This is a genomic window from Bradyrhizobium sp. USDA 4503, from assembly GCF_054055815.1.
The window spans coordinates 4,416,883-4,473,080 of sequence record NZ_JBSRXS010000001.1 but is presented as its reverse complement, the minus strand read 5'-3'; the positions used below and the strand labels follow the sequence as shown (position 1 = coordinate 4,473,080).

Sequence of the window (56,198 nt, the reverse complement as noted above, 5' to 3'; positions counted from 1 at the left end):
CTGCGGCACAAACGGAAAGGTCTGCCCGACCGACCGCGCGGTCGAGCTGCTAGAGGCGGTCATCGCATCCGGCGACCGGGTGGCGCTCGAGGGCGACAACCAGAAGCAGGCGGACTTCCTGGCCGCGTGCCTCGCCGGGGTGGACCCGTCGCGGGTGCATGATCTGCACATGGTGCAGTCGGTGCTGGCGCTTCCCGATCATCTCGCGGTGTTCGAGCGCGGCATCGCCAACCGCCTGGACTTCGCCTTTGCCGGCCCGCAGAGCCGCCGCCTTGCCGAGCTCGTTGCCGCCAAGGCGCTGCGGATCGGTGCGATCCATACCTATCTCGAGCTTTACGCGCGGATGCTGGTGGACCTGACGCCGCAGGTTGCGCTCATCGTGGCCGACAAGGCCGATCGCGACGGCAATCTGTACACCGGTCCGAACACCGAGGACACGCCGACCATCGCCGAGGCCGCGGCGTTCCGCGGCGGCGTCGTCGTGGCGCAGGTCAACGAGATCGTCGATCGTCTGCCGCGCGTCGACATCCCCGGCGACTGGGTCGATGTCGTGGTGCCCGGTCCGAAGCCGTATGCGATCGATCCGCTGTTCACGCGCGATCCCGCCAAGGTCAGGGACGAGAACGTCCTGATGGCGATGATGGCGATATCGGCGGTGTATGAGCCTTATCAGGTGACACGGCTCAATCACGGCATCGGCTATGCCACCGCGGCGATCGAGCTGATCCTGCCGACCTTTGCCGCCAAGCGCGGGCTGAAGGGCAAGGTCGCGCGGAATTTCGTGCTCAACCCGCATCCGACGCTGATCCCCGCCATCGAAGCCGGCTTCGTCGACAACGTCTATTGCTTCGGCTCGGAGCTCGGCATGGAGCGATTTGTCGCCAGCCGTCCCGACGTGTTTCCGGTCGGCGCCGACGGCAATCTGCGCTCCAACCGCGCGCTGGCGCAGGTCGCCGGACAATATGCCTGCGACCTGTTCGTCGGCGGCACCTTGCAGATCGATCCCGAGGGCAACAGCTCGACCGCCACCAAGGACCGCATCACGGGCTTCGGCGGCGCGCCGAACATGGGTGCCGATCCGCGCGGCCGACGCCACGACAGCGTTGCCTGGCTGCGTGCCGGCGAGGAAGCAGGCGAGCGCCTGCGCGGCCGCAAGCTGGTGGTGCAGATGGTCCAGACCCGGCAGCCGAACGGCGCGCCGAGCTTCGTCGAGCGCCTCGACGCGTTCGACCTCGCGGCCTCGGCCGGCTTCGCGCTGCCGCCGGTCATGATCCATGGCGACGACGTCAGCCACGTGATCACCGAACGCGGCGTTTGCAACCTGTTGCGTTGCCGCTCGCCGCAGGAGCGCGAGGCCGCCCTGCGCGCGGTCGCCGGCGACACCGAGTTCGGCAGGCGGCAGGACGCCGGGACGACCGACGGCCTGCGCCGCCGCGGCATCGTGATGCTGCCGTCCGATCTCGGCCTCGACGTCGAGACGGCGACGCGCGACTGGCTCGCCGCGAAATCGATCGACGACCTCGTCACTGCATCGGGCGGCCTCTACGTGCCGCCTGCCAAATTCCGCCGCTAGAAGGAGGCTCCCATGACCCACGCCGAACACATCCCAGGCAGTCCACCGGCCTCACTCGACAAAGCGAGGCAACTCGCCGCGGCATTGTTGTCCGAGCGCGGCGAAGCGTCGGGCGCCCTGATCGCGCGCCAATTGCAGCAGACCATGCGCGCGCTCGATGCCACCGGCCGGCACGGCTTTCAACGTTATCTGGCGAGCGCGTTTCAGCCCGACGCGGCGGCGCTGCAGGATGCGGCGAAGCGTTATCTTGCCGACGGCACCGCGGCGGCCGCGGCCGATTTGGCCGACGCCGCGGATCCGCCGCGCCAGGAGGTGTTGCGGCGGATGAACATGGCGCCCGGCGGCACGGCGAGCCTGATCGCGATGCGCAGCGAGATCGCCGGCCGTTTCGGCTCCGAACCGGAGCTGAAGCTGCTCGATGCCGATCTCAAGCATCTGTTCGTCTCATGGTTCAATCGCGGCTTCCTCGAGCTTCGCCGCATCGACTGGCAGTCGCCGGCCGCCGTGCTCGAGAAGCTGATCGCCTATGAGGCGGTGCACGAGATCAAGGGCTGGGACGATCTGCGCCGCCGCCTTGCGCCCGACCGCCGCTGCTTTGCCTTCTTCCACCCCGCGCTGCCCGGCGAGCCGCTGATCTTCGTCGAGGTCGCGCTGGTGCAGGGATTGGCCACCGCCGTGCCACCGCTGCTGGTGCAGGATGCGGATCAAGACAGCGCAGGCCTCAGGGCCGCGCATGCCGACACCGCGATCTTCTATTCGATCTCCAACTGCCAGGACGGACTGCGCGGCGTGTCGTTCGGCAATTTCCTGATCAAGCAGGTGGTCGAGGAGCTGCAAACGGAATTCCCGCAGCTGAAGCACTTCTCCACGCTGTCGCCGATCCCGGGCTTCCGGCGCTGGCTCAGCCAGCAGCCGCAATCCGGCGGCAACGAGGTCGCGATGCTGCGCGAGCTGGAGCGCGAGGGCTGGTGGCACGACGCGGCGACCTGCGAGACCCGGCGTCCGGTCCTGATGAAGCTGTGCGCGCAATATCTCACGCGCTCGCCGGCGTCAGGAAATCGCATCGATCCGGTGGCGCGCTTCCATCTCGGCAACGGTGCCCGGCTGGAGCGGATCAATTGGCTCGGCAACACGGCCGACCGCGCGATGGCGGAATCCTTCGGCATCATGGTCAACTATCTTTACGATCACGACAGCATCGAGCGTAACCATGAGGCCTTTGCGCGCGTAGGAGAGATTGTCCGTTCACCGCAGGTGGACGCGCTTCTCTGATTTTCAACTCAGCATACAACAACGGAGCAGTAACATGATGATGAACAGACGCGCCTTCTCGACCGCCTTGCTCGCTGGAGCCGCGGCTTCACTGGTGTCCACGCGCGGCATGGCCGCCACCACGCCGCCGGTCAAGGCGCGCAACGTCGTGCTGGTGCACGGCCTGTTCGCCGATGGCTCCTGCTGGTCCGAGGTCATTCCGCGGCTGCAGGCCGCCGGGCTCAACGTCACGTCGGTGCAGAATCCGTTGACCACGCTGCCTGAAGCGGTTGCCTCCGCGCAGCGGGTGCTCGATCGCCAGGATGGTCCGACCGTGCTGGTCGGTCATTCCTTCTCCGGCATGATCGTCACCGAGGCCGGCGTGCATCCGAATGTCTCGGCGCTGGTCTATGTTGCGGCGCGCGCACCCGATGCGGACGAGGATTACTCCGCGCTGGCCAAGACCTATCCGACGCCGCCCGCGAGCGCCGGCATCGTGTTCGACGGCGACGAGGGTCGGCTCGGCGAAGAAGCGTTCCTGCGCGATTTCGCCGGCGACCTGCCGGAGGCGAAGGCGAAGGTGCTCTATGCCGTGCAGCAGCCGTTCCAAAAGCAACTGCTGGCCGGCAAGACCAGCCATGCGGCCTGGCGCAGCAAGCCGAGCTACTACGCCGTCTCGACCGAAGACCGCACCATCAATCCGGATCTCGAGCGCTTCATGGCCAAGCGGATGGGCGCCACCACGATCGAGGTGAAGGCCAGCCATCTCGCGCTGATCTCGCAGCCCGACGCGATCGCGCGGCTGATCCTCGACGCCGCGCGACAGTCGAGCTGAGCGTCGGCGCCAGCCGTGCGTGGGAGAGCATCCGCTTCTCCCGCGCACGATGGCGCGCCTTAGAGGATATGCGCGCCATGACCGTCGAAAATGCCGCGATCGCCGGCGCGCGGCACAAGGTCATGTCCGGCGGCATCGACATCCGGCGGCCGGGCGCGCTTGGTGCCGAGCGTGTTCAGCAGCGTCGCGACCGCGGCCATCGCAGCAACACCGGCAAGACTGAGTCCGATCTGCATCGAGAGCCGGTTCGAGATGTCGAACAGGTCACATTGGCTGCCGAGCGCCAGCAGGACGCCGAGACAATAGATCGGCAGCGAGTTCTCGCCACAACGCCTCGCGCTGCGCAGTATCGGCATCGACAGTCCCTGCCAGCCCGCGGGAACGAGCCATGACACCACGATGGCGAGCGCCAGAAAATGCAGCAGCCGCAACGGGCTCAGATTCGACTTGTCCATCGGAAACAGCAAATCCGTCAGCGCCTGCGGCAGCAGCGGCGGCTTGATGCCGTGGCCCAGCGCAACGACGAGGCCGAACACAAGATAGAGCGCGGACAGAACCAGCGCAGGGCGCGACGTCACCCATCCCTGGATCGTCCTTCCCTCGATGACGTACCATGCGCCCAGCACGACCGGAAGCTGCCAGGCCAGCGGGTTGAAGAACCAGACGCCGTCGGGCCAGGAGGGAATGCTCCAGCCGAAGACATGCACCAGCGCATAAAGCGACAGCGAAAGGCCAAGCGTCAGGTTCGGCGCCCGCAGCAGCAGCCACAGCAGCGGTGCGAATAACACGTGGCAGATCACAAAGACCGGCAGCACGTCGGTATTGACAGGGTGGAATTGCAGGACCGCGGCGTGCGCAAGCGCTGCACCCGGACGTTCGAACAGAACCCGCGTATTGCTGTCGTCGGCGAGGCGATCGCTGCCCGCGAGGTAGACGACGATCGCGCAGGCGAGCGTCAGCAGCAGAAAGGCGGCATAAATATCCCATCCTCGCCGCAGCGAACGGCCGATCATGCCGCGCCAGCCGTCGCGCTGACGCGCTCTGCCGTAGGCCAGGGCGCAGGTGACGCCCGAGATGAACATGAAGATTTCGGCGGCATCGCAGAAGCCGTAGTTGCGCAGGGTCAGCCAGCTTCCGACGTTGTCTGGAATGTGATCGAGAAAGATCCACCACAACGCGATTCCGCGACAGACATCGATGCGCGGGTCGCGGCCGGTCGATCTGAACTCCGGCGGGGTCTCGCCGAGCAATCGCTTCGAGCTGCGGGTTCGATCGTGCATCTGTCGATCTGTCTGGCGGGCGCGCGCGGCCTCATCGGACCTAGGTCCATGAGACGCTCGGGTGCTCCGAGGCGTGCGCGTGCCGGACTAGCCTCCGGCCAACCTGTATGATTGTGCGCTCCAGCTACTACCCGAGGGTTGGCGGCGCTTCCGCCGGCCAGCCGCACTCACGGGGACCGGGTGGATCGCTATCCTCCGACGGCGCCGCCTGCGCGACGTCGCCGATGGCCGGCAACAAATGCTGCTTTCGCATTTCGGCGAGGCGGGCACGACAGTATTCACGATAAAGCATGTCGAATATGATGGACATGATCGAACGCCTTCTTGATCACCAGGTTGACTTTCCCACGTGACAGATTTCGACCATTTCAACCGGCGGCGATAACCGACAGTGCCGCAGGCAGTCCGACGCAACCAAAATCGATATCAGTCGTCCTACTGAATGACCTGCGCGTGGCGACTTAGCCAGGAGACCGCGTACAGGGGCATGACACTGATTTGCGCTATACTCTGCCAGGAATGTTTGAAACGGATCCGATGGCAGCAATTACAAATAGAGCGATCGCGACTGCTTCTTCTTAAAAGGGAAATTTGCCGCGATTTTCATGATGTCATTATATACGTAATATTTTGACCACCAAGTGAATTAGTTCACATCAGCATCAATCACAGGCGAACAAGACTAGCAGACCGGTAACGTGGCTTCTTGGACTCATGCGCACGGATCGGGCGAAGACCGGTGCGTGAATCGCAAAATGCAGATACCGATTGTGGAGTGCCGCAACATTTCATTCCGACGTTTTGTGAAGGCTGGAGGTCCCCATGCCGATGGACGCAGCCAATTTCGCATCGTATCGATTTTCGACGTGCGAGCTTCCGGAACGCATTCGTATCCCGCTCTGGCGCGAGCACTTTGGCCGATGCATCGTGCACGCCGATATCGAGCCTCTATCGAACGTTTCATTCCAGGCCGATGCGTCGCTGCGAGCGGTTCAGGGTTTGCGCATGCTGGCGCTGAAGGGCACGTCGATGCGGTTCAAGCGTTTGCAGGCGAACCTTGCCGATGGCGATGACTCCATCGGGGTCATCTTCTGCTCTCCGGGCAGATGTCAGCTATCGCAGCGCGGCCGGGACGCCGATTTTCGCGCCGGCGACGCAATTGCAATTCTGCATTCCGAGCCCGCCAGCGTCACCTATATCGACGGGTTGCAATTCGGCCTGGCCGTGCCGCGCGAGGCGCTTGCGCAGCGCGTGACCGACGTCGAAGGTCTGGTCATGCGGCCGATTTGCCACCGGACAGAAGCATTCCGACTGTTCATCTCATATCTGAAATCGGTGCTTAAGACGAAAGCGCTGAGCGCGCCGAAGCTTCGCGATACAGTCGTGACCCATATCCACGATCTCATCGCGCTCGCGATCGGCGAGTGTGCTGCGTTGGGCGAGAGCAGCGCGAGCGCCGTCGTCGCTGCGCGGCATCGTGCTATGCTCGACTACATCGCCGCACACTTTGAGGAGCCTGGGCTCAACGTTCAAACGGTTGCGCGTGGCCAGGGCATCTCGCCGCGCTATCTGCAGCGCCTGATGGCGTCATCAGGCCCGTCGTTCACCGAGCGCTTGAATGAATTGCGCCTCCAGCGGGCGCTCAAATTGCTCACCGAGCCAGATGCCGGCCGTCGGCGAATTTCCGATATCGCGCTCGAGGTCGGTTTCTCGGATGTTTCGCATTTCAACCGTCTGTTCCGAGCCCGCTTCGGCGATTCGCCACGCGGTGTGCGGCTCGCACGAAAGGGCTCTCACTGAGCCGCCGCCCCTGATCGGCATGTGCGCGAGATGCTGCCTGGGGGCGCTCCGGAGCGAAGGGCGAGGTGGGTTGAGGCCGGCTGCAAGTCTCGTTGGGGCAAAACCCGACGTTGGGGCGGGCCCGAGCCTCGAACGCCTCTCGCGGCTGTGCGCGCATTAGCTTATGTGAATCGACACAACTTATGTGAATCGAAGCGCTATGGTGGCGGCTCTGCTCCCGGAGTGGCGAGCCATTGGTCGATCTGGACGGCGCGCTCGGCCTCGCGGGCCTTCTTGAGAAGTCGTTCCCGCTCGGTGCCGGGAGGCAGATGCGAAGCCCTCGCGCGGGCCGCTTCCTCCAGCTGAATGAGGCGGTATGCGAGCGTCGTGGTTTGCTTGAAGCGATTACGGCGTTTCATGTGTGCAATTGGTGTTTTCAACCCTGATGTAGGTCCGAACCGCGCTCGTCGTCGTTTGTTCCTATTGAACGGCGGGGCGTGGCCTGTCCTGGTCGCGTCCTTGAGAGCACCATGCGGCGGGCCGGCCAAGGAATGCCGGACATCGGCCGGCAGCGTCGGTCTGCGGGAAGCGAGCCGAGCCGAGATGAGAACGATCACTCCCCGTCAGACGCTCGTCGAAGCCAGCGGGATGCGGAAGAGCTCGCTATCGCCCGCATCGCGAACCGAAATGAAATTGCCGTCGCGAACCATCTCCGGCTTTTCAGTCCCGATCCGGTGAGCGATGAAGCTGCCGTGATCCTGGGCGTCCTTGTCGTCGGCACAGTCGTGACCGACAACGTCGTGTGCGGGGATGTCGCCCGCGAGATGGAAGAAGTATCTGGGCATCTAGGTCAGCTTGTCCAAATTGCCGAACGGCTTCGCGGGCGGCGCGTTCTCGGCCTTCTTGATCTGCTGCGCGCCTTCCTCGGCAAGCCTGCCATCGTTGATGATCTCGGCGATGAGCTGCTTGACCCGTCCGCCGATCCTGTCTGCAATGCCTGTCATGGCTTACCTTTGTTCGTGCTGCCGCCCGCTGCCTCTCACGACTGAAGTATCGCTCGTGGAGAATGTTCCTCCGAGGGGTGAGGACCCAGCCATCCAGAAAGGAACAAATGACTGTCCGGAAGATTGGATCGCCAGCAACGGCCGAGGCTCAGGCCGAGCGGTTGACGCGAGAAGTTCAGTGACGAAGCGCCTGACCAGGAAAGAGCAGTTCGATCGATCGAAGATCAACATGCACGATCTGCTTCAGGTGAGATGCTGGACACATGCCCTCGGCGTGTCGCGCGAACAGCTGCGCAAAGCCGTCGAGAAGGTCGGTGACTCGGCCGTGACGGTTCGCAAGGAGCTCGGAATTCTCGAGGAATGACATGGCCACCGAACAGCAGATCCGGGACTACGCGCGGCAGCTCTGGGAGAAGGCCGGAAAGCCCGACGGCAGGGACGAGGAATTCCGGCACGCGGCCGAGGTCGAGCTGAATGCGGAGAGCGAAAGTCCGGACGCGCCAACACTGGACCAGCCGAACAAGACGTCCATTCCCGGATGAACGCCTTGGCGCGAGGAGCGCGCCGGCAACGCGATTGATCGGGATCTTCCGTTAGGAACATTGCCATTCTGTCGCGGTTCTCGAAACGCCGCATGGAGCGGTGAGGAGGACGTTATGAAGAAGCTGGTTCTGATTTCTGTTGCCGCCGTATTGGCGTCGACGGGCGCTTTCGCCCAGAGCACGATTGTCGGCACGACCGGTGCCGGACATGCCGCCACAGTGCAGATCGAGCCGCAATATCGCACGCGAATCCACAGCTATGTGACCGAACACAAGATCCGTCCCGTCGAGACGCGGGAGAGGATCGTCGTCGGCTCGCCTGTGCCGCGCGAGGTCGAGCTTGAAGCGGTGCCTGCCGATTGGGGCCCGTCGCTCACCAGATATCGCTATGTCTATACCGGCCAGCGCGTGATGCTGGTCGATCCCGACACCCGTACGGTCGTGCAGGAAGTCGAGTGAGGCCGCTCTGATGGCGGGCCGCCTGCAACGGCGGCGGCCCGCGCTCAAGCGCCGTTCCGTCAGCGGCCATCGACCGCGTCGGTCGTCAGAGACCGATGCTGGCCACAGCCGCTTCCGCGACGCCCTTCGCGTCGAGGGCGCCGGTCTTGCCGATCTCGATGACCTTGCGGGCCACGATCTCGCAAAGCGGATCGTTGCGATCGACCAGACCCATCGAATGCAGCGCCAGGCTGAACGCCCTGTTGAAGAGCTCGATTTGCTCCGGCGTGTATTCGCCCGTCTTCAGCAAGCGATTGATCGGCATTGTCGAGCCCCACAGCAAGCAGCCAAGTGACGTGGCTATAGCATGGAACCGTCGCGATCGGCACCCGGCTTTTCCCTGCGCGCCCTACAACAGTGAAGGCGGAACGAACAGCAAAGCTCGGGCAAATCATGTCGCGAGAATGCGATCGTGTGACCACAAAAACCGCGCCACACACTCAGTGTCGTCCCTGCGAAAGCCGGACCCATTACCCCAACTCTCAATTGTTGCGCGACGCTGGGGCCACGATCCCGTTCATTACCAAATGCAGTGGTTATGGGTCCTGGCTTTCGCCAGGACGACGATACAGTGTGGTGTGCGCGGTCGCCCGCTCACAGCGCAGCTACGGATCGTGGCAATGTGCTCAGCTCGAGCCAGTCGCCCCGCGCACCACGCGCTTGATCTTGTCGGTGGTATAGGTCTGCCCGCCGATCGAGAGCAGCGGCGGGGAGGCGGTCAGGTCGACGGAGTCGACAACGCCCTGCACCTCGGTCGAGATGGCGATCGGGTTGCCCTTGGAATCCTTGCCGGTGGCGGCCAGCGTGTAGGTGCCGGCCGGCCATTGCGTGCCGTCATTGCCCTTGCCGTCCCAGACGAAGCTGGCGTTGCCCTGCTTCAGGCTGAAATTGCCGGAATAGGCGGTCTGGCCGGTCGAGCTGGTGATCGTGATGGTGGCGCTGGTGGCTTGCGGGGACACCAGATTCCAGGTCGCGGATTTGTCGAACTGGGTCTTGCTGCCGTCGACCGCGACCGTGTTGCCGACATAGACCAGCGCCTGGGTCGACTGCGCGCTCTTCTCGATCTCGATCAGCGACTTCAGCTGATCGTTGGATTTCAGTTGCTGCTCGACGCCCGCGAACTGCACCAGCTGCTGGGTGAACTGGTTGGTGTCGAGCGGGTCGAGCGGGTTCTGGTTCTGCAATTGCGTGGTCAGCAGCGTCAGGAAGGTCTGGAAATTGTCGGCGATGCCCTGCGAGGAGGTCGTCAGGCCGCTGCCGCTGCTGCTTCCAGAGTTCGTTCCGTTGCTGGTGCCCGGTGCTGAGACGACGGGCGTCGGCATGGTTGCATCGACTGCCATGGTGAACTCCTTACACTCTGATATCGACGCCGCCGAGGGCGCCGGTTGCACGGCCGTAGGAGCGGCCCGCCGCTGCGGCGGGAACGCTGTCCTCCTCGGTGACGATCAAACGATGGGCGTTCGGATTGGACTGGCCATTGTTGTTCTGGCCCGACTGCGACTGGTCGCGCAGGCTGAACTGCAATCCGCCATTGCCGGTCGAGAGGCCGGCATTGTCGAGCGCGCGCTGCAGCTGGTTGGCGTCCTGGCGCAGCATCGACAGCGTTTCAGGGCGTTCGACGGTGAGATGCGAGGTGACCTGGCCGTTGCGATCGACATCGATGCGGACATCGATGCGGCCGAGCTCGGCGGGGTCGAGCCGGATCTCGAAGCGACTCTTGCCGCTCTTGGCGGAGGCGGCGATCTGCATCGCAAGCCCGCTGAGCGGCACGGCGGCGCTCTGCGCGGCGTTGGTCACGGTCAATTGTGCGGTCGCAGACGGCGTCGTCTGGGTGGTCGCCAATTGGGTCTGGAACGTATTGGGCGCCTGAGCGCTGGAATCGGGCGTCGCGAGCGGGGATTGCACAGCCGCCTGGCCGCCGACCGTCGGCGCGGCGTTGCCGTCGCCCTTCGCATCGGACTTGATGGCATCGGCTGCACCGTCCGCGGCGGCCTTCGCCTTGCCGGCGGCGGCGGCCGATTGCGCGACCGCGGGGACGATGTTGGTCGGAGCGGCCTGCGCGGTGTTGGCGTTGCCCTGGGCTGCGCCGTCCTGATCGGCAGGCGCCGTCGCGGCCGCGTCCGTCGTGGCGACCTGCGCCTTGGCCTGCGTCGTCGTCTTCGCGGCGGGCGTTCCGGCGGCAAGCGTGGCGGCGAGTGCCGCATCGCCGGTCGCCGTCGCGGCGCCCGGAACCGTCGTCGCATCGGCGGTGGTGATGATCTGCGCGTCGGTTTTGACGCCGGCTGCCTTCGCGACCTTGTCGGCGTTCGCTGTGGTGGCCGCCGCCGCTGCGGTGTCGGCGCCGGCAGGCGCGCCGCTGCCGGCCGCCGCACCGGTGCCGGCGATGGCCGAGCTTGCCGCGATGGCCGCCGCCGCGATCGCGAGTGGTGCGGCCGGCTGGTCGGACGGCGCGGTGGCCGCCGGTGTCGGGGCGGTCGCCGGTGTCGCGGCAACAGGAGCAATCACGGCATTCACGGTTGCCGCACCGGGATCCTGCTGCGCAGTAGCCTGCGTCGCGTCCGGCTGGTCACTGGTCGATTTCGCATCGGAGCTCGATGTCGAGTCGTCCGATTTCGATTTCGATTTCGACTTGGTCTTGGACGGCGCGTCGCTGTCGCTGTCGACCTTGTTGTCGTCCCGAGAACTGGCGGAATCCCGCGACGTCCGGTCGGGGCCCGTGCTGGTGTCGCGGGGGCGTGCGTCGGTCGTCGAGGGCGGATCGTCGGACCGCCGCGAGGGCGCCGGCTGGGAGTCGTAGCGGCTGCTGTCGTTTGCGGACGCAGTGTTGCTGTCGACCAGCGCGGCAAAGCCGTCGTTCCCCGCCTGCGAAGCGGGATCAGGCCGCGACGACCGCTGCGTCGCGCCCTGAAAAGACCGGCCTGCCAATGCTTCCGACGTGACGCTGACCACTGCCAACCCTCGCAAATGAGACTTCCGGCATTTTGTCAGCAAGGAGTGGGCCAACCGGCGATGGTAATAAATATTGAGTTATTTCAGAAGGTTATGGAGTGCCTTGGCCGGCTGGAACGGGTTCCCGGCAGGTCTCCTTTTTGCCCGGCGGCAAGATTTGCCGTCCAGGCGCGGCGCCGCACGGCTTCCGCGGATTGCCTCACCGGAATACGGCCTATATTAAAGGTGGCCTCCAACGCGTCTGAACCGACCGAACCGGCCTTGGATGTGTTCTAAGGCTCTCTGGACAAAAGGCTTTTTCCAATATCGTCGCGGAGCGTCTAAGCTCGCCGCGACAGTGACCAATGACCGCTTAAAGATGCTCAACAGTCTGGATCTCGAAGGCCGCCCTGAAGACACACGGATCGTCGTTGCCATGTCCGGCGGCGTCGACTCGTCAGTGACGGCTGCGCTGTTGAAGTCGCAGGGTTACGACGTGGTCGGGATCACGCTGCAGCTGTACGACCACGGCGCCGCGACCCATCGCAAGGGCGCCTGCTGCGCCGGCCGCGACATCCACGACGCGCGCAATGTCGCCGAGCGGATCGGCATCCCGCATTACGTGCTCGACTACGAAAGCCGCTTCAAGCAATCGGTGATCGACAATTTCGCCGACAGCTACGCGCTCGGCGAGACGCCGGTGCCGTGTATCGAGTGCAACCGTTCGGTCAAGTTTCGCGATCTGCTCGCGACCGCGCGCGAGCTCGGCGCGCAGGCGCTCGCTACCGGCCACTATGTCGCCTCGCGGCGGCTTGCCGACGGATCGCGCTCGCTGGTCTGTGCCGCGGATGCCGATCGCGACCAGAGCTATTTCCTGTTCGCGACCACGCGCGAGCAGCTCGACTTCCTGCGCTTCCCGCTCGGCGATATGACCAAGCCGCAGACCCGCGAGCTGGCGCGGCACTTCGATCTCGAGGTCGCCGACAAGCAGGACAGCCAGGACATCTGCTTCGTGCCGACCGGCCGCTACACCGACATCATCGGACGGCTGAAGCCGAATGCGATCGCGCCGGGCGACATCGTCGATCTCGACGGTCATGTGATCGGCCAGCACCAGGGCATCGTTCATTTCACCGTCGGCCAGCGCAAGGGGCTCGGCATTGCCTCCGGCAGCCCGCTCTATGTGGTCAAGCTCGATGCGGCGACGCGCCGTGTCGTGGTCGGGCCGCGCGAGGCACTGCGGATGGATCGCATCGCGCTGCGCGACGTGAACTGGATCGGCGACGGCGCGCTGGATCGGGTGATCGGCGAGGGCATCGAGATCTATGTCCGCGTGCGTTCGACGCGCGCGCCGCAGCCGGCGTGGTTGCGCGCCGTCGATAGCGGCTATGAGGTCGAGCTCGTCGCCGGCGAGGAGGGCGTGTCGCCCGGCCAGGCCTGCGTGTTCTACGACGCCGCCTCCGGGCAGGCGCGTGTGCTCGGCGGCGGCTTCATCAGAAGTGCAAGCGCCAGCCGCGCAATGGGGACCGCGACGCAGGACGTGTTGGCGCCGCTTGCGGAAGCGGTTCGCGGATAGACAGAAGAAACGTCGGGGCAGGGGAATGGCTGGGGACATCGACCGCGAAGGGGTCGAAAAGGCGTATGGCCGCTGGGCACCGATCTACGATCTGGTGTTCGGCAAGGTGTTCGATCAGGGCCGTCAGTCGACGATCGCGGAAGCCGACCGGATCGGCGGCCGCGTGCTCGACGTCGGCGTCGGCACCGGGCTCTCGCTGTCGGAATACAAGCGCACCACAAAACTATGCGGCGTCGATATTTCCGAGCCGATGCTGCGGCGGGCGCTCAAGCGCGTGCGCACGCAGGGCCTGACCAATGTCGAGGCGCTGGCGGTGATGGACGCCAAGAATCTCGCATTTCCGGATGCGTTCTTCGACGCGGTGGTCGCGCAATATGTCATCACCGCGGTGCCGGATCCCGAGGCGACGCTCGACGATTTCATCCGCGTGCTGAAGCCCGGCGGCGAGCTGATCCTGGTCAATCACATCGGCGCCGAGAGCGGCCCCCGCCGCGTCTTCGAGCTTGCCTTCGCGCCGCTGGCACGGCGGCTCGGCTGGCGTCCGGAGTTTCCGTGGGAGCGGCTGACCAATTGGGCGGCGAAGCATGGCGGGGTCAGCCTTGCGGAGCGCCGGCCGATGCCGCCGATGGGGCATTTCTCGCTGATCCGCTTCCGCAAATCGTGAGGTTGCGGCGATTTTGCGAGGGAACATCGACGCGTCGTCACGGTTTTCTCGTCATGAGGATCAGTCGAACACTCGCTTTATCCTGTGTGCTGATGCTGGCACCTGCTGTTGCCGCGGCGCAGGCGCCGCCGACATCAGCCACGCCGCCGGCACAGACCGCGCCGCCGGCGCCGCAGCGCGCCGCCGCGAATTGCGCGCCGCAGCAGCAGCCGTCGCATCCCGGCGCGCCGGCTCCCGAGGGAACCACCACCGGGCAGAGCAGCCAGCCGCTGGGCGACAAGCTCGCCAAATCCGACGGGGTGTTGTGCCCGCCGGCCGGGGTCGATCCCGAAATGCGTGCGCCGACCCCGCAAGGCGGCAACACGCCGGTGATTCCACCGCCCGGCAGCCCCGGCGGCGACCCATCGGTGAGGCCGAAATAGCCTCTGCCTGCAATAAGTTGCTGCCCCGTCCGGGTTTGCTTGACAGGCGCGCATGCCACTCTTTATATGCCGCGCGTTCGCACCCGCGGCTCACCAGCCGCCGATGGCGAGCCCATGGCGGGGTAGCTCAGCTGGTTAGAGCACGGGAATCATAATCCTGGGGTCGGGGGTTCGAGTCCCTCCCCCGCTACCATCTTTCCCAAGGGGCTGCATGGAACTTCCGCCGCCAAAGCCACTAATAGCGAGCCAAATTGGCAGGTCCCCTACCTTCGAGATGCTTGTCGATTGTCCGTTTCGCTGCAGCGATCGCTTCCTGGGTACGTTGATAGGTCATTGTTCTGATCGTTTGTCCGCCAGCGATCGGCGTGGCTTCCACCAAGAACCCGCCGCCGGGTTGCTCGATAATCACCAATCGGTGCGCTAGATATTCAAGTTCGTCCGTCACGTTGGTAATCTCGTTCTGGATTTCGGAACAGGCGGGTAAGGCCCGGAATGTTCCAAATGTCGAGGTTGGTCTTCCGGGCGCAGCAAGCTCTGCGTTGGTGTCAGCGCTCTCCCGGCCACCAACTCGATGGCGGCCGCTTCCGGCTTTAGGTGGTTTGCCTGACCAGGGCGCGACGCCGCCCGCTTAAAATACACACGGGCCGTTGGCTCTAGCTCCAGGATGTAAAGTGCAAAATCCTGACGAGTTGAAGACTGCGGCGGTACGTAAATGTTTCTTACCTAAGAAGGAGTAGGCTCTGGGCTTGACCGACGCCTTGGGTCGAAGCTGGCACTGAAGCGCTAGCCGTCGTGGGATTGAAGGTCGCACGCGACGCAAAACAAGCCGCTAGGAATTCGCCATTCCGCGCAGGATACGCAAGCGTGGGTCAAGGCGCGCCGCCGGTCAATGAAAGAGTTTTTCGAGCTCCACGAGAATATGCATATGATCCTTCGTGGTAACCGTCATCGCGCGCTGCGACCGTGTTGGATCTTGTCGGGGTTGACTGGCGAAATGGTGATCACGATTGCGGGTTGGACCACGCAGACAATGGACACCGCCCGACATTGCCGGGTGGGTGGCCGCGGGTCGATGCTGAACTCATCGGGCTCGCTGCGAAGTTTGAGCCGTTAGTGCGCGAATACTACGCGCGGCATGCAGAGTGGGCGCGAAGGCAAAAGCACTCGTTGCATTCCGGCACGCCAGTCCGCTTTGTACGGGTGATCGCGAGTTCTACTTTCAAGACGAAGCCGCCTTTCAGAATCTGTTCGTTGCAGTCGCTGAGTTCTGTGGGCTTGCGGGTAGTCATCGGGCCACGGGGTACGCAATGCCCGAGTGGCCGAACGTCGAGCAGCAAGATGAAGACGACGAGGCGGCCTGAAACGGGCTAGCTCGCGCTGGTTCAAGAAAAAGACGCCGCCGGTCTCAATAATACACGCCCGGCGGCGTTTCCCTCCTGAACTGGGACGCTGAAATCCCCAGCACCAAGCAAACTGCAGGGGCTGTGCCACGGGCCAATGACGCATCAAGTGCGCGTGATATGTGAGGCCGTTCACACGCGATCATCGCAAGTCGGCCTAATGCACCGATGGGTGGCAACTCGGTGTCGGAGAATTGTGATGCCGTTTTTCAGCAGCCAAAGGTTGGCGTCAGCAGCCGCTGCTTCAGTGCTCAGTATTCTCGTCGTGGGAGCGCTTGCCTTTTCGGCCGTTGGTTATGTGGAGTGGTCATCGGGCGTTAATCTGATCCATTTCATGGGCCGGACTGCCGCGGATGCCTCAACGCCGGTTCTGCCGCTCAAGGGGCGAACAGGTTGCGAGCAGGGCAATAGGCCGCTGCCCGCGCTTTCTCTACCGCTCGAATGACGCCGACCTAAAGCGACAGCGCCCGATGTCCCTAGGAGACTAAACCGCCAGACGGGCAGGCAGGGCCTCATCGCCTGCTGGCGACGTGCATCGGCGAGTTTGTGCCTGGCTCGGGCGCCCCCATAGTTGCCCATATGGCAATGCCTATGGCCAGCGCTAACAGCACGGTCTTTGTAGCAATCTTGTCGCCAGACATCTTGAGACGCCTCTCATGCGTCAGCGTGGCAAATCTCAAAAACTACGCCGCCGGGCCCGAAATGGTTTGTCCCGGCGGCGCCCTGTCATTCCCAGCGCTAGGGCCCTGAAATTCCCAACGTCACTTGCTTAACAGGTACCCGGAGTGACGGCTGTTGCCTAACTCACACAAGGTCCAAAAGAGGAGCCGACGCTCAGGGCCGGTGCGCCAGCTCCTCCGAAACGTGACCGTGCTGCGTCCCCAACGATCCCGTCCCTCAGAGAAGCCTGCGCCGATCACGTTGCTGATTTGCTAACGCCTCGGGAACAAGTGGGAATGCGAAGAGTCAATTCGTTGCTCCCGCGATCAGGTGCCCCCCCGACCGGGAGTTGAGTGGCGACCCTGGTGCCCCCAGCGCCGGGGTCGCTTGTATGCGTCCCCCTGAGGCTCTCGGCAAGTGCGACGTCGAGTGCAATTCAGGCTGCCGCGGATGTACCGGCATTCTGCCTGAACCGAGGTGGCTCTTGCTCACCGGCACCCGCGCCCCCAGCAGACGAAACGACGGCCTCAGCGATCCCCAAGCTGGGGCCGTTTTCGCGTTTTGTGTGTAGAATTGGCCGCGGGCGCGGAAGACACGCCATCGGGGCCCGGGCTGTTGCGGCGAACAGGGAGGCGATTGGGGAGCGTTTGTCGTCGACCAGATGGGCTTACAGAACTCTGGCGCGAACATGCTCACCGGAGGTCACCCATGAAAAGATTGGAGGCGATGCGCCAGTTTTCGGCGTAGCTCGAGTGGTAGGCTTTAGCCCACGAGCTATGGGAGTGCTATGGTCACCATTGTCAATTTGGGATTGGAGGACGTTTGATTAGTGCTCGACCAAACGCGCCGATCATTGCTGCCGCCTCATGATCTCCACGATCATCGAGAATGCGATGAAGCGTCCTCGCACTTTCTTGGAATACGGGCAAAAGCGATGGGTCACGTTCGCACAAGACACCTGCGATACACAGTGCAAGGGCCTCCACACCCATCTTCGCTTGAGCTAAAGGATCTGCTGCCATCTTTTCCTGCCTCCATCGACAGTTTAATCGTACACTGCGCGGTCCCGGGCTCAGTTTTTGTGACGACGCTCGCTCCGGGAGGTGATCAGGCCCTTCAATTCCTCGACAAGACGCCGCCTGATGAAGTTGCGTTCTGCGTCAGTCAGTTGAGTGTCCAACAGCCGCCGGTACCGCCGTACATTTGCTTCGCGAGTCCACCGAGCATCCGCGCGGGATACTCTCAACGGCCGATGCCGCTTCGTCGCAGCATGTCGTTCGGAATCGCAAACGGCGCGCACCGGCTTGCTCAACCGAGGCAGCTGCATCGCCATTCCACCGCGCGGCGGCGGATCCTCCTCGTCGTCCAGCCGCTTCAGCGCCGCCAGGATATCGGCGAGGCGCAACCGATGTGGAATGCCAGGGATCTCCCGCAGGGTCGGTTGCGATTCGATGACGTACATATCCGATGCCCAGGACGATAGGATGACGCGCTTCTCGTCTGTCGAGAGCCGCGCGTCATTCAATACATCGCCAGGTGAATTGTAGTGGGATACTGAATGAAATAGCGACTCATTGATGTTGGCATTGCGATTGACATGGCTCATGTCGTGCCTCCTGTTTCTCCGTTCGCCCAGAGGCGCGTTGCTGAAGGCTTGAATATAGAGGTCGGCGACGGTCATACGCCGCCGACCTCTGACGTTAGTTGCTGTTGATCGCGATACGCTTGACGTTCGACCGTGACTGCTCGGACCTCGGCAGCGTCACAGTGAGGACGCCGTTCTTGAAGTCGGCCTTCGCCTTATCTTCCTCGACGCCATCAAGCGGAATCTGGCGCTCGAAAGAGCCGTAATATCGCTCGCTGACGAACTTGGAATCGTCGCTGCGTTCTGCTTTCCTTTCACCCCGGATTGAAAGGATGCCGTTGGCGATTTCAACCTGGACATCCTTTTCGCTGAGGCCTGGAAGCTCGGCGGAAACCGTAACCTCCTTATCGGTTTCATTCAGTTCCAGGCGTGGCCAACTAAACTGGCCCTCCATCAACGGAGCGTTCCTGCGACCGAATGAGCCGAAGCCGCGAAAGGCGTCATCGAACAGACGGTTCATCTCACGGTGAAGCATGAGAAACGGATCGAATGCCTCTCGTCCGGTTGAGAGTTCTTGCCCTTTGCCCCAGGGAACGAGATCCCGAATACCCATGATATCCTCCTTAACTTGACATGCAGCTGGTCAGCGCACGGACGGTTACCGTCCGTGCGTGTTTTGGCCCAACAGGAAGCGGGCTCAGGCCGCCTTCTGCGTGATTTGTCCGCCAGGAGCGCCACTTCCGATGGCAATACGCCGAGGCTTCATGGCCTCGGGGATTTCGCGCACGAGCTCGATCCGCAGCAGACCGTTCTCGACCATTGCCGACTTGACCTGCACGTAGTCGGCGAGGCTGAACTGTCGCTTGAACGGACGCGCCGAGATACCCTGATAGAGGTATTCGTGCTGGTCCTTGTCGCCCTTGCGGCCTTCCACGGTCAGCACGTTCTGCTCAGCCGTCACCGAAATCTCGTCCTGGTTGAAGCCGGCCAGTGCGACCGAGATCTGGTAACGGTCCTCTCCGAGCCGCTCGATATTGTAGGGCGGGTAGTTGTCTTCGGACCGATGCTGGGTTTCGTCGAGAAGATCGATGAGGCGGTCGAATCCAATACTCGAACGCCACAGGGGAGCGAAATCGTATGTCCTCATAGCCAAGTCCTCCAGAGAGCAAGATGGATACGAAGGAGCGCAAGACGAGGTGCAAGACACCTGTCCGGCGCCCTGGTTGCTTTGCCGAGCCCAACTTGGCGCCCGGTACCGCGCGTAAGCGGCAAAAATCCAATTAGAAAAACGGCGATCAGTTTCAAGAGCGTCCGCAAAAATTTTTTGGCTTGGTTTTAGTCGGGTTATTCCGGCCCGCGCACCGGAACCGAGTTCGGGCAGTTGGCTCGCGAGAGCACGCCGGCCATCTGCGGCCGGGTCGGGAGACCGCTCAATGCTGAACCTCGCGCGGGACCGGAAAAGTTTGCACTTTGTCTCTCCCCGGGCGTGCCATTGAGGTATTTCTATTTGCTCTGGAGCCGGCTGCCGTGCAAAGGCTCACCACGAAGGCACGCGTCATATGAGATCCGTTGCGCAGCCGGCGCGGAAGCCTAGCTTGCAACTGACCTGTCAGAATCTCAGCCGGCCAATCCGGGCAATTCGCTCCGCAGGCCAGTCATAATGAAGTTCACGCCTATCTCTGCCGATCAGCCTAACGGGTCATTGCCAGCCTGCGTTATTCTGACGAAGGTGCCGTTCTCGCGGTACTTGAGCCACTTCATCGTTTCCTCGGCATACTTCAGGCCAGCCCAATACTCAGCCGGTGTAGCTTATTCCGGTAGAGCATTGGGTAGTTAATCTTCTCGATCTAGATCCGGCCGCCCTAGATCGGCTCGAATGCGCGAGCGTGCTCCATGATCCTGCGGGCGGCTTTCTCGGGACCGACGTAAGGACGATCTGCGGTCAGTTTCATCGGCGGTATGGAGAATTAGCTACTTTTCTGCGGGGCTGCCGTTCTGTGCGCATTCATTGGAAAATATGGCGCTCTCACGGCAATCGAAAGCGAAAGAGATCGACGAAGCTACAGTATTGGTTCGATCGATCGATGCATGGCCGACGTCGATTACACCAGTCACCGAGTCCTACAGCCTCAGCGATGAAGAGAAAGTTAGCCTCGCTTAATTTGAAGGTCAAAGCCCTACCGCTGTTCAACCCTAGTGCGCCACAAGGCATCGAAGGTATTTTGGCGAGATGGTGTCCATTCTTCTGAGCCGATCAGATCGCTGGGCTTCTCTATGAGTGCGCTTGCAAGCTCCTCGGTGGGACGTGCCTGCGTCGAAATCCGCGCGGGCCACTCCAATAAGGATTTTGAAAGCATGGGCTTGCCTTCGTACCAGCATTTTCGTCCGTCGATGAGGCGCCAAGACCAATACTCGCGCAGATTTGGGGGCATCACCGCACTGCATTGCTGTTTCGCCTGCGCGGTCGGCATTCCAATCAATAGGAAAGTAGCGATGCGAGCGGCCAAAGGAATAAATGAAAATTGCCTCTTCATCGGAACACTTAGAGACTACTTCGTTGCCGCAGTCGACTTACAGCAACGACCAAGTCGGGCCGCTCAAGAACCTCAACTAACTTGTCGAGTATGCGTTCACTGTCGTGGGGGCGGGGCAGAAGATACTCGTCCAATATGCACAGGGCTTCGCTGACGGCATCAAGAGCCAACTGTTGATCGGTCATCGCTTCTTACCCATTCGAATTGATGGAGCTGCGATTTTCAAGGAAGCTTAAAGATCAAGTCATCTTTTAGACTTATCCCATCAAATTTTATTTCAAGGGGCCGCGCAGCCCGAGAAAGCTCTCCGGTCTAGCTTGCGAAAATCGGCAAAGCGCCACCAGAGGATCGCGCCCTTAGGTCACGGACACCAAAAAGTCGGCGGAAAGCAGTCAGTCCCCCCGCCGTTCGTGAGCCGCGATCCCTTCGATCGGTGCCGAATAGTCAGCGTTGCACCAAGGTTGCGTGGACGCCGATGAGGGGGCTTGGGTGCCGATTGACAGCCGGCTCCTCTAAGCGCTCGGATGCGCCCCCGCCGAGGCCGTGGCCTGAAAGCAAACGGGCCGGCGCAGGGCCGGCCCGTTGCGTTCCTTGCCGGTGCGAGCTGATCAGGCAGCCTTCATCGGCATGCCCATTTGCATCATGTTCATCGCGCTCTCGCAACACTTCATGAACATGTCCTTCATGGCCGGGTCCATCGGCATCATCTCGCAGGTCATGCCGGCGTCAGTCATCGTGCGCTTCATCTGGCAGGGCATCATCATGGCCATGTTCATCATCGGCATCATGCCGCCGGCCATCGAGGGGTTCATCATGCCACCCATCATCATGGGCATCGGCATCATCTGCATTGCGGTGTTCATCGTCATTCTCCAAGGTCAGAGTAGGAAGCGATCGTTTGTTTCGCCAAATTAGATAGAGTGCGCTGCGATATTCGCGAAGAGGGAAATTCCGTCTCGTTCGCTTTCGTCCAAGAAAATGGAAGGCCTGCAAGATGAGAGGGCGGGCATGTTCAAGAAAACAGATATTTATCTGCTAAATTGGATAGGCATTCATGGGCTACGCTTCTCGTAGCGCGGCCGAAACGTCCGGCGTGCTGGCGGACCGACGGGTGCAGCGCGATGCAAAGCGGTGACGGGGCCGGTTCGCAACACGCAGGCTCTCATCCAGCCCTCTAGCCGGGCCGCCGATTGCCCTCGCTGGCAGCCGGCAAGACATCTTGCGGATGCTTGTTGTGATGCTCGACATACTCAACGAGCGTATCGTCGGGATGACGGACGAGCATGTTGCGTCCTGTCGGGACCGCCTTGGGCGCCTCCAGTATGCTGGCGCCTACTGTCGGCAGATGGCTGGCGAAGGCGTCAATGTCCTCTACCAGAAGCGTCAGGTGGGTCGGCCGAAACCGCGTCAGGCTTTCATCCGTTCCCGCGATAAACAGAATTGATGCGACTTGCGCGAGCCTGAGGTCGTATTGGGGATAGTCGAAGCGAAGGTGCGCCTTCTGACCGATCAGCGTCTCGTAGAAGAGGACAGTCTCGTCGAGCCGTTCCAGCGGCAGATAGCGTCTGGCCAGGATGTTGAGTATTCGCATGAATCTTGTCCCTATTGGCGACCGGGTCTCTGTTTCCAATCAGACAGCCGGCGTAAGAGCGTACGGCGCCGTCTGCGCAACGTCTCGATTGCACGATCGATCCGCGCAAGCTTGTCCTGCATGATTGCCGAACAATCGAGTCCGGGACGACCTGGACCGTCTTCAAGTGCGGCCAGGAGATTGCGAATCTCGCGGGTTGAGAATCCGGAAGCAATCAGGTCTCGCACCCACGCAGCCCGGTCGACGTCGAGCGCCGAGTAGCTTCGATAGCCGTTTGGTGTCCGTCGCGGAACAATCAAGCCTTCATGTTCGTAGTGGCGGAGCACGCGGGCGCTGACGCTCAGACGATCGGCTGTCTCTCGAATTCTCATCATACTCTCCGTCGATGGGTCGCTTAGCACCTTCTCATTAATGTCAATGTCAAGCGCAATGCGCTCTGGCTTGCCGAAGACAATGTCGGTCCGCGATTGAAGGGCGACGATGCTTCAAGGAGACGATTTTACTTGTATCGTCGAAGCGCATTATCCCGTTGTCGCTGGGCTTTGGTCATCTTTGAAAAGACTATCCCGGAACGAGCGCCTAGCATGTCACGGGTTTGCAATCGTGAGTGCATGCAATGAATACCCCTCGTGTCGACAGTGGGCGCCCTGTTGCCAGCGTACGATCGCCGATTATCGTTAATCAGCTCGGAGCGGAAGTGCGCGCTGCGCTGATCGAGCATTGGTCGCGACCCCTGATCATCGATCACCCTGCGGATCGGCCAGCTTGGGAAATCGCGCCGGAGGCCGATGTGCTGTTGACGCGGCCGCTGGCCGGCTGGAGCAAGGCTCCCGCGGACAGGCCGTCAGGCTGGCCGTACGGCTTGCGGTGGATCCAGACCGCGTCGACCGGCGTCGATTTCTTTCCGACATGGCTGCTCGACGGTCCGGTGGTCACCGTTGGGCGCGGCATCTCGGCGGACGCGATCGCCGAATATGTCCTGGCGGCGATCCTGGGCTTTGCCAAGCGAATCCATGAGATCCGTCCGCGCAACCGGCAGGAATGGAAGATCACCCCGCTCGGTTCGCTCAGTGGCAAGACGGTTGGGATCGCAGGGTTCTGTGCGATCGGCCACGCGGTTGCCGAGCGGCTGAAGCCATTCGGTGTCGAGATCAGGGTGCTCCGGCGCTCCTCATGGCGATATGCCATTCCGGGTATTGTTCCCGTCGACAGTGTCGAGGCTCTCGTCGCCGCAGCCGATCATCTTGTGATCGCGCTGCCGGCGACTCCCGAGACAGTGTATCTGATCAACGCGGACGTGCTGGCGCACGCGAAGAAGTCCCTGCATCTGATCAACGTCGCGCGTGGCCGCATCATCGACCAGCAGGCGCTGTTGCGGGCGCTCGACAACGGACAACTCGCCGGTGCGACGCTCGATGTCACAGATCCGGAGCCGCCACCGGATGGCGATCCAATCTACAGCCATCCCAAGGTCGTTCTGACGCCACACGTCTCCTGGACGGGGGCGGATGACGTCAAGCGGCTGGCCGACAAAACGCTGGTCAATCTCGACGCCTATGCGCATGGCGTGCCTTTGGCCGACGTCTTGGACAAGAAGCTTGGATACTGAGCAAGGAACCCTTGAAAATGAACAAGATCGTCGAGAAGCCGAAGAAATACTCCCTGGTCGAGCGTCTGCCGGCTGCTTCGTTCGAGGAGGAACGGCTGCATCGCAAGCAGCGCCTCGCGGCAACCTTCCGGCTGTTTTCCCGCTATGGGTTCGACCAGGGGCTTGCCGGGCATGTTACCGTTCGCGACCCGGAATTCCCGGACCGGTTCTGGATCAATCCGCTGTCGAAGTACTTTGGCCAGATCAAAGTGTCCGACCTGCAATTGGTCGACCACGCCGGCAACATCCTGATCGGCGACAAGCCGATCAACCAGGCGGGCTTTGTGATTCATTCGGCGATCCACGCCGCCCATCCCGAGGTCATCGCTGCCGCCCACACCCATTCGACCTATGGCAAGGCCTGGTCCGCGCTCGGCCGCCTGCTCGATCCGCTCACCCAGGATTCGTGTGCGTTCTATGAGGACCATGCGCTGTTCGATCCGTTCTCCGGTGTTGTGCTGGAGGCGGAAGAGGGCAGGAAAGTCGCGGAGGCGCTAGGGTCGAAGAAAGCGGCAATCCTGCAGAACCATGGGCTGTTGACGGTCGGACCGACGATCGAGGCGGCCGCCTGGTGGTACATCGCAATGGACAATGCAGCCCGCACGCAGCTGCTCGCGGAGGCGGCCGGTACGCCGAAGCCGATCCCGCACGAAGTGGCGAAGTTGACCGCAGGTCAGGTTGGTACCCACAAGGGTGGCTATTTCAGCTTCCAGCCGCTCTGGGATTGGATCAGCGAAGCCGAGCCGGATCTGTTCAACTAGAGCATGATCCGGAAAAGTGGAAACCGGTTTTCCGAAAAGATCATGCTCAAAGAGATGAGATCGTGATGGGTTTCCGCGGAAACGCATCATGATCTAGCAATTTCAGTGTTCGCCGAATGGCCTGGAACGGCGAGGGGAGAGAAAGGTGAGCCCGCGACAGGAAGCAGCCGTCAACAAGCCATCCAGATCGACCGGTGGCCGTCCGTGGACGGTCGCGGAGAAGTACAAGCTCAGAGGCATGGCGAAGTCGAACACGCCGGTCGAGAAGATCGCGCGAAGTCTCAATCGCAGCATCGCCTCGACCGCGACGGCAGCAGCCAGGCTCGGCATCGTACTGAACGACCAATCCGGAACGCTCCAGTCCCCGTCCGGCTAACAGCTCGTCCACGGTTTCGTATGATCGCCCGCTGCGTGTACATCGTCGAGACGACCGGATCGCAAAAGGTTTGCCTTCGAAGCGAGAAGCCGTGACGATGCGGAAGGGTTGACACGGTCGGCCCGGTTCACCCGCGCGTTCGACGGCTTTTGTTCGAAGCGGCTCGGTGCGGAGAGCATTGAGACGCGCCTGCGTGTCGCCTCTTTAGTCTCGCTCAAGCGCCGAAGAGAAGTAATTTCCATCTGCACGTTCAGTTCTGGAGCGTCACATGCGCGGCCGCGGAATCTTTGGTGATTCGCAGCGCTGACGTTTACGCACCAAAGCGATAATATCGCTGCAACAAAATCGCCGCGGCACTGTCCGCGCGCCAACGTGGAGTAGCAGCAATCATGGCGCTCGACGGACCCATCGCTCCCCGCAGTCTCACCGCGAAGCTTCACTACCTCAAGCGTGGAGCGGAAAAGCCGACCTTCTATCGAATCGAACCACCTCCCGGCGTGCCGCAATGGAACGGCATCGACGATGAGCGCGAAGTGCTAATCGAGGATGCGCGTGGTCGCGAGACAGAATTCTCGCTGGACCGCAACGGCTTCGCCCTGGCCAAGGCGCCGACGGCCGTCGCCAGCTTTTACGATCCGGAAGAGATCAAGCGGGTCTATTACCCGGAGGTCGAACAACTGCTGCGTGCGGCCGTCGGCGCAAGCCGTGTGTTCATCTTCGACCACAACGTGCGCAATGCCAGCGTTCCAGGTCTCGCTCCGCCTTCGCGGCAGGTGCACAACGATCACACGGTCAACTCCGCGCCGCGCCGCGTCCGCGACCACCTTGGAGCCGAAGCGGACGAACTGCTGAAGCATCGGTTTGGCATCGTCAATGTGTGGCGACCGGTACGCGGTCCGGTACTGGACTCGCCGCTGGCACTGTGCGACGCGCGCTCGTTTACGGACGACGATCTGATTGCCAGTGACCTTGTCTATGCCCACGTTCGCGGCGAAACATCCCGGGTCGAGTACAAACCGACGCATCGCTGGTACTATTTTTCCGAGATGCAGACCGACGAGGCGCTATTGATCCGGATATACGACAGCGCCAGCGACGGGCGCGCGCGGCTGTCGTTTCATACCTCGTTCGAAAATCCGTTGGCACCGGGCGCGCCGCCGCGCGAAAGTATCGAGGTCCGCGCGTTGGTGTTCTTTCCGCTTGCGGCGTGAACAGACATCTCGGCGGCGCAGGACACTAGCGCCGCCATTAAGGGTGGCGCGCTCGCTCATCGCCGACAGCCGTTTGATCGACAGTGCGTCGTATCCTCCCGGCCTCGTGACGCCCGAAAGCCGAGCTCTGCAGAGAAGAGCCTCTCCGAGGCGCGTAACTTTCAATTTCCGAGAAGAGCCCGAGCCCGGACGGGAGACACGGAAGTAGCTCAGCGCCGCCCAGCTAGGCGGACTTCGTTGTGCGACTTGCGAATCGTAGTTTTTCATTCCGCGTCGTATTGGTCGGCGTGTCAGATCTTGCAATCTTGTAGCGCCGCTGACAGTTCCGCAATTAATTGCTGATGCGCGCGGGCACGAGCGCCTAACCATCATTCACTCGGCAAGTGATTTGCCCTGATCGAGGAATGAGGTGGCGTGCATGTCTGCTCAGAATACTCCGTTGCGAGATTCGGCTTCGCGGCTGCGCGGTTCGGATGACATCGCCCTTCTTTCCGCAGCCGACTTGATCGAACATTATCGGGCAGGAACGCTCTCGCCGGTTGAAGCGACCCAGGCTGTCCTTAATCGCATCGGTCGTCTCGACCGCCATGTCAACGCTTTCGCGCTGCTGGACGCCGACGCCGCGCGCGTATCGGCGCGCGAGTCCGAAACTCGTTGGAGACGTGGCGAGCCGCTCGGTCCAGTCGATGGCGTGCCGGTGGCGCTCAAGGACCTCATTCTCGCCAAGGGATGGCCGACGCTGCGGGGCAGCCGGGCAATCGATCCGGCGCAAGACTGGAACGAGGATTCGCCCGCCACAGCCCGGCTGCGGGAGCAAGGCGCGGTGCTGCTTGGCAAGACGACGACGTCGGAATTCGGTTGGAAGGGGCTCGGCGACAGCCCGTTGACCGGCATCACGCGCAATCCCTGGAACGTCGCACACACGCCGGGCGGCAGTAGCGGCGGGGCCGCGGCCGGCGCGGCCCTGAGTTTCGGGCCGCTGCATGTCGCGACGGATGGCGGCGGTTCGACCCGGCTTCCGGCGGCGCATAGCGGCGTGTTCGGGTTCAAGCCGACCTTCGGTCGCGTTCCCGTCTATCCGCCGTCGCAGAACGGGACGCTTTTCCACGTCACGCCAATGACACGCTCCGTGCGTGACGCGGCCTTGCTGCTCGATGTGATCGGGCGGCCCGACGGACGCGACTGGACCGCGCTGCCGCCGGCCGAGATCTCCTGGCAAGCGGAGCTCGAGCAAGGTGTCCGTGGCCTGCGCATCGCATTCAGTCCGAATCTCGGCTACGCACAGATCGACGCGCAAATTGAGAGGATCGTTACCGAGGCGGCCAACACGCTTGCCGGGCTCGGGGCGATCGTCGAGCAGGTCGATCCGGGTATCGAAGATCCGATCGATTTGTTCCAGACCTTCTGGTTCGCTGGCGCAGCCAAGCTCCTGGCCTCGTTCGATCCCGCCCATCGTGCCTTGGTCGAGCAGGGCCTGCAAGCCGTGGCCGAGAAGGGCCGGGCGATCGATGCCGTCACCTATCTGCGGGCAGTCGATCGCCGCGAAGCGCTCGGTCGACATTTCAATCGTTTCCATCAGGATTGGGATCTGCTGCTCACACCGACCACGGCGTATCCTGCTTCGGCGATCGACGCGTCGGAGGCCGATCTCGTGATCCGGCCGATCCGCTCCCCCTTCACTTATCCGTTCAACCTGACGCAGCAGCCGGCGGCCTCGGTGCCGGCAGGCCTTACCGACGCAGGATTGCCGGTGGGTCTGCAGATCATAGGAGCGAAATTCACAGATACCACCGTTCTGCGCGCCGCACGCGCGTTCGAGCAGGCGAAACCATTCCCGCGCCCACTGGACCCGTCATGACCGAGCAATCCCAACGCCCTGACCTCGAACTACCGCAACTGGCAAATGCCTATGCCAGCGGCGCGCTCACGCCGTCGACCGTGGTCGAGCAAATCCTGGACGAGATCACGCGCCGCGGCGCGGACGGCGTCTGGATCAGTGTCGTGGCGCGCGAGGATGCGCTTGCGCGAGCTGCGCATCTTGAGTCGTTGCCGGGGCGGGAGCGGCTGGCTCTGCCGCTCTGGGGCGTTCCGTTCAGCGTCAAGGACTGTATCGACACGGTCGGCCTGCCGACCACGTCGGCTTGTCCGGCATTTTCCTATCAGCCGGCGAAAAACAATCCGGCAGTCGAACGCCTGCTGGCGGCAGGCGCGATCTTGATCGGAAAGACCAATATGGATCAGTTCGCGACCGGGCTGGTCGGGGTACGCTCGCCATATGGCGTTGCGCGCAATCCCTTCGATCCCGCTTACATTCCCGGAGGATCCAGCTCGGGCGCGGCGGTCTCGGTTTCGGCAGGACTGGTCAGCTTTGCACTCGCGACCGATACCGGCGGGTCGGGACGGGTGCCGGCGGCCTTCAACAATGTCGTCGGACTGAAGCCGACCCGCGGATTGATCAGCGGTGTCGGATCGGTCGCGGCCTGCCGCTCAATCGAGACGCTCTCGATCTTCGCGCTGACGGTTGGGGACGCGCAGGCGGCGCTTGAGGTCGCGCGGGGGTACGACGAGGAAGATCCGTTCTCGCGGACCGGGTCGCCAGCGGCAGTTCGTCCGCTGCCGGCGGAATTCCGCTTCGGTGTTCCCGCTTCGCGATGGTTGGACTTTTTCGGCAATGTCGATGCGGCTGCGCTGTTCAGCAAGGCAGTCGAGCGGTTGCAAGGCCTCGGCGGCCGCAAGGTCGAGATCGACTACGCGCCATTCGCGGAGATCAACGATCTTCTGTTCAAAGGGCCGTGGCTGGCGGACCGCTATGGTGCCCTGCGACACTTCGTCGACGAACGGCCCGAAGCCCTATTCCCGGTCACCCGCGACATCCTGCTTGGAGGGCGTGGCGTTTCCGGCGGCGACGTCTTCGCGGCGCAACAGCGGCTGAACATTCTGAAGCGCCAGATTGAGAAGCTCTGGAACGAGATCGACATTCTCATCGTGCCGACCACCGGCACAATCTACCGCATCGACGAGGTCGCGGCCGATCCCATCACGCTCAACGCGCGGCTCGGGACGTATACGAACTTCGTCAATCTGGCCGATCTTTCGGCGGTAGCCGTTCCCTCGGGATTTCTGCCTAGCGGCCTGCCACAGGGCGTCACCGTGATCGCCCCCGCCTTCGCCGATCATCACGCCGCTGCCCTGGCGCGGCGCTTTCACGGCGCCGGCCTTCCGCTCGGTGCACGCCACCTGCGTCCGGCCGCGAGTTCGGCTCATGCCCACCGAGATAGGGAGACCGTATCGTGACGTCTATTGCCACTTTTTTTGCCAGATCGAGCAGGATCGCACGAGCCGCGGCTGTCACGCTCGCGGCCGTGGTGGCGCTGGTGAGCACGCCCTCACGCGCTCAGGAGATCGCGATCGGTGAAGGGATTGCGCTCGGCTGGGGCCAGTTCTTCGTCGCCGACCACGACAAGACCTGGCAGAGGCAGGGGTTGACGCCCAAGGTTTCGACCTTTGCCAGTGGCCGCCTGGTGTTGGACGCGCTGGTCGGTGGCGGCGTGGTGATCGGCACGGCGGCGGAAACGCCCGTGGTGTTCGCCACCCTGAACGGGCTGCCGGTGCGCATCATCGGCACGTTGAACCGTCATGAGCCTTTCGATCTCGTCGCCATCAAAGAGATCAAGACCGCCAAGGATATCAAGGGTCGGCGTATCGGCTATTCGCAGGGGACGAACGCGCATTACTACCTGTCCAAGCTGCTCAGGCAGGAAGGTCTGGCGTGGTCGGACGTCACGGCGGTCAGCCTAAACCCCGGCGATTTCGTCAGCAGCCTGGCGGGCGGTGCGATCGATGGGTTCATCTGGACGGAGCCCCATCTGTCGCAGGCGATCGCGCAAGGAGCGGACAGGTTCCACATCATCCGCTCGGAGGGCCTCTACAAGACCTTTTCAACAATCATCACGTTGCAGTCGACCATCGACAGCACGCCGGACCTCCTCGTCAAGGCAATGAAGGCGCTGCTCGAAGCGGACGACAATATCAGGAAGGACCCCGATGCCGCGGCCACGCTGACCGCTGAACGCATCAAGCTCGATCCCGTGATCGCAAAAGCGTTCTGGAAGCGGGCAAATTTCAAGCTCGAACTCGACAAGGCGTCGTTGGTATCCCTGATGGAGGAGCAGGCGAATTGGGCCGTCGACAATAAGCTGGTGCGGCCCGACGCAAGGATTCCGGACTTCAACACGGTGGTGGTGACATCAGTGCTGGATCGGGCGGGCCGGGAAAAGGGTGATCGACCGCAATGAATGCAAGGGTGAAGCTTCCCTCGCGGGCCGCCGTCAGTGAACCGCTGATCACGTGCATCAAGCTCGGTCATGTCTACGATTCCGGTCGTGGCCGCACCGCCGCGCTCGGCAGCATTTCGCTCACGATCGACCGCGGTGAATTCGTTTGCGTTCTCGGGCCGAGCGGATGCGGCAAGACCACGCTCCTCAACATCCTGGCCGGATTTGTCATGCCCGCGCACGGCGACGTTCGCGTGGGCGGCCACGCGATCGAAGGGCCGAGTTCCGAACGCGGCGTTGTGTTTCAGGACTACTCCCTGTTCCCATGGCTGACCGCGCAGGCCAACGTCGAGTTCGGGCTCCGGATGGCGGGGCGCGTCGCCCGTGAACGAGCGAAGATTGCGCACGATCTGCTCAGGCTCGTCGGCCTGCCCGATGTCGGGGCGAAGTACCCTTTCGAATTGTCCGGGGGAATGAAGCAGCGCGTCGCCATCGCACGAGCGCTTGCGACCCGCCCATCGCTGCTCCTGATGGACGAGCCGTTCGCGGCACTCGATGCGATGACGCGCAGCTCCCTGCAAGCCAAGCTGATCGAGATTCACCGGCAGGAGCAGCCAACCATCCTGTTCGTGACCCACAACATTGCCGAAGCGCTCGCGCTTGCGAGCCGGCTGATCGTCATGTCGCCGAACCCGGGACGGATCGTGGAGGATATCAGAGTCGATCTGCCGCGTCCGCGTCGTCGGACGGCGCCGCGCTTCCACGAACTTTACGAGCACGTCGCACGGGCGATCGGCCTGGAAACGGCGGAGTAGAAGCATGGCCTTCGGCGTCAGCCGCCACAGCATCGCCGGCACTATCGGCACGCTCGTCTTTTTTGCCGCATGGGAGGCGCTCAGCTGGAGCGGCCTCGTCAACAACGTGATGCTGCCTGCGCCGAGCACGATCGTGCAGTCCGGGTGGGCGCTGATCGTGGCGGGTGAGTTGCCGCGGCATCTCGGTGCCAGCTTGCTGCGGGCGGCGATCGGTTTCCTCGGCGGATCGGTGCTCGGCGTGGCGCTTGGCGTCGCGATGGCGCAATCGCCGCTCTTGCACGGGACGATCAATCCCCTTATGCAGATGTTTCGCGCCGTTCCGTCGCTCGCCTTTGTTCCGCTAGCGATCTTCTGGTTCGGCATTGGTGAAACCTCCAAGATTTTCCTGATCGCCTGGGGCGTCTTCTTCCCGGTTTGGGTCAATACCTACATCGGCGTCCGCGATGCGAGCCCGCTGCTCGGACGAGCGGCAGCGAGTCTCGGCGCGCGCGGTTGGCGCAACTTCGTTTACGTGGTCATACCCGACGCGCTGCCGTTCATTATCGCCGGGCTTCGCGTCAGCCTGTCGGTTGCGCTGGTCGTCCTGGTTGCGGCAGAGCTGGCCGGAGCGGCGTTCGGGGTGGGTTACCTGATCCAGATGTCGCAGCAGGTATTTCGGGTCGATCAGATGTTCGTCGGGTTGATCGTGCTCGGCGTGATGGGGTTTGCGGCCGATCTCCTCTTCGAACGTACGGTCCGCAAGTTGTTGCCCTGGTACGGTGCCGAGCAGGCCGGGCAGAAGGGCCCGCAAATCGAGCGAGCCTCTGGTCGCCTGGTCGCGAAATAGCGAAAGCAATTTATTGCGGGTGCCAGGTGCCGGGATCGGCTTACAAAGCCTGGCGCTAACAATGCGAGGTGAAGGTGCAACCAATTCAGGTGGAGCTACGTGAAAATTCCACGGCGCTGGCGTTGACCTGGCCGGACTGCGGAACCCGTTTGGTCGCGGCGGAGACGTTACGTCGGGCCAGCCGCGCGGCCAGCGAAATCCGGCGGCTGGTTGACGGCATCGAGCTCCCGATTGTGCCGGGGCTTCACGTCGTTGCCGTCGAGCCCGTTGGGAATTACGCCCTGCGTCTCCATTTCTCCGACGGCCATGACCGCGGCATCTATCCGTGGTCCTACCTGCGCGAACTTGCCGGGCAGCCGTTAACGTGAGGTCGACTCATGGATGAGATCAAAAATGGCCTGACGGAGGTCGTCTGCGACGTGCTGGTGATCGGCGGCGGCACGGCTGGCCCGATGGCGGCCTACAAGGCCAAGCGCTGCAGTCCGGGCGCGCGTGTCGTGCTGCTGGAGAAGGCGAACGTCAAACGCTCCGGCGCGATCGCGATGGGCATGGACGGGCTGAACAACGCCGTCGTTCCGGGCTACGCCACGCCAGAGCAGTACACCAAGGAAATCACGATCGCCAATGACGGCATCTGCGATCAGGCGCCGGTGTACAAATATGCCTCGCGCTGCTTCGACGTCATTCAGGAGCTCGACCGCTTCGGCATCAAGTTCCAGAAGAACGAAAACGGCGACTTCGACGTCAAGAAGGTGCACCACCTCGGCTCTTACGTGCTGCCGATGCCGAACGGCGATACCGTCAAGAAGGCGCTTTACCGTCAGCTTCGCCGCGAGAAGGTGTTGATCTCCAACCGCTATATGGTGACGCGCCTGCTGACCGGACGTGACGGGCAGATCGCCGGCGCGATCGCGGTCAATACGCGCAGCGCCGAGTTCCTGGTGCTGCGCGCGAAGACCGTCATCCTCTGTGCCGGCGCGGCGGGCCGGCTTGGCCTGCCGCAGTCGGGCTATCTCTGGGGCACCTACGAGAACGCCACAAACTCGGGCGACGGCTATGCGATGGCCTTTCACGCCGGCGCCGCGCTCGCGAATCTCGAATGCCACCAGATCAATCCGCTGATCAAGGATTACAACGGCCCGGCCTGCGCCTATGTGGCCGGTCCGTTCGGAGCCTACACCGCCAACAGCGAAGGCAACCGCTTCATCGAATGCGACTACTGGTCCGGACAGATGATGCAGGAGTTCTACAACGAGCTGCAATCGGGCAAGGGGCCGGTGTTCCTGAAGCTCAATCATCTGCACAGCGACACGATCGGGAAGATCGAAGCGATCCTGCATCAGGTCGAGCGGCCGTCGCGGGGGCGCTTCCACGACAATCGCGGCACCAACTACCGCGAGCGCATGATCGAGATGCATATTTCCGAGATCGGATTTTGCTCGGGTCACAGTGCATCCGGCGTCTATGTCGATGAATTCGCGCGTACCACGGTACCGGGTCTCTATGCGGCAGGCGACATGGCCAGCGTGCCGCACAACTACATGCTCGGCGCCTTCACCAACGGAGCGGTGGCGGGCGAGCATGCAGCGGAAGTGGCTGACAATATCGATCTCGCACAATACGACGCAGCTGACGTCGTGCGCGAGCAGCAGCGGGTGCTGGCGCCGACGCGGCGCGACGACGGCATCCCGCCGAACCAGCTCGAATACAAGACCCGGCGCTTCGTGAATGACTATCTTCAGCCGCCGAAAGTGACAGCGAAGATGAAGCTTGGTCAGGCGCGTTTCGCGGAGATCCGCGACGATATGGAAAGCGCAATGGTCGTGCGCGACGCGCACGAGTTGATGCGTTCACTGGAAGTCGCGTCGATCGTCGACTGCGCCGAGATGGCGGCGTTCGCCTCGCTGTTCCGTACCGAAAGCCGCTGGGGCCTCTACCATCATCGGGTGGAATACCCTGACAAGAACGATGACGACTGGTTCTGTCACAGTATCCTGCGCAAGCGGGATGGTCGGATGACGGCGGAGAAGCGGCCGGTCGCGCCCTACGTCGTTCCGATCGATGAATCCGAGCGCTCGGCCTATGACCGCCAGCGCATCCGACAGCATGCCTGAACAGGTGGATGTCTCATGCCGATTGCCCACACGCCGACCGCCGTTCCAGTCATCGTGGATGACGCCAAATGCATCGCCGACAAGGGATGCACGGTCTGCATCGACGTCTGCCCGCTCGACGTGCTCCGGATCAGCGATCTCACGGGAAAAGCCTATATGAAGTATGACGAGTGCTGGTATTGCATGCCCTGCGAGACCGATTGCCCGACCGGCGCGGTGACCGTCAACATCCCCTATCTGCTGCGCTGACATGACCGTGTTCGAGCCATTCGAGGCGTTCGGAGACCTTGGCGAGATCGCTGAGCGGTTGGCGAGCGAGGATCCGTCCGTACGCCGGCTTGCCGTGCTCGATCTCGTGGAGACCTCAAGTGAGGAGGCGGTTCCGTTGTTGGTGCGGGCTGTCCAAGATGCTGCGCGGGAGGTCAGACAACAGGCGGCGCGGGCCGCTCGGTGAGTTCGACGGTATCGATGTGGCCAGGGCGCTGACCGGGGCCATCCTCGATCCGGACGCAGACGTTGCCCGAGCGGCGGCTGATAGTCTGGCTGAACTCCGTGACCCGGCGGCCGGCGATGTACTTCAGCCGCTGGCAACACATTCCTCGGCCTTTGTGCGCGCCGCGATCTTTCGTGCGCTCAAGGCGCTCCAAGTCGATGCATCGCTCGGTCCTGCGATCACGGCGCTCGGCGACAATGATTCCGCCGTACGCGTGCAGGCGGTCGGCGTGATCGGCTATCTCAAGAGGACCGAGACCCTGCCGTCGCTGATCCGTGCGACCCGGGATGAATCTCGCGAGGTAAGGCTTGCGGCGGTCAATGCGCTGTCGTTTGCGCGGAGCGACGTGGCGGCCCAGGCCGCGGCCGCCGCGCTTTCCGATCGGGAATGGCAGGTCAGGGCCGCTGCGGCGGATGCGATCGGGCGGATCGGCCAAGTGTCGGCGGCAACGGCGCTGGCCGGCTCGCTCACTGACAGCTATTGGCAGGTCCGCCAGAAGGCGATTCAGAACCTCGGCAGGCTCCGTGTCCGGGACGCCGTCGGTGCCATCGTCACCTTCCTCGACGACCAGTTGCCTTCGTTGCGCAAGGATGCCGCTGCGGCGCTCGGCGATATCGCCGATCCTCGCGCCCGCGGCGCGCTCACAGCGCATGCCGGCGATGAAGATCCCGATGTCCGAAAGACCGTGGTTTGGGCGCTGGGCCAGATCGGGGAAGACTGATCATTCCCGGAACAGGATCTTCTCGAGCAGATCGACCCGTTTGATCCGGATGACCCCATCCTCAATCGCGATGATGTGCTTGGTCTGGAAGCGCTTTAGCATCATCGTGACCCACTGCCGGGTCGAACCTACCATGGCGGCGATCTGATCGTGCGTCACCTTCCGATTGACGATCACGATGTCGCCGTCGGCTACTCCGTAGAGCTCGGCGAGGTTTAACAGATACTGTGCAAGCCGCTCGATCACCGAACGGGTTCCGAGCATCTGCGCCATCGACGAATAGCACTTGCCCTTGGCGATCAGCCCGTCGATCAGCGCCAGCGCAAAGGCCGGCATCTGCACCAGCAGTCGTTGCAGGGCGGCGCTTGGTAACGCCGTAATCTCGCAATCCTCCATCGCGACTCCGGACCACATGTGCGGCCCGCCACCGGAAATCTCAGGGCCGCCGATGAAATGGCCAGGCGTCCAGTAGGCGAGGGTGATCTCCCGGCCCGACGGCGCGGTGTAATAGACCCGGACCTGTCCCCGCCTGATAACGAAGATGCCGCAGTGGTGTTCGCCCTGGCTGAATACCATGTCGCCTTGCGGAACCAGGATGGTGCGCCCGGCCGCCTGGACTTCTGCCTTCTGTTCGGCCGACAGCCGGTCGAGAAAGTGCGCGCCGACGTCGAGCCCGTCGACGCTTTCGCTCATGAACAGCGCGGAATCGCTGCGGGTCGCCGGCGGGGCGGGGATGACTGCAAACGCCTGACGTGTCCGATAGCTCCTGTCCACGGCAGTACCCGCTCGTGCCAACAGGCCGCGTGAATCGGGTTCGGATGCTTCCTTCAGTATCGTCATTCCCGCCGGATTGCTTCGAGCTGTGAAGCCGATAGCTAAGGGTGACGGGAAGGCAAAGTCTACTTCTTTGATAACTCCTCAATGCACTTAGGAAAGGTGATGCGTGAACGGCATCGCATCGAAAGGATTCGTCTGTCGATTGGGTCGCCGCGAGAAAATCATTCAATGCGGCCGCCACTCATCATGATGGGATCACGACGGCAAGCGATCAGTGCGGCGCAATGCAAGTAATTGCTTCAGCCTGCGCAGCATCAGCCCGATAGTGCCCCAGAATTTGCGGGACGGCTGCGCGCCGTCGATCGATAGCCAAGGACAGGCCCGATGATCTCGCGTCATTTTCTGAAGACGACTGCCGCGGCTGCAATTGTTGCCATTGGACTGGCGAGCGTGGTGCACGCTGAAACGATCCGCGTCGCGGTCGGAACGCAGGACACGACCATCAATTGTGCGACGGGCGGCCTTCTGATCCGTGAGCTGAAGCTGCTGGAGAAATTCCTGCCGCATGATGGCAAGTACACGGATGTCACCTACGACATTCAGTGGAAGAATTTCACCAGCGGCGCGCCACTGACCAACGAGATGGTCGCGGGCAAGCTCGATTTTGGTGCGATGGCGGATTTCCCCGGCTCGCTCAACGGTGTGGCGTTCCAAAAGGCCGGTCGTCGCAGCCTCTTTATCAGCGTTTTGTCAGGCAGCACCAAGGGCAGCGGCAACGGCATCGTCGTACCTTCGAATTCCCCGGTGCAGTCGATCGACGACCTCAAGGGCAAGACGATCTCGGTCCCGTTTGCGTCGACGTCGCACGGCATGCTCCTGCGGGCGATCGAGGGCAAGGGTTGGAATCCGGAAACGGACGTCAATATCATCACGCAGGCGCCCGAGGTCGCCGGTCCTGCGCTGCAGGCGGACAAGATCGAGGCTCATGCAGATTTCGTTCCATTTGCCGAGCTGTTCCCCTGGCGCGGCTTTGCCCGCAAGATCTTCGACGGCTCGCAGGCGAATACGCCGACCTTCCACGGCGCGCTGGTGAATGCCGAATACGCCGAGAGATACCCGGAGATCGTCATTGCCTATCTGCGTGCTGCGCTCGAGGCCGATCGCCTGATAGCGGCCGATCCTGAGAAGTATAGCGAGCTGATCGCCAAGGTGACGGGCATCGAGGCCGAAGTCGTCTATCTGTTCCATGGGCCACTCGGTCTGCAAACCCGGGATGTGACATGGAAGCCGGAATATCGTCAGGCGGTCGCCACCTCGATCAAGACGCTGAGGTTCCTGAAGCGCACCGACAGCGACCTCGATATCAATCAGTTCGTGACCGACAAATACATCCTAGTCGCAACAGCCCAAAGCGGGCGCGACTATGATGCGCAGTTGAGGAACTACAATCAGCTTGCCCTGAAGGCAAAGGATGCGACGACTGGGGCAGAGATCACGGATTTCAGCCGGACCGCGCAGATTTGGGTCAAAGATGAGCCGCTCGTTCGTCACTACGGCTCGCCTGAGAATGCCTTGAAGGCGCTCGCTGCACTGGAGAAGGAAGGCAGGGCGGTTCGTGTCGTCTATGCCCAGGATCGTGAAACGGGCATCAAGCTGTTCGCGAACCAGGCATGGTTCGTGCGTTCGCCGAAGGGTGATCTCAGTGCGTTCTTGCTCAAGGATGGCGCGGAAAAGTGGTCGAAGGAACACGGCGGCACCGTGGTCGACTATGCCGGTGCCCGCGAATCCCTTGTGGCGAGCCGATGAGCAAGGCAATCGGACGCACCGTCGACTGGTTGCCGGGATCGCGCTGGTTCATTCGCGCGCTGTCGATCGTCACATGCATTGCGCTGTGGCAACTGGCCTCGTCGCAGCATCTGAACCTGGGCGTTGTCACATTCCGTAACGTACCGCCACCGACGGAGGTCCTGCAGTCCGCCATCGTACTGCTGAAGTCTCCAAAGCTGGTGGCGCATGTCGGCAGCAGTCTGTGGCGGGTGTTTGCGGGATATGGCGCTGCGGTGGTGTTCGGGATCGCATTTGGCTTTGCGATCGGCCGCTCACGTGCTGCGAGCGATCTCTTGTTGCCGCCGCTCGAACTGCTGCGACCGATCCCGGCGGTCGCCTGGATACCCCTATCGATCCTGATCTTTTCGTCATCGGAAATGTCGATGATCTTCATCACATTCATCGGCGCGTTGTTCCCGATCCTCCTCAATACCGTGCACGGTGTCGCGAATATCGACCGGCGGCTGATCGCGTCCGCGCGCAGTCTCGGTGGCACACCGGCCGCTATCCTCCGGGAGATCGTGCTGCCGGGGGCTGCTCCCAGCATTGTCACCGGGCTTGCCATCGGGATGGGGACATCGTGGTTCTGCCTGGTCACGGCGGAGATGATCTCCGGACAGTTCGGCATTGGCTATTACACCTGGGAGGCCTACACGCTGCAGAACTATGCGGACATCATCGTCGGTATGTTGGTCATTGGCCTCCTCGGAATGGGCAGCAGCTGGCTGTTGACGACGTTGGGCCGTTACCTGATGCCGTGGCAACGTCCTGCGGTCACGCGATGAACATCCGGGTGTCGGATGTTTCGACCAAGGCTGTCGGACGGATCGAGATCGCGCGAATCGCGATTTCCCTCGGAGACGGGGGGGATGCCTTCGAGGCCGTCCGCGATCTCGACTTTGCGATCTCGCCGGGCGAACTCGTTTGTGTGCTTGGCCCATCCGGATGCGGGAAATCGACCTTGCTCGGCGCCCTGGCGGGACATCTGCCAGTGACGCGGGGGCGGTTGACGGTCGACGATCAGCCGGTCGTGGGGCCGAGCCCGGATCGGGGCATCGTGTTCCAGCAGCATACGCTGTTTCCCTGGAAGCGCGTCCGTGAAAATGTTGCGTTCGGCCCGAAAATGCGCGGCGTCGGCAGGAGTGAGCGGCATCGCGCCGCAGACGACATTCTGCGGTTGGTCGGCCTCGCCGGCTTCGAGCGATTCTATCCTTCGCAGCTTTCCGGCGGCATGCAGCAGCGGGTCGAGATCGCGCGTGTCCTCATCAACCGGCCGTGTGTCCTGCTCATGGACGAACCGTTCGGTGCTCTGGACGCACAGACGCGCAGCATGATGCAGCAAGTCCTGCTCGATATCTGGACCAGGATTCCGACCACCACGCTGTTCGTGACGCACGATATCGAGGAGGCGCTGTTCCTGGCCGATCGCGTCATCGTCATGAGCGCCCGGCCGGGCTATGTCATCGACGATATCCGCCTTCCGTTCGGCCGGCCTCGTCAGGCCGAGCTGGTGACTGAGTCCGAGTTCGTGCGACTGAAGCGTCACATCCTCAGCCTCCTCAAGCAACGCGGCGGCTCGCCGCCGCTGGCGCGGTTGAGCCCTCTCGGATAACCGTCACGTCGGCCGGTTGCAGCTGCTGGAGCTTAGGTCTCAGCCTCTTCGGTTAAGCGCCCATCATTGCGCCGATCGCCTGCAATCGCGAGCGAACGGCGCCATCGTCGCAGTGGGCAGAGTGCCCTCGGCACGAAGCTGCTGCGGCGGTCCCGGCGGAAGGCGATGAAGAGCATGCCAGAGCAGGAGGTCCTCGTGAGCCGTCACTGGCGTCCAAGCTACTCCGGAGAGTTGGCCACTCGCTGCCAGCCGTTATGCGTGAGCGGAATCGATGGAACGCGAACGGACTCTTGGGAAGTACGCAGTGTCTATTTCACCACCGCGATATAGGTGCGCCTTCGGCGGATTTTGCGGGGCGGTCAGTTGCGGCCCGCTATGCCCCGACTGCCCCACGCTCTAGCGAACGCCGATAGTTCCCTTTTGATCCTGCCATGAACGAGCCCGTCGCCTCGATTTCGTGATGAGCACCAACTACAGCATCAGCAAATCGTTGCTTCCAAGCCTAGATCAAATGCAGTTTCGGAATGAACTCTTTGGTCAAGGCGTAATTGTCTGGCATGTCGCACGTTTGGATGCGAATGAGTTTGCATAGAACGGCTTTGTCGCGAACCTATCCTGCTCGACGGGCGCGCTTTCCTGGAATTTTGTCTCTTTGTTTTTCCAGTGCTTGACATGCTTCTTGCGAAATCTACACAGGCGATAAGATCAGAGCGTCCCCGTGTAGAGGATCAAGTATGGATTTCATGAATTTATCCCGCCGCGCTCTCTTGGCTTTTGGTGGTACGGTTGTGCTTGCGCGCTCTGTTGCCTTCGCGCAAGGGACGCGGACAGCAAGGATTGGATTGGTGCAATCAACGACGGGCGGATCGGCGGCGCTTTACGGCACCGAGCAGAAGCAGGCAATCGAGCTGGCATTCTCCGAGATCAACGCTGCGAAAACGCTCAAGGATATCAAGCTCGAGACGATTTACGCGGATGACGGTGCGGATCGCGGGCAAACCGTCAATGTCTTTCAGCGTCTCATTCGCCAGGACAAGGTTGTCGCAATCCTGGGGCCGACCTTGTCGAACTCGGCGTTCGCGGCCGATCCAATCGCTCAGCAGGCGGGAGTTCCAGTTATCGCAAGTTCGAACACCGCTCCCAATCTGACCAGGATCGGTGATTTCATCTTCCGCACCAGCGTCCCGGAAGATCAGGTGTTTCCGACCGTGCTGCGCTTCGCGGTCAGAAAGCACGGGATCAAGCGCGTCGCGCTGATCTACGGGCTCGACGATGCGCTCACGCGTGGTGCGCACGATGTCCAGAAGAAGGCGGTTGCCGATCTCGGACTCGAGTTGGTCGGTATCGAGAGCTATCAGCGCGGGGACGTCGATTTTTCGGCGCAGCTGACCAAGATCCGCGCGCAGAATCCCGACGCCATCATTCTCGGCACGCTAGCGGAGGAGGCCGCGGCCATTTTGCGGCAAGCGCGTCAGCTCGGCGTCGACAGCAAGGTCGCTTTTATCGGCTGCAACGCCAATATCTCGGCGAAGCTGTTCGAGCTGGCGGGGCCGGCGGCGAACGGCATCATTGTCGGCGCCGCGTGGTACGCAGGTTACGACAGCCCGCGCAGCAAGGCCTTCGTGGAGGCTTACCGGAAGCGCTACGGTACCACCCCTGATATCTACGCTGCCCAAGGCTATGACGCGGCGTATCTCCTTGCCGAGGCGATCCGTCGCGCCGACGACGTTACGAACGGTCGAGCGATCCGTGACAAGCTCGCATCGATCAACGATTTCGAAGGCGTACTTGGGCGCTTCGGCTGGTCCACCGAACGCGACGCGACGGTCCAGCCGAAGGTGCTGATCGGCGACGGCGACGCCAAGGTGTTTGTCGCCGCGGCGGCGACCTGATCGTGCCATGCTTTTGCAACAACTCGTAAACGGCCTTTCGCTGGGGACCGTCTACGCCGTATTTGCCATCGGTTTTACGCTCGTCTTCGGCGTCTTGAATGTGCTCAACCTGTCCCAGGGAGCCGTTTTCATGTGGGGCGCTTATATCGGGCTCGAGGTGGTGCGTACTCTTGCACTGCCTTTGCCGGTTGCCATCCTCGCGGCGGCGGTAACGGCTGGCCTCTTTGGTGTGCTGACTGAGCTGCTGGTCTTCCGGGTGTTGCAGCGGCGTGGAGCGCATCGTTGGATGGGGATGGTGGGGAGCCTCGCGCTCGCCCGTATTCTCATTGGTCTGGCCCAGGAGGTGTTTGGCACACAGGTCGTGCGTTACCCCGACAATGCGCTGGCGGGATCCGCGATCGAGTTTCTCGGGGCTCGGCTGCAGCTTCTGCAACTTGTCGCGATTGTCGCCGCATTTGCGATGGTGGTCGCTCTCGCGGCGCTGCTGCGTCTCACCAATCTCGGGCGGGCGATCCGGACCGTTGCCTTCAGCGAGGTCGTGGCCAGGATCGTAGGCATACCGGTGGATCGCATCCGCATGGCGACCTTTTTCGTTTCCGGCGCGCTCGCCGGCGGCGCGGGCGTGCTGTGGTCGTTGCTGTTCCAGTCGGTGTCGCCGTTCATGGGCGACGGCATTCTGTTGAAGGGGCTCACAGTGTTGATCCTCGGGGGCCTCGGGAATGTCATGGGCGCGCTGGTGGGCGGAATATTGTTGGGGCTTGTCGAGGTTTCGAGCGTCGTGGCCGTCGGTTCGGGCTACCGGGACGCGGTCGGCTTCGGCCTCGTGCTGATCATTCTTTTGACAAGGCCGACCGGCCTATTCGCAACGCGCGAGACCAAACGGGCATGATCGAGTTCTTCAGCGCCTATCATAACGTCATCGATCTTTGCCTGTTGAATTCGATGCTCGCTTTCGGCTGCTTTCTTTTGCTGGGAGTTAACCTGTTCTCGCTGGCCACGGGGGGCCTGATGGCGATCGGTGCTTACCTGTCGATCTGGCTGACGATGCAGCAGGGCTGGTCCTTTGCGCCCGCGCTGACTGCGGCCCTGGTGGCAGGGGCCGTTGCCGCACTCGGCTTGGGTGCCCTCGTGCTACGGCTGCGCGGCGACTATTTCACGATGGCCACGCTAGCGTTCACTGAAGTGGTCCGTATCATTGCCTTGAACTGGGATTCCGTCACCGGCGGCGCGCTCGGCGTGTTCGGCATTCCAAAGCTCACCGAGACCTGGCAGCTCGCACTCCTGTTGACTCTGGTGATCTACCTGGTCTGGGCCGTGCGCAATTCCAGCGTCGGCGAGCGGATGCGCGCGGTGGCTGCGGACGAACTGGCGGTGTCGACCGCGGGACACGATGTGGCGCGCTTCAAGCTCACAATCTTTACGGCGTCGGGGGCAATCGCCGGGCTCGGCGGCGGGCTGGCCGCGCACCTCAACATGTTCGTGGCGCCGGGCGATTTCGGCTTTCTGCGCAGCGTCGATACCGTGGTCGCCTCGGTGCTGGGCGGAGCCTGGAGCCTGTTCGGTCCCGTGATCGGGGCGACCATCCTCACCGTCCTGCCGGAGGCGCTGCGTTTTTCCGCTCAGATGCGGGAAATCTTGATCGGCGCTGCCATGCTTGCGGCAGTACTGTTTCTCCCGACCGGGATCGGTTCCCTGCCGACCTTGCTGCGTCGGAGGACGACATGACGGCGCTGCTGCAGCTGCAAGATGTTTCGCGTCGCTTCGGCGGCGTAGCGGCGCTGTCCAATGTTTCACTGTCGCTCAGCGCCGGTGTCGTGATCGGGCTGATCGGGCCCAACGGATCGGGTAAGACAACGCTCATGAACATCATCAGCGGTGTCGATGCGCCAACCGACGGAGTCGTGCTGCTCGAGGGGGCGCCTGTTCACGGCTTGCCCGCGAATGTCCTGGCGCGACGCGGGATCTCCCGCACGTTTCAGCATATTCGCCTGATATCCGAGCTGACTGCAATCCAGAACGTGATGCTCGCCCTGCATGCTCCTGAAAGCCGTGCCGTCGACATCCTGTTACGCCTGCCGGGATTGAAGCGAACCGAAGGCCGTCGTCGTGCGCGTGCGACGGAATTGTTGCGGCAAGTCGGAGCAGGCCGCCTCGTGGAAACCGCTGCGGGCGATCTGTCCTATGGGGACCGTCGGCGGGTCGAAATTGCCCGGGCGCTGGCGTCCGGGCCGCGGCTCCTGCTGCTCGACGAACCTGCCGCCGGCATGACCCACAGCGAGCGCGCTGCATTGCGCGATCTGATCGCAGGGCTCCCGGCCCAGGGCGTCACCGTGCTTCTGGTTGAGCACGACATGGACCTGATGATGGGGGTCTGTCACGAAATTCACGTATTGAACCAAGGGCGTCCCATCGTCTCCGGTACGCCCGATCGGATTCGGAATGATCCGAAGGTGATTGAAGCCTATCTGGGGACCGAGGATGCTTGACATTGAGGGGCTTTCCTCGAGCTATGGTGGACCTGCCGTCCTGAAGGACGTATCGCTGCGCGTGGGCGCCGGCGAGATCGTCACTGTGGTTGGTGCGAACGGTGCCGGCAAGACCACTCTGCTCAATACGGCGGCGGGACTGCTGCGCCCGATGGGCGGGAAGGTGCTGCTGGACGGGGCGGCGATCGGCGGGCGTTCGGCGGAAAGGATCGTGCGCGCGGGGCTGTCCCTCGTGCCCGAGGGACGGCAGGTGGTGGCACCGTTGAGCGTCGAGGAAAACCTTCTGGTGGGCGCGTTTGGTCGCACCCGCGGCGGTGCCGCCGATACACTTGCAGCGATCTATCAGCGCTTTCCGCGGCTGAAGGAGCGTCGGCGGCAACCGGCGGGTCTGCTGTCGGGTGGCGAGCAGCAGATGCTGGCCATCGGGCGGGCGCTGATGGCCGGACCGCGCGTGCTGCTGCTGGATGAGCCGTCGATGGGATTGGCGCCCCTCGTCGTGTCGGAGATATTCACGCTGCTGGGCGAGCTGAACCAGCAGGGCATCGCCGTGCTTCTCGTCGAGCAAAATGCACGAAAGGCGCTGGCGCTGGCGGAGCGAGGCTATGTACTCGAAGGCGGCCGGATCGTGCTGCACGGGCCGGCCGGCGAACTCATGAAATCGCCGGCGATCGTCGATGCATATCTGGGCGCTTCGGTTGCCGCGGAGCCTGCGGCATGACGGTCGCAGAATCGGTGGCACCTGAGGGCGTCGGCGCTTCCGTGGCGGCCGCTGCTGCAGCCTCGAACTGGCCGCGATGGCGATCGATTTTCCTGTCATCTGCGCGCGGCGGCTGCGGTGGAGAAGCGATCGTTTTGCCGACGCCGACGGGTGGTCGCTCCGGCGCATCGGGAGACCGTCATGCAACTTGAGGCCGACGTTCTGGTGATCGGCGCCGGCGGCGCCGGCATGTATGCCGCGCTCGAGGCGGCGCGTGCGGGGGCATCCGTCATTCTCGCCGATCGCAGCCTGATCGGTCGCGGCGGGGCGACCGTGATGGCGCAGATGACGGTCGCAGCCGCGCTCGGCGAGCAGACGCCCGACCATTGGGAACATCACCTTGCCGATACTCTCGCGGCAGGACGCGACCTGTGCGACGAGCGGCTTGCTGCTCTCGTCTGCGAGGACGGGCCGCGGCGCATCCGCGAGATGGATGGCTGGAAAGTCGGCTGGGCACGCGAGAACGATCACATCAAGCAAGCGCAGGCGCCCGGGCATGACCGGCCGCGCTGCGTTTATGTCGACTTCCTGTCGACGGGGCCCGCCGTTTCCCGGACGCTTCGAACGCAGTTGAATTGCGCAAGCGACATCCGCCGCATTGGTGATCTCGTAGTCGTCGATATTGCCGTCCAGGACGGTGAGGCCTGCGGCGCAACGGCCTTGCACCTGTCGACCGGACGCACGGTCACGCTCGCCGCCAAGGCGATTGTGATCGCCACGGGAGGGTTGACGCGGCTCTACCGACGCAACAGCGCGTCATCCAACATGGGCGGCGACGGCTATGCGCTAGCGTTACGGGCAGGTGCCGAATTGATCGACATGGAGTTCGTGCAGTTTTTCCCGATCGGTCATCTGGCACCGCGTCTGGTCGGTATGGATCCGATCATGTGGGATCCATTTCGATACAAGCTCGGCGGCAAGTTGCTGAACGTCGAGATGCGTGAATTCGAGGAAGACTATGCAACGCGCGACGCACGAAATGACGGGCGCTACGTACTGACGCGGGACCTCGCCACCTACGCCATTTCGAAAGAAGTCGAAGCGGGCCGCGGCAGTCCGGCCGGCGGGGCTTATCTCAGTTTTCAGCATGTCCCCGCGGCGGAGATCCGCCGCGCGTTCGGGCCCGTGGTCGATCGGCTGGCCGCGAACGGTATTGATCTTGGCCGGCAGCCCGTGGAGGTCGCACCAATCGCGCACTACCACATGGGTGGCATTCGGGTCGACGACACGCTGCAGACCCGGGTTCCCGGGCTCTATGCCTGCGGGGAAGCCGTTGGCGGAGCCAACGGTGCGAACCGGCTTTCGGGCAATGCGATCACTGAGGCCTTCGTGTTTGGTGCGCGGGCCGGGCGCAATGCGGCGCAGCGGGCGCTGGGCTCGCCCGCGGCCGGGCTTACGGATGCGTTCCGCCCGGCGATCGATCTTCTCCGTAGTGCGACGCGGCGGGATGGACAGAATGCGGCAGCCGCCGTCGCGGAGCTGCAGACGCTGATGGCAGAAAAGGTCGGGCCGTTTCGCACGCGCGATCGGCTCGAGGCGGCCGTCGATGGCCTCATGCAGTTGAAGCGGGATCTCGGCGAGGTACCCCTCTCGTCCACAGGCGGTTTCGATCCGGTTCTTATGGACTGGCTCGATCTGCGGAACATGCTGCTGGTCGCGCAAACGGTTGCGGCGGCCGCGATCGGCCGCACTGAGAGCCGCGGCGCGCATCAGCGGGAGGATTATCCGGGCCTCGATGATAGCTGGCGGGTCAATCAGGTCATCGCTCTTCACGGAGAGACGCTTGACATCGTCCGAAGTGCGCCGTTGGCGGGAAGGGTCGCAGCATGAAGGCCACGCTCGTCATCCAGCGCGGTTCTGCAGGTGACGCGCCGCGCGTCGAAACTTTCGAGCTCGCATTCGAAGCTGGTCAATCTGTGCTTGACGGATTGCGCGCGCTCCGCCGTGACGCCGATCCGTCTCTTGCGGTTCGTTTCGCCTGTATCAATGCCAATGCCTGCAAGGAGTGCATGATGCTGATCGACGGCAAGGTCGACTACGCCTGCACGGTTCGCCTCACGGAGGGCGTCACGTCTCTCGCGCCGCTTCCGAAGAAAGCCGTTATTCGCGATCTCGTCACGGAGATTGCGCCACCGGATGAGCGGCTGCTGCCGTCGCCATAGGTCTCATCCATTCACCTGCGAGGAACTGCTTTATGACACTTGTCGTCGGCGCTCACCCACAGAACCTGTCGCTATCGATCCTGGCGCGTCGGCCCGATGTCGTCGCGACGCTGCGCGAGCAGGGGCTCGCCTTCTTCGTTTACGGCGCAGGATCGCAGACCATTTCACTGCTAAAGGCAGGCGTCTTGCAGTTGGCTGGTACGGGGGCGACGCCGCCGATTCTCGCCAAGGCGGAAGGGCTCGCGACTGCGGTATTCGGCATGTCAGGACCCCGGCCGGAACGCGGCGGTCTGGTGGTGCGCGAGGCGTCCGGCATCCGCGATCTCGCCGGTCTCAGGGGAAAGGGCATCGGCCTGATGCCGATATCCTGGCACACGCAGTTTCTCGCGGCGGAACTCGACGCTGCGGGATTGCGCTGGGACGAAGTCAGGGCCGCCGAAATCATTCCGGCAACCGCCAAGGACGCTTTTGTTGAAGGGCTGCTCGATGCCATCGTCGCGACGGACCCACTTTACAGCCAGATCGTAAAGCGCATCCCGACGCGTATTCTCGCGTCGCCTGGGGCGACATTCTCCAACCGCTCCGTTTACTGGGGCTTGAGCGCTGTGCTGCGCGATCGGCCGGATCTCGTCAAGCTCCTGCTTGACGCTCTCATCGATTCAGATCGCGCGACCGCCGAGAATCCCGGGGAAGCGGCCGCGCTGCTTGCAGGGCTGAACGGCACTTCCGCGGCGGAATGGCTGTCCGCACTCACGTCACGTCCGTGGGGCGTCGAAGCACCGTCTCAGGACTTTCTGGCCGAGCAGCAGGCTCACGCGGATATCTTCGCGAAGTTCGGTCTGATTCCGCGGGCGATCGATGTGACGGACACGATTGATCCGACCCATTTCTCCGCCGCCGCCTGACACCGATTTGAACGACAAGGGGGTTTGCTATGGAAGTTCTCTGGTATCTCACGGGCCCGGATGGCCGTTATCCCTGGCGTGCCGATGGCGCGCGCAAGCTCAGCTATGCATATTTCCAGCAGCTCGCCCGGGCTGTCGATCACCTCGGCTATACCGGCGCACTGCTCGCAACCGGGTCACACGACGCCTGGATTCAGGGCGCGGCACTGATCCCCTATACCGACAATTTTCAGCACTTGGTAGCGGCTCATCCGCCGCTGTTGTCGCCGACGCTGCTGGCCAAGATGATCACGACCTTCGACCAGTTTTCGAAAGGGCGGCTTCGGGTCAATATCGTCAATGGTGACGCCAAGCTGATGGCGCAATACGGCGTTCACCTGAGCCACGACGAGCGCTACGCCTACACCGATGAATACCTGACCGTATTGACGGCGCTTCTGCGCGGCGAGACCGTCAATTTCAAAGGACGGCACATCCACGTCGTCGACGCGGGCGTTCCATTGCCACCGGTCCAGCGTCCGCATGTTCCCTTGTGGTTCGGTGGCTCGTCGCCGGCGGCGCACGAGGTGGCAGCCAAGCATATCGACACTTATCTTTCATGGGGCGAGACACCTGAACAGGCCGAAGCCAAGATCCGGGAAGTGAAGGCTCTTGCCGCCCGGCACGGCCGTGCCGGCAAGATCAAATTTGGGATCCGGCTTTATGCTATCGTTCGCGAGACTGAGCAGGCCGCATGGGCAGCGGCGCAGGATCTCTACAATCACATGGACGAAAGGGCGATCGCTGGTGCCCAGGCCTATGTTGCCGGGATCGACTCCGTCGGCCAGCAACGCATGTCGGCCCTGCATGGCGGACGAAAGCCGGAAGACATTCGTGAACTCGAGATCGCCCCAAATCTATGGGCTGGCATCGGCCTGGTCCGGCACGGGCCGGGCACGGCGCTCGTCGGCAGCCCCGCGCAGGTCCTCGCTCGTATTCAGGACTACCGGGATGTGGGCATTGAAGTTCTGATCGTCTCGGGAATGCCGCTGCTGGAGGAAGCCTACCGCTTCGCCGAGCTGGTGTTGCCGCATCTGCCGGTGGATCGCGCCGTTGAGGCTGGTGTCACCTCTGCCTTCACCAAGGATCGCGACGCGGCGTGGCAGAAAACAGCATAAGCGCTTGGAACACAGGTCGACGAGATACGGCTTCGCAATGCAGTCCGGATTGTGCATCTCACGCCGAAGGTTTGCTCGCCGACTTCCGAGCGTATGGTGCTGGCTGAACAGCCCGCGTTCGCTTTAAGAACGTAACCAAGTTAATCTTGCGACAAATGCCCGCTTTTCGGCCGTCAGCGTCGTACCAAGATACGGCCCAGCAATGCCGTGCTGTACTCGCCGGTGGCCCTCGCCAGATTTCTTGCGCTCGAACTCGGCTGCCCGGCCGGAAAGTTGAAGGGCAGGCTGAGCGTCCAAGGCGCGATGAACCGGAATCCCCAAGAGTCGTCCTTTTGCGGTGGCTTTGAGATCGGTGCGAGTTCGATCTCCTCTGCCTTATGGGCGAAAGGCGAGGATAGCGCGATCTTGCCCTTGATGGGTTGAACGACCGCACCGCCAAGACCGTATTTCAGCATCGAGTAGATGAAATTGCCATCCGGCTGGACGCCGACCAGAGGCTGATCCAGTTTGTCGCGGAGTTGCTTGATGACGAGATAGCTGTCGATGCCACCGGGCACGCCGTCGCGCTCGAACCAGGTTCTTATGGTGCCGGATGAGCTTCGCATGGAGAAGGAGTCATTATCATCCTGGATTCGTGCGACCTGTTTGTTGAAGCCGTAAAAATTCTGACCGATCAACGTGGCTGCCAGCGAGCTCACGAACAAATGCGGCATGTAGCTGAACAGGACGTTCTGCAATGAAGGTGCGTTCTTATGGACCACGTCGGGAATCAGCTGGGCGATTTCGAGGTAGTGCGCGCCGCCGAAGGGTAGTGGTCCCGGACGCACGTTGCGTTGCCGGGCAAAGATCAGGACGACATGATGCGGTGGCTCGGGAATAATCTCCGGTGTCTTTTCCGTCTTGCCCTCTGCATCGGACGACGTGCCGTGATGCGCTGTCTTGATCGTGCTGTGGGGCGCTGGAGGTTCGAGGAGTGTCAGCCCATCGGGTAGCATCTTCTCGAGTTCGCAGCGCGGCCGTTGTTGGACGACGCAAAACGCCTCGATTTCGCCGGTACCGGCGACGGCGTTAGTGGCAAGCTTGCGCAACAGGTCCAATGCCGGCAACAAGGCGGTTGGCAGCGAAACGTCGTTGAAGTCGTTGGCGTTTGGCATGGCAATATCTACTCCTGCAATTGCGGCTGCCGCGGCGCGGCCCGCCATGACCGATGCTTCAATACAACCCGCATTAATACCGGTACGAACCCAGTCGCCGGCGAGAAAGAGATTGTCGACCCCCGACTTGCCGGCCTCCATGCGTTTGAACACGCTGCCGGGAACCGATAGCACATATCGGTCCGAGGGATTGATGTTCACCCGCGGATATTGCGCGAAGAACCGCCTTCGAGTCGGGGGGGAATAAGCACGATAGTCGAAGAATCGCTCCCAACGAATGGCATGGCCGGGGCCTTCAATTCCGGGCCATAGGAAGTGAAGGTTGCTCTCGACCCAGTGCAGCATCCTTCGCCTTTGCAGCGCGAGCATCCTGGCCGGATAACTGTGTTTGCAGAACGGGGGCGGCGGATGCAGCGGATCGTCGACCAGGGAGCCAACGAAATATGCCAACCCCTTGGGCGGCGGTTGAGGCCATTTTTCCAGTGGCAACATCAGGCTGAGGGTCGGCCCAGGTATCGAGCGGCAATACGAATCCCGAAAGAGCCGTTCGATCCTGCTTGCAACCGAGCTCTCGCATGCCGACGTTTGTCCATGCCTGAAAGGCTACCGTCGCCGTCGTCTTGATGGCATCGACCATCTCTCGCCAGCCGGGCGTGTGGCAGATCAGGTCGCTGCATATCGTGCAAAATGCGCCGATGCCGATGCCGAGCACGACATCGTCGAAATCCCTCCCTCGCAGCAGCTTCCGGGGAGGGTCGACGCCGGGCCACTTCGTCCACGCCGATTCCAGGTCTATTCTTTGGTCCCGCAGATCCTGTCCTTGGACCAGCTGAGAGTAGTCTGGATGGGAAGGCCAGCTCGGGATTGTGCCATCTGCGCCGATCCAGATCAGCGGATCGTAAGAATTGCCGGAGTGGGTGGTCGCCTGCACGGTGGTGTCGATGAACTCGATCGAAGCTTTGTCTTGAGACAGTCCGATGTGCTCGACCTTGGTAAAGAATTCGAATTTGACATGGCGTTTCGTGAGGACCTGGTAGAGCGGAGCGAACAGCAGCTCGCCCATGGTCGCCTTGAGAAGGTAGAAGAACGACCCGCGATATGTGAAGAGCAGCTTCAACAGGATGCGGGTGCCGGTGCCTGCCGCCACGTTCCTGCAGGGAATGACATTCCCGTATTCATGCGTGTGGCGGCTACCGAAGAACCCGAACACATAATCATAGCAGCCACGGATAATGGCGGAATCCAGCGTCGAATCCGAGCAACCGTTCGACCTCATCCAATCGGTCCACTCTTGATGGTCGATGCAGTCGAAGCCCTGCCACAGCACGCCGTCGCTCAACATGCCGATCGCGATCGTCAGCGCGACCTCCGCCACGATCTCGCGCGGGTCGCGAGGCATGGCGGCTGACGCCGGCTTGTCGCAGAGCTGAGACCGCGCATGCCTTAGTATCGTCTGTAGTTCGGCGGCGTCACTCGGGCTGACCGCCCTGGGATCCTGCGGCAGGATATCGATCTTCGCCCGCGCCGTTCTGAATGGACCGTCGGTTGTTCCGGCCGCCACGGCGGAGTGCTGGGTCGCCGCCGGCCATTGGTCGGTGAAACCAGCGATCGACTGGCTCTGCTGCACCGAGCATTCGAGCAGGGAGCGCAGAAAATCGACGAGCGAGACTGCGGGACGCGGTGTGCCGGGAATACCTTCATGGGGTGGAATGTCGATAGTCCATGAAGTCCAACCGGAATTGAACGGCTCCATGAGCACGGATCGATCGAGGCCCTCGAAGGCGTTCTCGCGTGATCCGAACGGCGGGCTGAGATCGAGATCGTTCATCGCGGCATAAAGCCGGTCGACCAGTTCGAATGCGTTATCGTAGAAACCGGTCCAGACATGAAGTCCGTGTTCTTCGGCGCGATATCCTTTTTCCTTGTCGCGGCCGACCGCTCCCTTGCCGCCAAGCCGCCAGCCGATCGTGTAGACGGTGATGTCGAACAGTTGATGCTGCGGATCTTGCTCCGTCAGCTCGAACGCCGCGCTGAGCGCCGCGACACCGCCTCCCAGGATTGCAATCTTTCTGAGCGCCATGCGGCCGATCCTCATTCAGCGGGGGCGGGCGCGCAGCTGCGCATAACATCACAGAGAGACACAAATTGTCGGGTAGCGTGAAGGAAACGCTCGCCGGGAATTTCGAGCTCTGCGCCGGTGATCGCGCGCGCCGCCTGCATTCCCGAGATCACGGCTGTTTCAACGCATTCGGTGTTGAAGCCGGTGTCGATCCAGGTTCCGGCGAGGTACAGGTGCTTGAAGCCGGACTCGTCGGTCTTCAGGCGCCAGGCGCTGGTGCCGGCCGCGGTCGCGACACAGCAGTCCCAGGGACTGATATTGGCTTTGACGTGCTGCGCCCTGATCCGGCGATAGCCGTGGCGATCCTGATCGTCGTAAAGCACGGTCCAGTCAAACGCACCATTCGTCATCACCTTCGGCCAGATGAATTTGGCTTTGTGCTCGAGCCAATCCAGCGTCTTGAGATAGGCGAGCAGATTTGCCATCTCCTGGGCATGCCGGCTTGTCTGCGGCGCTGCGTACAATTTCGAAGGGAAGACGTCACAGAGGTAGTGAAGCGAGTAGGGAGGGTCGCGGCGCTCATACCGCAGGAGCTGGAACATGTCCGCCCAGATGTCGAGAGGATTGGGGCCTGACACCAGCGCGGGCTTTTGTCCGGACCAGCCGAGGCCGGCAAGCGAGCGCGTGCTCCAGAGCTGAACTGCGATGCTGGGCACCAGGCGAAGCTTTGCCGCCATATTCCAGAAGCCGGTGCTGTAGTTGTAAAGGTCGTCGAACGGCTCGTGCATTGCTTCAATAGCAGACAGGCCTGGTCCGGGCGGTCGCTCGACACTTTTGTTGCCCGTGAACTTCTTGAAAGCGCCGAGCGGTATCGCCAGGACGACATCGTCGAAATCGTCGACGCGTGTCTTTACGTCGGTGCCGACCCGCTCGTTGCACCAGAACGATTCAAAATCAACGCAGCCGTTCGGGGGCACGTCGAGGTGAAGCCAGTCGGGTTGGCTGCTCCAGCCGAACAGTCCATCGCCAATCGGCACGGTCCATTCATAGCCGGACTTCGGTATCGCCTGCACGTCAAAGTGCAGTGAATCGACAGATCGCCCATCCGACGAGACCCTGATGTCGGTCAGTTTGTGAAAGAACCGAAACTCGACGTCTCGCTGCTTGAGTATCTCGAACAGGGGAGCGACGATCACTTCGCCTGCACCGGCCTGCAGCTCCCACGCCACGGCTCCTTGATAGGTTCCGAGTGCTCGAAGCAGGACCTGGACCGCGGTTCCTGCGCCGTAGCTCGCGTTGGCGATGTCTCCGTCCGGATACTGAAACATCGTGTCGTAGAGCGCTCTCACCATTGGCGACTGCTTGACCAGTGAGGGCTCGGCGCCATGACGAACCAACCAGCGGCGAAAGTCCTCGCCGTCCATCTGCTGGATGGATCGTTGCTCAATCACGATGTCGTCGAAAATGCCGTCCACCAGCGGCCACGCTAGTCGCAAGGCCTGGTCGAACAAGTGACCGGCTGCGGTATTCGCAAAGGTCATATGACAACTGGCGCCGGCAGCGCCCTGAAGCACCCGGCGGACTAATTCCATGTCCGCGGGGCCAAACGAGATCATGTCTTCGTCGAGATGCAACAGCCATGCCGAGGCAATCTCCAGACAGGTTCTTGCCGTCACCACACCGAGTAGTCTTGAGGGGGGAAACCGCGGGTCGTCGCGCATTTTTATCGTTTCGATCGAAACTTCGTCGAGCTTGACGATCGGCGAGTCTGACCCGATCGCATAGTCGTGGAAGTTGATCAACAGCCCTATCGCGTGCGACAGACAATTGGCGATGCTGAGGTCAGCCGGTTCTCTGCCGGGTATACCGACTTTCTTCGATGTCGGGAAGTTGACGTCATACACGGTCGGCTTGGCCCCATCGGGATCGCCGATCGGCGTGTAACCCTGTGGGAGAATCAAAGTGTTCAAATCGACTTTCGCTCCCTTCCGCGGCAAGTCTCGGTAAACTTCGGCCAACATCTGGAAAGCGTTCAGGTAGTGGCCGAACCAGATATGCAGGCCATGCTCGATGTTGCGGCCCTGCGCATCGCGCCCGCTGGCGCACTTGCCTCCGAGCCGCCATCCCAGCTGATAGACCGTGACGTGATATTGCTTGCGCAATTCCGATGTAAGGCTGAGCTGATAGGCGGCGGAAAGTCCCGCCATTCCGCCGCCCACGATGATGATGCGGCGCTGGCTCAAGCCTGTCTCCATTGCGACGACGGCGATGGATGGACACGTTTCAGTTCGGCGAGCTCCTTGGCGGCGCCGAGGCGTTCAAAGATGTCGGCCGCCTGCCGCAGGCGAGACTCACGCTCAGGATCGCTCGCGCTGGTCGCAAGGCCGATTCGATAGATCGCCTGCGCCTGCTCGCGGGGGGTTTGCAGCAGCTCGGCCACTTCGGCGGCGCGCTTCCAATTCTCGAGCGCCCGCGCCGGTTGACTGGTCAGGAACCACAATCGGCCGTTCATTAACAGACTGTAGAGACGGCAGATCGGCGATGTTCGAGCCAGCCGCGAAAGCTCCCGGCACGCCAGCTTCGCCTGGCTTTGAATGTTCGAAGAGACCGCGCCGGAAGCTTGCTCCCAATGGCTCAGTAAGACATCGGCGATTCCTGCCGGCCCGAAGGCATATCCGCCCCACACAACGCCGCATTCGCGCAGGATTGGAAGTCCCCGTTCCGCAAGCTCAAGGGCGACCGCGGCCTCGCCGCGCTCGAGATAGCCGGCCGCGGCCACGCCCGTGCAAAGCAATTGTTCGGTGCGGATCAACCGCTGGCCCGCCAGCGCTTTCAGTTTGTCGAGGCATCCGGTATCGGCCCCGCCCCGGGTGATGTCGATCAATGCCCGTAAGGAAAGACTCCAAGCGCGGATCTGCGGCGGGGAATCGTCGGAGAGTTCCGCGAACAGCTTGGCAAGCCGCTCGTCGGCGAGCGAAATATATCCCCGCAACAGCGCGATGAAGATCAACATCGTCTCGCTGTTCTGCGCACGCTTTCGGTCTCCCAGGCGCTCGTAACAACGTCTTGCATGCTCGCCATGCGCCTCGGCATTATCCCATTCGGCGAGGCCATAAGAGAGAACGCCGAGCACGAGTCGGACCCGCGCGATCTCGGGCAGCGAGCCGTAACCTTCCGCAAGTTGGATCGCGCGCGCCGCGTAGCTGCGGCCGATCCCCACCATGCCGGACATCCCCATTCCGAGCGCCAGCGCGCTGTATCCTCGAATCGTCTCCGGGGTCGCGCCGCATTTTTCGGCCAGGTTCAACGACGCCAGCGTTCCGTTGAGCACGGCCAGCGAGTCATTCTGGTAGAAATACTGCTCCGACAGAAATTCGTGCATATGAGCGACGCGCTGCATGTCGGACCTGTCCTGCTCAGCCAGGGCCACTTGTTTCGACGAAGTATACCGTAACCTCAACTGGGTTGCGGCGTTGCGAACAAGCGCGCCGATTCGTTCGGTCTTGCTCGCCGGAAGACGATGACCAAGCAACTCCATCGCGCGGTGGTAGTGGTTGGCGGAGCTCTCGTAGTCCGACAATTCGTGACAAGCGTCACCGAGGATGACCTCCCAAGCCGCTTTGCGGCTGCGTCCGATCTGGATTGCTTCGCGCTGCGTGAGATCGAATAGCTTCTCCACGTAACGGATCGCTTCGCGATTTGCCGAGTTGTTGCGCGACTGTTGCGCCGCAAGCTCGAGGTAAGTGATCGCCCGCAACGGCTCGCCGCCAAGCTCGAGATGCCTTGCCAGGCGCGCATAATTCGGTTGCAGCTCCTCGGCGTGATGCTGCTCGATGAAGCCGGCAATCCGCCGATGGAGGGTTTTTCGCTGCGCAAAAGACAAGACATGATAGGCAACCTCCATCGTTATGGAGTGCCTAAACACAAAGGAAAGTGGCCGCGTCTCGCGATCGAGTTGCAGGAAGTCGAAGTCGATCAATCGGCGGATGCATTCCGCCTTGGTGGCAGCGGACAACTCCGGGACGATTTGATCCAGCAACTCGGAGGAG

55 protein-coding genes and 1 tRNA gene (2 of these 56 only partly in view) are annotated in these 56,198 nt (G+C 62.4%); 40 read left to right on the top strand and 16 right to left on the bottom strand.

The window, feature by feature from the left end; genetic code table 11:
- The 3 genes in view from mdcA to ACVMIH_RS21600 are tightly spaced (at most 34 nt apart) and all read left to right on the top strand, a layout consistent with a single transcriptional unit that may run on beyond the window.
- Window positions 1-1,573, top strand: the 3' portion of a protein-coding gene (mdcA, locus tag ACVMIH_RS21610) for a malonate decarboxylase subunit alpha (protein WP_456863308.1). It extends 83 nt beyond the left edge of the window; only the last 1,573 of its 1,656 coding nucleotides appear in the window; its start codon lies beyond the left edge, outside the window; the stop codon is at window positions 1,571-1,573.
- 12 nt (window positions 1,574-1,585) lie between these two features.
- Window positions 1,586-2,845, top strand: a complete 1,260-nt coding sequence (locus ACVMIH_RS21605) for a malonyl-CoA decarboxylase (RefSeq protein WP_456863306.1) — start codon at window positions 1,586-1,588, stop codon at window positions 2,843-2,845.
- A 34-nt stretch (window positions 2,846-2,879) separates the two neighbouring features.
- On the top strand, window positions 2,880-3,659 hold the full coding sequence (locus ACVMIH_RS21600; protein WP_057017328.1) for an alpha/beta fold hydrolase: 780 nt from the start codon (window positions 2,880-2,882) through the stop codon (window positions 3,657-3,659).
- 59 nt (window positions 3,660-3,718) lie between these two features.
- Here ACVMIH_RS21600 and ACVMIH_RS21595 read toward each other — a convergent pair whose 3' ends face one another.
- Window positions 3,719-4,939: an OpgC domain-containing protein gene (locus ACVMIH_RS21595; RefSeq protein ID WP_057017329.1), complete on the bottom strand. Its 1,221-nt coding sequence runs from the start codon at window positions 4,937-4,939 to the stop codon at window positions 3,719-3,721.
- Window positions 4,940-5,761: 822 nt separating this feature from the next.
- On the opposite strand from ACVMIH_RS21595, the gene ACVMIH_RS21590 reads away from it, so the two are divergent.
- From ACVMIH_RS21590 to ACVMIH_RS21570, 5 genes are all read left to right on the top strand, one after another.
- Window positions 5,762-6,739: a helix-turn-helix transcriptional regulator gene (locus ACVMIH_RS21590; RefSeq protein WP_057017331.1), complete on the top strand. Its 978-nt coding sequence runs from the start codon at window positions 5,762-5,764 to the stop codon at window positions 6,737-6,739.
- Window positions 6,740-7,248: 509 nt separating this feature from the next.
- A complete protein-coding gene (locus ACVMIH_RS21585) occupies window positions 7,249-7,767 on the top strand; it encodes a hypothetical protein (RefSeq protein WP_156436214.1) in 519 nt (172 codons plus the stop codon).
- A 133-nt stretch (window positions 7,768-7,900) separates the two neighbouring features.
- Window positions 7,901-8,086, top strand: coding sequence for a DUF3606 domain-containing protein (locus ACVMIH_RS21580; protein ID WP_057017333.1), 186 nt, complete (start codon window positions 7,901-7,903; stop codon window positions 8,084-8,086).
- 1 nt (window position 8,087) lies between these two features.
- Window positions 8,088-8,264: a DUF2934 domain-containing protein gene (locus ACVMIH_RS21575; protein ID WP_076830016.1), complete on the top strand. Its 177-nt coding sequence runs from the start codon at window positions 8,088-8,090 to the stop codon at window positions 8,262-8,264.
- A 114-nt stretch (window positions 8,265-8,378) separates the two neighbouring features.
- On the top strand, window positions 8,379-8,723 hold the full coding sequence (locus ACVMIH_RS21570; protein WP_028333446.1) for a DUF1236 domain-containing protein: 345 nt from the start codon (window positions 8,379-8,381) through the stop codon (window positions 8,721-8,723).
- 85 nt (window positions 8,724-8,808) lie between these two features.
- Here ACVMIH_RS21570 and ACVMIH_RS21565 read toward each other — a convergent pair whose 3' ends face one another.
- From ACVMIH_RS21565 to ACVMIH_RS21555, 3 genes are all read right to left on the bottom strand, one after another.
- The gene (locus ACVMIH_RS21565) at window positions 8,809-9,012 is read right to left on the bottom strand and encodes a hypothetical protein (protein WP_125459363.1); all 204 of its coding nucleotides are present in this window, start codon (window positions 9,010-9,012) and stop codon (window positions 8,809-8,811) included.
- A 376-nt stretch (window positions 9,013-9,388) separates the two neighbouring features.
- Window positions 9,389-10,102 (bottom strand): flagellar hook assembly protein FlgD, encoded by a 714-nt coding sequence (locus tag ACVMIH_RS21560; RefSeq protein ID WP_456863303.1) that lies wholly within the window; start codon window positions 10,100-10,102, stop codon window positions 9,389-9,391.
- A 10-nt stretch (window positions 10,103-10,112) separates the two neighbouring features.
- Complete coding sequence (locus tag ACVMIH_RS21555) at window positions 10,113-11,711, bottom strand: flagellar hook-length control protein FliK (RefSeq protein ID WP_456855318.1); 1,599 nt, start codon at window positions 11,709-11,711, stop codon at window positions 10,113-10,115.
- A 358-nt stretch (window positions 11,712-12,069) separates the two neighbouring features.
- On the opposite strand from ACVMIH_RS21555, the gene mnmA reads away from it, so the two are divergent.
- The 4 genes from mnmA (at window position 12,070) to ACVMIH_RS21535 (ending at window position 14,545) form a co-directional block, all read left to right on the top strand.
- Complete coding sequence (mnmA, locus tag ACVMIH_RS21550; protein WP_057017334.1) at window positions 12,070-13,266, top strand: tRNA 2-thiouridine(34) synthase MnmA; 1,197 nt, start codon at window positions 12,070-12,072, stop codon at window positions 13,264-13,266.
- Between the two features lie 25 nt (window positions 13,267-13,291).
- Entirely contained in the window at window positions 13,292-13,930 is a 639-nt protein-coding gene (locus ACVMIH_RS21545; protein ID WP_141343435.1) for a class I SAM-dependent methyltransferase, read from the top strand.
- Between the two features lie 53 nt (window positions 13,931-13,983).
- Complete coding sequence (locus tag ACVMIH_RS21540) at window positions 13,984-14,352, top strand: hypothetical protein (protein WP_076830031.1); 369 nt, start codon at window positions 13,984-13,986, stop codon at window positions 14,350-14,352.
- Window positions 14,353-14,468: 116 nt separating this feature from the next.
- A tRNA-Met gene (locus ACVMIH_RS21535) sits at window positions 14,469-14,545 on the top strand.
- A 42-nt stretch (window positions 14,546-14,587) separates the two neighbouring features.
- On the opposite strand, the gene ACVMIH_RS21530 is transcribed toward ACVMIH_RS21535, so the two are convergent.
- Window positions 14,588-14,797: a hypothetical protein gene (locus tag ACVMIH_RS21530; protein ID WP_156436216.1), complete on the bottom strand. Its 210-nt coding sequence runs from the start codon at window positions 14,795-14,797 to the stop codon at window positions 14,588-14,590.
- A 1,154-nt stretch (window positions 14,798-15,951) separates the two neighbouring features.
- Here ACVMIH_RS21530 and ACVMIH_RS21525 point away from each other — a divergent pair.
- Entirely contained in the window at window positions 15,952-16,197 is a 246-nt protein-coding gene (locus ACVMIH_RS21525) for a hypothetical protein (protein ID WP_456863301.1), read from the top strand.
- Between the two features lie 1,287 nt (window positions 16,198-17,484).
- Here ACVMIH_RS21525 and ACVMIH_RS21520 read toward each other — a convergent pair.
- The 4 genes from ACVMIH_RS21520 to ACVMIH_RS21505 form a co-directional block, all read right to left on the bottom strand.
- Complete coding sequence (locus ACVMIH_RS21520) at window positions 17,485-18,093, bottom strand: hypothetical protein (protein ID WP_057017336.1); 609 nt, start codon at window positions 18,091-18,093, stop codon at window positions 17,485-17,487.
- 19 nt (window positions 18,094-18,112) lie between these two features.
- Entirely contained in the window at window positions 18,113-18,610 is a 498-nt protein-coding gene (locus ACVMIH_RS21515) for an Hsp20/alpha crystallin family protein (RefSeq protein WP_456863298.1), read from the bottom strand.
- Between the two features lie 84 nt (window positions 18,611-18,694).
- Window positions 18,695-19,144: an Hsp20 family protein gene (locus ACVMIH_RS21510; RefSeq protein ID WP_057017338.1), complete on the bottom strand. Its 450-nt coding sequence runs from the start codon at window positions 19,142-19,144 to the stop codon at window positions 18,695-18,697.
- 1,030 nt (window positions 19,145-20,174) lie between these two features.
- On the bottom strand, window positions 20,175-20,531 hold the full coding sequence (locus ACVMIH_RS21505; protein WP_156436219.1) for a hypothetical protein: 357 nt from the start codon (window positions 20,529-20,531) through the stop codon (window positions 20,175-20,177).
- A 582-nt stretch (window positions 20,532-21,113) separates the two neighbouring features.
- Between ACVMIH_RS21505 and ACVMIH_RS21500 the strand changes: the two genes are divergently transcribed.
- On the top strand, window positions 21,114-21,446 hold the full coding sequence (locus tag ACVMIH_RS21500; RefSeq protein ID WP_456863296.1) for a hypothetical protein: 333 nt from the start codon (window positions 21,114-21,116) through the stop codon (window positions 21,444-21,446).
- A 259-nt stretch (window positions 21,447-21,705) separates the two neighbouring features.
- Here ACVMIH_RS21500 and ACVMIH_RS21495 read toward each other — a convergent pair whose 3' ends face one another.
- Together ACVMIH_RS21495 and ACVMIH_RS21490 are read right to left on the bottom strand one after the other, a co-directional pair.
- Entirely contained in the window at window positions 21,706-22,122 is a 417-nt protein-coding gene (locus ACVMIH_RS21495) for a VOC family protein (RefSeq protein WP_057017340.1), read from the bottom strand.
- A gap of 11 nt (window positions 22,123-22,133) precedes the next feature.
- On the bottom strand, window positions 22,134-22,493 hold the full coding sequence (locus ACVMIH_RS21490; protein WP_456863292.1) for a MerR family transcriptional regulator: 360 nt from the start codon (window positions 22,491-22,493) through the stop codon (window positions 22,134-22,136).
- Between the two features lie 326 nt (window positions 22,494-22,819).
- Here ACVMIH_RS21490 and ACVMIH_RS21485 point away from each other — a divergent pair, with 326 nt between their 5' ends.
- The 14 genes from ACVMIH_RS21485 to ACVMIH_RS21420 all read left to right on the top strand — a co-directional run bounded on the left by ACVMIH_RS21485 (window position 22,820) and on the right by ACVMIH_RS21420 (window position 35,361).
- Window positions 22,820-23,731, top strand: a complete 912-nt coding sequence (locus ACVMIH_RS21485) for an NAD(P)-dependent oxidoreductase (RefSeq protein ID WP_456863289.1) — start codon at window positions 22,820-22,822, stop codon at window positions 23,729-23,731.
- A gap of 17 nt (window positions 23,732-23,748) precedes the next feature.
- Window positions 23,749-24,531 (top strand): class II aldolase/adducin family protein, encoded by a 783-nt coding sequence (locus ACVMIH_RS21480; RefSeq protein WP_456863286.1) that lies wholly within the window; start codon window positions 23,749-23,751, stop codon window positions 24,529-24,531.
- 145 nt (window positions 24,532-24,676) lie between these two features.
- Window positions 24,677-24,907: a hypothetical protein gene (locus ACVMIH_RS21475; protein WP_156436221.1), complete on the top strand. Its 231-nt coding sequence runs from the start codon at window positions 24,677-24,679 to the stop codon at window positions 24,905-24,907.
- A 389-nt stretch (window positions 24,908-25,296) separates the two neighbouring features.
- Window positions 25,297-26,118 carry a CmcJ/NvfI family oxidoreductase gene (locus tag ACVMIH_RS21470; protein ID WP_057017343.1) on the top strand — a complete coding sequence of 274 codons (822 nt, stop codon included), beginning with the start codon at window positions 25,297-25,299 and terminating at the stop codon, window positions 26,116-26,118.
- 418 nt (window positions 26,119-26,536) lie between these two features.
- Window positions 26,537-27,976, top strand: coding sequence for an amidase (locus tag ACVMIH_RS21465; RefSeq protein WP_456785520.1), 1,440 nt, complete (start codon window positions 26,537-26,539; stop codon window positions 27,974-27,976).
- The gene (atzF, locus tag ACVMIH_RS21460) at window positions 27,973-29,412 is read left to right on the top strand and encodes an allophanate hydrolase (protein WP_057017345.1); all 1,440 of its coding nucleotides are present in this window, start codon (window positions 27,973-27,975) and stop codon (window positions 29,410-29,412) included. The genes ACVMIH_RS21465 and atzF overlap by 4 nt, the downstream gene beginning before the upstream one ends.
- Window positions 29,409-30,413: an ABC transporter substrate-binding protein gene (locus ACVMIH_RS21455; RefSeq protein WP_456782555.1), complete on the top strand. Its 1,005-nt coding sequence runs from the start codon at window positions 29,409-29,411 to the stop codon at window positions 30,411-30,413. Before atzF ends, ACVMIH_RS21455 begins: the two co-directional genes overlap by 4 nt.
- Window positions 30,410-31,207 (top strand): ABC transporter ATP-binding protein, encoded by a 798-nt coding sequence (locus tag ACVMIH_RS21450; RefSeq protein ID WP_456782554.1) that lies wholly within the window; start codon window positions 30,410-30,412, stop codon window positions 31,205-31,207. The genes ACVMIH_RS21455 and ACVMIH_RS21450 overlap by 4 nt, the downstream gene beginning before the upstream one ends.
- A gap of 4 nt (window positions 31,208-31,211) precedes the next feature.
- Window positions 31,212-32,033: an ABC transporter permease gene (locus ACVMIH_RS21445; protein WP_456782553.1), complete on the top strand. Its 822-nt coding sequence runs from the start codon at window positions 31,212-31,214 to the stop codon at window positions 32,031-32,033.
- Window positions 32,034-32,101: 68 nt separating this feature from the next.
- Window positions 32,102-32,401, top strand: a complete 300-nt coding sequence (locus ACVMIH_RS21440; RefSeq protein WP_456863283.1) for a gamma-butyrobetaine hydroxylase-like domain-containing protein — start codon at window positions 32,102-32,104, stop codon at window positions 32,399-32,401.
- A gap of 9 nt (window positions 32,402-32,410) precedes the next feature.
- On the top strand, window positions 32,411-34,147 hold the full coding sequence (locus ACVMIH_RS21435; protein WP_456863280.1) for a fumarate reductase/succinate dehydrogenase flavoprotein subunit: 1,737 nt from the start codon (window positions 32,411-32,413) through the stop codon (window positions 34,145-34,147).
- Between the two features lie 15 nt (window positions 34,148-34,162).
- Window positions 34,163-34,396 carry a 4Fe-4S dicluster domain-containing protein gene (locus ACVMIH_RS21430; protein ID WP_057017349.1) on the top strand — a complete coding sequence of 78 codons (234 nt, stop codon included), beginning with the start codon at window positions 34,163-34,165 and terminating at the stop codon, window positions 34,394-34,396.
- A 1-nt stretch (window position 34,397) separates the two neighbouring features.
- Window positions 34,398-34,601 carry a HEAT repeat domain-containing protein gene (locus ACVMIH_RS21425; protein WP_456863277.1) on the top strand — a complete coding sequence of 68 codons (204 nt, stop codon included), beginning with the start codon at window positions 34,398-34,400 and terminating at the stop codon, window positions 34,599-34,601.
- Entirely contained in the window at window positions 34,516-35,361 is an 846-nt protein-coding gene (locus ACVMIH_RS21420) for a HEAT repeat domain-containing protein (protein ID WP_456863274.1), read from the top strand. Before ACVMIH_RS21425 ends, ACVMIH_RS21420 begins: the two co-directional genes overlap by 86 nt.
- Here the strand turns inward: ACVMIH_RS21420 and ACVMIH_RS21415 are convergent, their stop codons facing one another.
- Window positions 35,362-36,054 carry a Crp/Fnr family transcriptional regulator gene (locus tag ACVMIH_RS21415; RefSeq protein ID WP_245311483.1) on the bottom strand — a complete coding sequence of 231 codons (693 nt, stop codon included), beginning with the start codon at window positions 36,052-36,054 and terminating at the stop codon, window positions 35,362-35,364. It lies immediately after the preceding gene.
- A 468-nt stretch (window positions 36,055-36,522) separates the two neighbouring features.
- On the opposite strand from ACVMIH_RS21415, the gene ACVMIH_RS21410 reads away from it, so the two are divergent.
- The 12 genes from ACVMIH_RS21410 to ACVMIH_RS21355 all read left to right on the top strand — a co-directional run bounded on the left by ACVMIH_RS21410 (window position 36,523) and on the right by ACVMIH_RS21355 (window position 48,936).
- Window positions 36,523-37,944, top strand: coding sequence for an ABC transporter substrate-binding protein (locus tag ACVMIH_RS21410; protein WP_456863271.1), 1,422 nt, complete (start codon window positions 36,523-36,525; stop codon window positions 37,942-37,944).
- Window positions 37,941-38,750, top strand: coding sequence for an ABC transporter permease (locus ACVMIH_RS21405; protein WP_456782549.1), 810 nt, complete (start codon window positions 37,941-37,943; stop codon window positions 38,748-38,750). The genes ACVMIH_RS21410 and ACVMIH_RS21405 overlap by 4 nt, the downstream gene beginning before the upstream one ends.
- Window positions 38,747-39,577, top strand: a complete 831-nt coding sequence (locus ACVMIH_RS21400) for an ABC transporter ATP-binding protein (RefSeq protein ID WP_057017353.1) — start codon at window positions 38,747-38,749, stop codon at window positions 39,575-39,577. The genes ACVMIH_RS21405 and ACVMIH_RS21400 overlap by 4 nt, the downstream gene beginning before the upstream one ends.
- 734 nt (window positions 39,578-40,311) lie before the next feature.
- Entirely contained in the window at window positions 40,312-41,469 is a 1,158-nt protein-coding gene (locus tag ACVMIH_RS21395) for an ABC transporter substrate-binding protein (protein WP_456863268.1), read from the top strand.
- 7 nt (window positions 41,470-41,476) lie between these two features.
- Window positions 41,477-42,358, top strand: a complete 882-nt coding sequence (locus ACVMIH_RS21390; protein WP_057017355.1) for a branched-chain amino acid ABC transporter permease — start codon at window positions 41,477-41,479, stop codon at window positions 42,356-42,358.
- The gene (locus ACVMIH_RS21385) at window positions 42,355-43,194 is read left to right on the top strand and encodes a branched-chain amino acid ABC transporter permease (protein WP_456863265.1); all 840 of its coding nucleotides are present in this window, start codon (window positions 42,355-42,357) and stop codon (window positions 43,192-43,194) included. Before ACVMIH_RS21390 ends, ACVMIH_RS21385 begins: the two co-directional genes overlap by 4 nt.
- The gene (locus ACVMIH_RS21380) at window positions 43,191-43,955 is read left to right on the top strand and encodes an ABC transporter ATP-binding protein (RefSeq protein WP_456863263.1); all 765 of its coding nucleotides are present in this window, start codon (window positions 43,191-43,193) and stop codon (window positions 43,953-43,955) included. The genes ACVMIH_RS21385 and ACVMIH_RS21380 overlap by 4 nt, the downstream gene beginning before the upstream one ends.
- Window positions 43,948-44,673 carry an ABC transporter ATP-binding protein gene (locus tag ACVMIH_RS21375; protein ID WP_057017358.1) on the top strand — a complete coding sequence of 242 codons (726 nt, stop codon included), beginning with the start codon at window positions 43,948-43,950 and terminating at the stop codon, window positions 44,671-44,673. The genes ACVMIH_RS21380 and ACVMIH_RS21375 overlap by 8 nt, the downstream gene beginning before the upstream one ends.
- Before the next feature lie 180 nt (window positions 44,674-44,853).
- Window positions 44,854-46,542, top strand: a complete 1,689-nt coding sequence (locus ACVMIH_RS21370; RefSeq protein WP_456863262.1) for an FAD-binding protein — start codon at window positions 44,854-44,856, stop codon at window positions 46,540-46,542.
- A complete protein-coding gene (locus ACVMIH_RS21365) occupies window positions 46,539-46,874 on the top strand; it encodes a 2Fe-2S iron-sulfur cluster-binding protein (RefSeq protein ID WP_057017359.1) in 336 nt (111 codons plus the stop codon). The genes ACVMIH_RS21370 and ACVMIH_RS21365 overlap by 4 nt, the downstream gene beginning before the upstream one ends.
- A 32-nt stretch (window positions 46,875-46,906) precedes the next feature.
- Complete coding sequence (locus ACVMIH_RS21360; RefSeq protein WP_057017360.1) at window positions 46,907-47,779, top strand: ABC transporter substrate-binding protein; 873 nt, start codon at window positions 46,907-46,909, stop codon at window positions 47,777-47,779.
- 29 nt (window positions 47,780-47,808) lie between these two features.
- Entirely contained in the window at window positions 47,809-48,936 is a 1,128-nt protein-coding gene (locus ACVMIH_RS21355; RefSeq protein WP_057017361.1) for an LLM class flavin-dependent oxidoreductase, read from the top strand.
- A 173-nt stretch (window positions 48,937-49,109) separates the two neighbouring features.
- Here the strand turns inward: ACVMIH_RS21355 and ACVMIH_RS21350 are convergent, their stop codons facing one another.
- The 4 genes in view from ACVMIH_RS21350 to ACVMIH_RS21335 are tightly spaced (at most 11 nt apart) and all read right to left on the bottom strand, a layout consistent with a single transcriptional unit that may run on beyond the window.
- The gene (locus ACVMIH_RS21350; protein ID WP_456863260.1) at window positions 49,110-50,435 is read right to left on the bottom strand and encodes a hypothetical protein; all 1,326 of its coding nucleotides are present in this window, start codon (window positions 50,433-50,435) and stop codon (window positions 49,110-49,112) included.
- Window positions 50,386-52,170 carry an NAD(P)-binding protein gene (locus tag ACVMIH_RS21345; protein ID WP_456863259.1) on the bottom strand — a complete coding sequence of 595 codons (1,785 nt, stop codon included), beginning with the start codon at window positions 52,168-52,170 and terminating at the stop codon, window positions 50,386-50,388. Before ACVMIH_RS21345 ends, ACVMIH_RS21350 begins: the two co-directional genes overlap by 50 nt.
- A gap of 11 nt (window positions 52,171-52,181) precedes the next feature.
- A complete protein-coding gene (locus ACVMIH_RS21340; protein WP_456863258.1) occupies window positions 52,182-54,392 on the bottom strand; it encodes an NAD(P)-binding protein in 2,211 nt (736 codons plus the stop codon).
- Window positions 54,389-56,198: the 3' portion of an AAA family ATPase gene (locus ACVMIH_RS21335; RefSeq protein WP_456863256.1), read on the bottom strand. 2,078 nt of this gene lie beyond the right edge of the window; 1,810 of the gene's 3,888 nt are visible here — the last part of the coding sequence; the start codon falls outside the window, past its right edge — the gene reads right to left on this strand; the stop codon is at window positions 54,389-54,391. Before ACVMIH_RS21335 ends, ACVMIH_RS21340 begins: the two co-directional genes overlap by 4 nt.

Coding starts and splice junctions, on each gene's coding strand:
- ACVMIH_RS21605 (WP_456863306.1), top strand. CDS start 1,586: ATGACCCACGCCGAACACATCCCAGGCAGTCCACCGGCCTCACTCGAC.
- ACVMIH_RS21600 (WP_057017328.1), top strand. CDS start 2,880: ATGATGATGAACAGACGCGCCTTCTCGACCGCCTTGCTCGCTGGAGCC.
- ACVMIH_RS21595 (WP_057017329.1), bottom strand. CDS start 4,939: ATGCACGATCGAACCCGCAGCTCGAAGCGATTGCTCGGCGAGACCCCG.
- ACVMIH_RS21590 (WP_057017331.1), top strand. CDS start 5,762: ATGCCGATGGACGCAGCCAATTTCGCATCGTATCGATTTTCGACGTGC.
- ACVMIH_RS21585 (WP_156436214.1), top strand. CDS start 7,249: ATGCGGCGGGCCGGCCAAGGAATGCCGGACATCGGCCGGCAGCGTCGG.
- ACVMIH_RS21575 (WP_076830016.1), top strand. CDS start 8,088: ATGGCCACCGAACAGCAGATCCGGGACTACGCGCGGCAGCTCTGGGAG.
- ACVMIH_RS21570 (WP_028333446.1), top strand. CDS start 8,379: ATGAAGAAGCTGGTTCTGATTTCTGTTGCCGCCGTATTGGCGTCGACG.
- ACVMIH_RS21560 (WP_456863303.1), bottom strand. CDS start 10,102: ATGGCAGTCGATGCAACCATGCCGACGCCCGTCGTCTCAGCACCGGGC.
- mnmA (WP_057017334.1), top strand. CDS start 12,070: ATGCTCAACAGTCTGGATCTCGAAGGCCGCCCTGAAGACACACGGATC.
- ACVMIH_RS21545 (WP_141343435.1), top strand. CDS start 13,292: ATGGCTGGGGACATCGACCGCGAAGGGGTCGAAAAGGCGTATGGCCGC.
- ACVMIH_RS21540 (WP_076830031.1), top strand. CDS start 13,984: ATGAGGATCAGTCGAACACTCGCTTTATCCTGTGTGCTGATGCTGGCA.
- ACVMIH_RS21525 (WP_456863301.1), top strand. CDS start 15,952: ATGCCGTTTTTCAGCAGCCAAAGGTTGGCGTCAGCAGCCGCTGCTTCA.
- ACVMIH_RS21520 (WP_057017336.1), bottom strand. CDS start 18,093: ATGACCGTCGCCGACCTCTATATTCAAGCCTTCAGCAACGCGCCTCTG.
- ACVMIH_RS21515 (WP_456863298.1), bottom strand. CDS start 18,610: ATGGGTATTCGGGATCTCGTTCCCTGGGGCAAAGGGCAAGAACTCTCA.
- ACVMIH_RS21510 (WP_057017338.1), bottom strand. CDS start 19,144: ATGAGGACATACGATTTCGCTCCCCTGTGGCGTTCGAGTATTGGATTC.
- ACVMIH_RS21505 (WP_156436219.1), bottom strand. CDS start 20,531: ATGAAGAGGCAATTTTCATTTATTCCTTTGGCCGCTCGCATCGCTACT.
- ACVMIH_RS21495 (WP_057017340.1), bottom strand. CDS start 22,122: ATGCGAATACTCAACATCCTGGCCAGACGCTATCTGCCGCTGGAACGG.
- ACVMIH_RS21490 (WP_456863292.1), bottom strand. CDS start 22,493: ATGAGAATTCGAGAGACAGCCGATCGTCTGAGCGTCAGCGCCCGCGTG.
- ACVMIH_RS21480 (WP_456863286.1), top strand. CDS start 23,749: ATGAACAAGATCGTCGAGAAGCCGAAGAAATACTCCCTGGTCGAGCGT.
- ACVMIH_RS21470 (WP_057017343.1), top strand. CDS start 25,297: ATGGCGCTCGACGGACCCATCGCTCCCCGCAGTCTCACCGCGAAGCTT.
- ACVMIH_RS21465 (WP_456785520.1), top strand. CDS start 26,537: ATGTCTGCTCAGAATACTCCGTTGCGAGATTCGGCTTCGCGGCTGCGC.
- atzF (WP_057017345.1), top strand. CDS start 27,973: ATGACCGAGCAATCCCAACGCCCTGACCTCGAACTACCGCAACTGGCA.
- ACVMIH_RS21450 (WP_456782554.1), top strand. CDS start 30,410: ATGAATGCAAGGGTGAAGCTTCCCTCGCGGGCCGCCGTCAGTGAACCG.
- ACVMIH_RS21445 (WP_456782553.1), top strand. CDS start 31,212: ATGGCCTTCGGCGTCAGCCGCCACAGCATCGCCGGCACTATCGGCACG.
- ACVMIH_RS21435 (WP_456863280.1), top strand. CDS start 32,411: ATGGATGAGATCAAAAATGGCCTGACGGAGGTCGTCTGCGACGTGCTG.
- ACVMIH_RS21430 (WP_057017349.1), top strand. CDS start 34,163: ATGCCGATTGCCCACACGCCGACCGCCGTTCCAGTCATCGTGGATGAC.
- ACVMIH_RS21425 (WP_456863277.1), top strand. CDS start 34,398: ATGACCGTGTTCGAGCCATTCGAGGCGTTCGGAGACCTTGGCGAGATC.
- ACVMIH_RS21415 (WP_245311483.1), bottom strand. CDS start 36,054: ATGAGCGAAAGCGTCGACGGGCTCGACGTCGGCGCGCACTTTCTCGAC.
- ACVMIH_RS21410 (WP_456863271.1), top strand. CDS start 36,523: ATGATCTCGCGTCATTTTCTGAAGACGACTGCCGCGGCTGCAATTGTT.
- ACVMIH_RS21405 (WP_456782549.1), top strand. CDS start 37,941: ATGAGCAAGGCAATCGGACGCACCGTCGACTGGTTGCCGGGATCGCGC.
- ACVMIH_RS21400 (WP_057017353.1), top strand. CDS start 38,747: ATGAACATCCGGGTGTCGGATGTTTCGACCAAGGCTGTCGGACGGATC.
- ACVMIH_RS21395 (WP_456863268.1), top strand. CDS start 40,312: ATGGATTTCATGAATTTATCCCGCCGCGCTCTCTTGGCTTTTGGTGGT.
- ACVMIH_RS21390 (WP_057017355.1), top strand. CDS start 41,477: ATGCTTTTGCAACAACTCGTAAACGGCCTTTCGCTGGGGACCGTCTAC.
- ACVMIH_RS21385 (WP_456863265.1), top strand. CDS start 42,355: ATGATCGAGTTCTTCAGCGCCTATCATAACGTCATCGATCTTTGCCTG.
- ACVMIH_RS21380 (WP_456863263.1), top strand. CDS start 43,191: ATGACGGCGCTGCTGCAGCTGCAAGATGTTTCGCGTCGCTTCGGCGGC.
- ACVMIH_RS21375 (WP_057017358.1), top strand. CDS start 43,948: ATGCTTGACATTGAGGGGCTTTCCTCGAGCTATGGTGGACCTGCCGTC.
- ACVMIH_RS21370 (WP_456863262.1), top strand. CDS start 44,854: ATGCAACTTGAGGCCGACGTTCTGGTGATCGGCGCCGGCGGCGCCGGC.
- ACVMIH_RS21365 (WP_057017359.1), top strand. CDS start 46,539: ATGAAGGCCACGCTCGTCATCCAGCGCGGTTCTGCAGGTGACGCGCCG.
- ACVMIH_RS21360 (WP_057017360.1), top strand. CDS start 46,907: ATGACACTTGTCGTCGGCGCTCACCCACAGAACCTGTCGCTATCGATC.
- ACVMIH_RS21355 (WP_057017361.1), top strand. CDS start 47,809: ATGGAAGTTCTCTGGTATCTCACGGGCCCGGATGGCCGTTATCCCTGG.
- ACVMIH_RS21350 (WP_456863260.1), bottom strand. CDS start 50,435: ATGCTGCACTGGGTCGAGAGCAACCTTCACTTCCTATGGCCCGGAATT.
- ACVMIH_RS21345 (WP_456863259.1), bottom strand. CDS start 52,170: ATGGCGCTCAGAAAGATTGCAATCCTGGGAGGCGGTGTCGCGGCGCTC.